Source organism: Cyanobacteria bacterium FACHB-DQ100, from assembly GCA_014695195.1.
Classification (GTDB): Bacteria; Cyanobacteriota; Cyanobacteriia; order Leptolyngbyales; family Leptolyngbyaceae; genus Leptolyngbya.
In genome coordinates, this window is sequence record JACJNW010000028.1 from 807,402 (window position 1) to 865,072 (window position 57,671).

Annotated in this window: 50 protein-coding genes, 1 tRNA gene, 1 pseudogene and 1 CRISPR repeat array (2 of these 53 cut by a window edge); of the genes and pseudogenes, 26 read left to right on the plus strand and 26 right to left on the minus strand. The window is 48.5% G+C overall.

The features are described 5' to 3' along the window. Positions 1-694: the 5' portion of a M23 family metallopeptidase gene (locus H6F51_14950; protein MBD1823783.1), read on the minus strand. It extends 125 nt beyond the left edge of the window; the window shows 694 of its 819 coding nt (coding positions 1-694); its start codon is at positions 692-694; its stop codon lies off the left edge, out of view. Between the two features lie 117 nt (positions 695-811). Between H6F51_14950 and H6F51_14955 the strand changes: the two genes are divergently transcribed. From H6F51_14955 to trpB, 3 genes are all read left to right on the plus strand, one after another. Then, positions 812-1,525 carry a class I SAM-dependent methyltransferase gene (locus H6F51_14955; GenBank protein MBD1823784.1) on the plus strand — a complete coding sequence of 238 codons (714 nt, stop codon included), beginning with the start codon at positions 812-814 and terminating at the stop codon, positions 1,523-1,525. A 76-nt stretch (positions 1,526-1,601) separates the two neighbouring features. Continuing rightward, complete coding sequence (locus H6F51_14960; protein MBD1823785.1) at positions 1,602-2,210, plus strand: hypothetical protein; 609 nt, start codon at positions 1,602-1,604, stop codon at positions 2,208-2,210. 35 nt (positions 2,211-2,245) lie between these two features. Then, entirely contained in the window at positions 2,246-3,487 is a 1,242-nt protein-coding gene (gene trpB, locus H6F51_14965; protein MBD1823786.1) for a tryptophan synthase subunit beta, read from the plus strand. A 45-nt stretch (positions 3,488-3,532) separates the two neighbouring features. On the opposite strand, the pseudogene H6F51_14970 reads toward trpB, so the two are convergent. Then, positions 3,533-3,892: pseudogene (locus H6F51_14970) on the minus strand (DUF5615 family PIN-like protein). Then, on the minus strand, positions 3,889-4,221 hold the full coding sequence (locus tag H6F51_14975; protein MBD1823787.1) for a DUF433 domain-containing protein: 333 nt from the start codon (positions 4,219-4,221) through the stop codon (positions 3,889-3,891). Before H6F51_14975 ends, H6F51_14970 begins: the two are co-directional and overlap by 4 nt. Before the next feature lie 107 nt (positions 4,222-4,328). Here H6F51_14975 and H6F51_14980 point away from each other — a divergent pair, with 107 nt between their 5' ends. The 3 genes from H6F51_14980 (at position 4,329) to H6F51_14990 (ending at position 6,138) form a co-directional block, all read left to right on the plus strand. Further along, positions 4,329-5,501 carry a 1-deoxy-D-xylulose-5-phosphate reductoisomerase gene (locus H6F51_14980; protein ID MBD1823788.1) on the plus strand — a complete coding sequence of 391 codons (1,173 nt, stop codon included), beginning with the start codon at positions 4,329-4,331 and terminating at the stop codon, positions 5,499-5,501. A gap of 110 nt (positions 5,502-5,611) precedes the next feature. Then, complete coding sequence (locus H6F51_14985; GenBank protein MBD1823789.1) at positions 5,612-5,920, plus strand: DUF705 domain-containing protein; 309 nt, start codon at positions 5,612-5,614, stop codon at positions 5,918-5,920. Between the two features lie 20 nt (positions 5,921-5,940). Beyond that, positions 5,941-6,138: a type II toxin-antitoxin system HicB family antitoxin gene (locus H6F51_14990; protein ID MBD1823790.1), complete on the plus strand. Its 198-nt coding sequence runs from the start codon at positions 5,941-5,943 to the stop codon at positions 6,136-6,138. A 15-nt stretch (positions 6,139-6,153) separates the two neighbouring features. Here H6F51_14990 and H6F51_14995 read toward each other — a convergent pair whose 3' ends face one another. The 3 genes from H6F51_14995 to H6F51_15005 all read right to left on the minus strand — a co-directional run bounded on the left by H6F51_14995 (position 6,154) and on the right by H6F51_15005 (position 8,535). Then, on the minus strand, positions 6,154-6,588 hold the full coding sequence (locus H6F51_14995; protein ID MBD1823791.1) for a D-tyrosyl-tRNA(Tyr) deacylase: 435 nt from the start codon (positions 6,586-6,588) through the stop codon (positions 6,154-6,156). Positions 6,589-7,083: 495 nt separating this feature from the next. Then, a complete protein-coding gene (locus tag H6F51_15000) occupies positions 7,084-7,374 on the minus strand; it encodes a (2Fe-2S) ferredoxin domain-containing protein (GenBank protein ID MBD1823792.1) in 291 nt (96 codons plus the stop codon). Positions 7,375-7,407: 33 nt separating this feature from the next. After that, the gene (locus H6F51_15005) at positions 7,408-8,535 is read right to left on the minus strand and encodes a GTP-binding protein (protein ID MBD1823793.1); all 1,128 of its coding nucleotides are present in this window, start codon (positions 8,533-8,535) and stop codon (positions 7,408-7,410) included. A gap of 91 nt (positions 8,536-8,626) precedes the next feature. Between H6F51_15005 and H6F51_15010 the strand changes: the two genes are divergently transcribed. The 5 genes from H6F51_15010 to H6F51_15030 all read left to right on the plus strand — a co-directional run bounded on the left by H6F51_15010 (position 8,627) and on the right by H6F51_15030 (position 15,612). Next, complete coding sequence (locus H6F51_15010) at positions 8,627-10,048, plus strand: cysteine--tRNA ligase (protein MBD1823794.1); 1,422 nt, start codon at positions 8,627-8,629, stop codon at positions 10,046-10,048. 89 nt (positions 10,049-10,137) lie between these two features. Then, positions 10,138-11,577 (plus strand): TldD/PmbA family protein, encoded by a 1,440-nt coding sequence (locus H6F51_15015; GenBank protein MBD1823795.1) that lies wholly within the window; start codon positions 10,138-10,140, stop codon positions 11,575-11,577. A 2-nt stretch (positions 11,578-11,579) separates the two neighbouring features. Further along, the gene (locus tag H6F51_15020; protein MBD1823796.1) at positions 11,580-12,905 is read left to right on the plus strand and encodes a TldD/PmbA family protein; all 1,326 of its coding nucleotides are present in this window, start codon (positions 11,580-11,582) and stop codon (positions 12,903-12,905) included. 29 nt (positions 12,906-12,934) lie between these two features. Beyond that, a complete protein-coding gene (locus H6F51_15025; protein MBD1823797.1) occupies positions 12,935-14,638 on the plus strand; it encodes a hypothetical protein in 1,704 nt (567 codons plus the stop codon). Between the two features lie 62 nt (positions 14,639-14,700). Next, a complete protein-coding gene (locus H6F51_15030; protein MBD1823798.1) occupies positions 14,701-15,612 on the plus strand; it encodes a YihY/virulence factor BrkB family protein in 912 nt (303 codons plus the stop codon). A 72-nt stretch (positions 15,613-15,684) separates the two neighbouring features. On the opposite strand, the gene topA is transcribed toward H6F51_15030, so the two are convergent. Beyond that, the gene (topA, locus tag H6F51_15035; protein ID MBD1823799.1) at positions 15,685-18,396 is read right to left on the minus strand and encodes a type I DNA topoisomerase; all 2,712 of its coding nucleotides are present in this window, start codon (positions 18,394-18,396) and stop codon (positions 15,685-15,687) included. A gap of 510 nt (positions 18,397-18,906) precedes the next feature. On the opposite strand from topA, the gene H6F51_15040 reads away from it, so the two are divergent. After that, entirely contained in the window at positions 18,907-20,493 is a 1,587-nt protein-coding gene (locus H6F51_15040; protein MBD1823800.1) for an NAD(P)H-quinone oxidoreductase subunit N, read from the plus strand. A 104-nt stretch (positions 20,494-20,597) separates the two neighbouring features. Here H6F51_15040 and H6F51_15045 read toward each other — a convergent pair whose 3' ends face one another. Together H6F51_15045 and H6F51_15050 are read right to left on the minus strand one after the other, a co-directional pair. Then, positions 20,598-22,406 (minus strand): GAF domain-containing protein, encoded by a 1,809-nt coding sequence (locus H6F51_15045; protein MBD1823801.1) that lies wholly within the window; start codon positions 22,404-22,406, stop codon positions 20,598-20,600. Positions 22,407-22,420: 14 nt separating this feature from the next. Next, positions 22,421-23,236: an alpha/beta hydrolase gene (locus H6F51_15050; GenBank protein MBD1823802.1), complete on the minus strand. Its 816-nt coding sequence runs from the start codon at positions 23,234-23,236 to the stop codon at positions 22,421-22,423. 368 nt (positions 23,237-23,604) lie between these two features. Here H6F51_15050 and H6F51_15055 point away from each other — a divergent pair, with 368 nt between their 5' ends. The 3 genes from H6F51_15055 to H6F51_15065 all read left to right on the plus strand — a co-directional run bounded on the left by H6F51_15055 (position 23,605) and on the right by H6F51_15065 (position 26,007). Beyond that, complete coding sequence (locus H6F51_15055) at positions 23,605-24,102, plus strand: hypothetical protein (protein ID MBD1823803.1); 498 nt, start codon at positions 23,605-23,607, stop codon at positions 24,100-24,102. A 134-nt stretch (positions 24,103-24,236) separates the two neighbouring features. Continuing rightward, positions 24,237-25,466, plus strand: a complete 1,230-nt coding sequence (locus tag H6F51_15060) for an alpha/beta hydrolase (protein ID MBD1823804.1) — start codon at positions 24,237-24,239, stop codon at positions 25,464-25,466. A 181-nt stretch (positions 25,467-25,647) separates the two neighbouring features. Continuing rightward, entirely contained in the window at positions 25,648-26,007 is a 360-nt protein-coding gene (locus H6F51_15065; GenBank protein ID MBD1823805.1) for a nuclear transport factor 2 family protein, read from the plus strand. A 77-nt stretch (positions 26,008-26,084) separates the two neighbouring features. Here H6F51_15065 and H6F51_15070 read toward each other — a convergent pair whose 3' ends face one another. Then, complete coding sequence (locus H6F51_15070; protein ID MBD1823806.1) at positions 26,085-27,023, minus strand: chlorophyllase; 939 nt, start codon at positions 27,021-27,023, stop codon at positions 26,085-26,087. A 207-nt stretch (positions 27,024-27,230) separates the two neighbouring features. Further along, a complete protein-coding gene (locus tag H6F51_15075; GenBank protein MBD1823807.1) occupies positions 27,231-29,489 on the minus strand; it encodes a glycoside hydrolase family 3 C-terminal domain-containing protein in 2,259 nt (752 codons plus the stop codon). Positions 29,490-29,745: 256 nt separating this feature from the next. Between H6F51_15075 and H6F51_15080 the strand changes: the two genes are divergently transcribed. The 3 genes from H6F51_15080 (at position 29,746) to H6F51_15090 (ending at position 34,041) form a co-directional block, all read left to right on the plus strand. Further along, the gene (locus H6F51_15080) at positions 29,746-30,207 is read left to right on the plus strand and encodes a cupin domain-containing protein (protein ID MBD1823808.1); all 462 of its coding nucleotides are present in this window, start codon (positions 29,746-29,748) and stop codon (positions 30,205-30,207) included. 316 nt (positions 30,208-30,523) lie between these two features. Next, positions 30,524-32,257, plus strand: coding sequence for an ABC transporter ATP-binding protein (locus H6F51_15085; GenBank protein MBD1823809.1), 1,734 nt, complete (start codon positions 30,524-30,526; stop codon positions 32,255-32,257). Continuing rightward, a complete protein-coding gene (locus tag H6F51_15090) occupies positions 32,254-34,041 on the plus strand; it encodes an ABC transporter ATP-binding protein (GenBank protein ID MBD1823810.1) in 1,788 nt (595 codons plus the stop codon). The genes H6F51_15085 and H6F51_15090 overlap by 4 nt, the downstream gene beginning before the upstream one ends. Before the next feature lie 155 nt (positions 34,042-34,196). After that, positions 34,197-34,452: a CRISPR direct-repeat array (repeat unit 38 nt; unit sequence AGTTGCAATCGCCTTGCGAGGCAGGGGCGGGTTGAAAG). 393 nt (positions 34,453-34,845) lie between these two features. On the opposite strand, the gene H6F51_15095 is transcribed toward H6F51_15090, so the two are convergent. The 5 genes from H6F51_15095 to H6F51_15115 all read right to left on the minus strand — a co-directional run bounded on the left by H6F51_15095 (position 34,846) and on the right by H6F51_15115 (position 38,538). Beyond that, positions 34,846-34,927 (minus strand) — tRNA-Leu (locus H6F51_15095). A 62-nt stretch (positions 34,928-34,989) separates the two neighbouring features. Next, positions 34,990-35,322, minus strand: coding sequence for a hypothetical protein (locus H6F51_15100; protein ID MBD1823811.1), 333 nt, complete (start codon positions 35,320-35,322; stop codon positions 34,990-34,992). An 80-nt stretch (positions 35,323-35,402) separates the two neighbouring features. Then, entirely contained in the window at positions 35,403-36,707 is a 1,305-nt protein-coding gene (locus tag H6F51_15105; GenBank protein MBD1823812.1) for a 2-succinylbenzoate--CoA ligase, read from the minus strand. Then, a complete protein-coding gene (locus tag H6F51_15110; GenBank protein ID MBD1823813.1) occupies positions 36,683-37,639 on the minus strand; it encodes an o-succinylbenzoate synthase in 957 nt (318 codons plus the stop codon). The genes H6F51_15105 and H6F51_15110 overlap by 25 nt, the downstream gene beginning before the upstream one ends. Next, a complete protein-coding gene (locus tag H6F51_15115) occupies positions 37,639-38,538 on the minus strand; it encodes a 2-carboxy-1,4-naphthoquinone phytyltransferase (protein MBD1823814.1) in 900 nt (299 codons plus the stop codon). The genes H6F51_15110 and H6F51_15115 overlap by 1 nt, the downstream gene beginning before the upstream one ends. Positions 38,539-38,791: 253 nt before the next feature. Here H6F51_15115 and H6F51_15120 point away from each other — a divergent pair, with 253 nt between their 5' ends. From H6F51_15120 to H6F51_15150, 7 genes are all read left to right on the plus strand, one after another. Beyond that, positions 38,792-39,526, plus strand: coding sequence for a phycocyanobilin:ferredoxin oxidoreductase (locus H6F51_15120; GenBank protein MBD1823815.1), 735 nt, complete (start codon positions 38,792-38,794; stop codon positions 39,524-39,526). A gap of 52 nt (positions 39,527-39,578) precedes the next feature. After that, entirely contained in the window at positions 39,579-40,061 is a 483-nt protein-coding gene (locus H6F51_15125) for a hypothetical protein (protein ID MBD1823816.1), read from the plus strand. Positions 40,062-40,167: 106 nt separating this feature from the next. Then, on the plus strand, positions 40,168-40,362 hold the full coding sequence (gene psbH, locus H6F51_15130; protein MBD1823817.1) for a photosystem II reaction center protein PsbH: 195 nt from the start codon (positions 40,168-40,170) through the stop codon (positions 40,360-40,362). Positions 40,363-40,496: 134 nt separating this feature from the next. Then, positions 40,497-40,793 (plus strand): TatA/E family twin arginine-targeting protein translocase, encoded by a 297-nt coding sequence (locus H6F51_15135; GenBank protein MBD1823818.1) that lies wholly within the window; start codon positions 40,497-40,499, stop codon positions 40,791-40,793. Positions 40,794-40,799: 6 nt separating this feature from the next. After that, the gene (locus H6F51_15140) at positions 40,800-41,417 is read left to right on the plus strand and encodes an aminoacyl-tRNA hydrolase (GenBank protein ID MBD1823819.1); all 618 of its coding nucleotides are present in this window, start codon (positions 40,800-40,802) and stop codon (positions 41,415-41,417) included. An 8-nt stretch (positions 41,418-41,425) separates the two neighbouring features. Continuing rightward, a complete protein-coding gene (locus H6F51_15145) occupies positions 41,426-41,689 on the plus strand; it encodes a DUF3146 family protein (GenBank protein ID MBD1823820.1) in 264 nt (87 codons plus the stop codon). Positions 41,690-41,782: 93 nt separating this feature from the next. Further along, positions 41,783-42,613, plus strand: a complete 831-nt coding sequence (locus tag H6F51_15150) for a slipin family protein (protein MBD1823821.1) — start codon at positions 41,783-41,785, stop codon at positions 42,611-42,613. Between the two features lie 97 nt (positions 42,614-42,710). Here the strand turns inward: H6F51_15150 and H6F51_15155 are convergent, their stop codons facing one another. The 10 genes from H6F51_15155 to H6F51_15200 all read right to left on the minus strand — a co-directional run bounded on the left by H6F51_15155 (position 42,711) and on the right by H6F51_15200 (position 55,030). Further along, positions 42,711-43,439: a glutathione peroxidase gene (locus H6F51_15155; GenBank protein ID MBD1823822.1), complete on the minus strand. Its 729-nt coding sequence runs from the start codon at positions 43,437-43,439 to the stop codon at positions 42,711-42,713. Between the two features lie 169 nt (positions 43,440-43,608). Beyond that, positions 43,609-44,496 carry an alpha/beta hydrolase gene (locus H6F51_15160; GenBank protein ID MBD1823823.1) on the minus strand — a complete coding sequence of 296 codons (888 nt, stop codon included), beginning with the start codon at positions 44,494-44,496 and terminating at the stop codon, positions 43,609-43,611. Between the two features lie 154 nt (positions 44,497-44,650). Next, a complete protein-coding gene (locus tag H6F51_15165; GenBank protein ID MBD1823824.1) occupies positions 44,651-45,001 on the minus strand; it encodes a DUF1815 family protein in 351 nt (116 codons plus the stop codon). Positions 45,002-45,438: 437 nt separating this feature from the next. Continuing rightward, the gene (locus tag H6F51_15170) at positions 45,439-45,651 is read right to left on the minus strand and encodes a DUF2839 domain-containing protein (protein ID MBD1823825.1); all 213 of its coding nucleotides are present in this window, start codon (positions 45,649-45,651) and stop codon (positions 45,439-45,441) included. A 32-nt stretch (positions 45,652-45,683) separates the two neighbouring features. Continuing rightward, the gene (locus H6F51_15175; GenBank protein MBD1823826.1) at positions 45,684-47,207 is read right to left on the minus strand and encodes an ATP-dependent DNA helicase; all 1,524 of its coding nucleotides are present in this window, start codon (positions 47,205-47,207) and stop codon (positions 45,684-45,686) included. Between the two features lie 104 nt (positions 47,208-47,311). Next, on the minus strand, positions 47,312-48,175 hold the full coding sequence (locus tag H6F51_15180; GenBank protein ID MBD1823827.1) for a hypothetical protein: 864 nt from the start codon (positions 48,173-48,175) through the stop codon (positions 47,312-47,314). 103 nt (positions 48,176-48,278) lie between these two features. After that, entirely contained in the window at positions 48,279-48,881 is a 603-nt protein-coding gene (locus H6F51_15185; GenBank protein ID MBD1823828.1) for a DUF1517 domain-containing protein, read from the minus strand. A 390-nt stretch (positions 48,882-49,271) separates the two neighbouring features. Beyond that, complete coding sequence (locus H6F51_15190; protein MBD1823829.1) at positions 49,272-51,413, minus strand: TonB-dependent receptor; 2,142 nt, start codon at positions 51,411-51,413, stop codon at positions 49,272-49,274. A gap of 284 nt (positions 51,414-51,697) precedes the next feature. Next, positions 51,698-52,384, minus strand: a complete 687-nt coding sequence (locus H6F51_15195) for a hypothetical protein (GenBank protein ID MBD1823830.1) — start codon at positions 52,382-52,384, stop codon at positions 51,698-51,700. Positions 52,385-52,882: 498 nt separating this feature from the next. Then, on the minus strand, positions 52,883-55,030 hold the full coding sequence (locus tag H6F51_15200; GenBank protein ID MBD1823831.1) for a polyribonucleotide nucleotidyltransferase: 2,148 nt from the start codon (positions 55,028-55,030) through the stop codon (positions 52,883-52,885). A 399-nt stretch (positions 55,031-55,429) separates the two neighbouring features. Here H6F51_15200 and H6F51_15205 point away from each other — a divergent pair, with 399 nt between their 5' ends. Continuing rightward, positions 55,430-57,671: the 5' portion of a DEAD/DEAH box helicase gene (locus tag H6F51_15205; GenBank protein ID MBD1823832.1), read on the plus strand. 818 nt of this gene lie beyond the right edge of the window; 2,242 of the gene's 3,060 nt are visible here — the first part of the coding sequence; its start codon is at positions 55,430-55,432; its stop codon lies beyond the right edge, outside the window.

Sequence of the window (57,671 nt, forward strand, 5' to 3'; positions counted from 1 at the left end):
GTCTAACAACATCTCCTTCTTTGACATCGATCCGGCTCATGTGAATGTAGATGGTTTCAACTCCCTGACCGTGATCGAGTCCGACACAGTTTCCATGCACTTTGAAGCCTTGGGATTCTCGCCCGATTAAGACTACGCGACCTGCTGCCGGAGCCACGATCGCTGATCCGTATCCACCTGCATAATCAATCCCACGATGATAATAATCTTTGGCAAAGACTCCGTTGTAATAGCGGCGAATGCCGTAACCTGCGGTCACTCCACCCTGACTTGGCCGCGCAAATTTGCCTGACCAAAGTTTTTCTGGAGAAACGATCGCTTTAAACGCATCAATGCGATCAAATTCAGCATCGCTGCCGTTGTCATCTTTTCCGGGAGGTAGCCAAATGCTTTGAGTTGGAAACGATCGATTTCGCAAGGTAATTGGGATCGTCTGGGTATCCGTTCCCCCAGAAATTTGAATCGAGAGGCGACCAGGACGATCGAGCGGTGTTGTAGGTAGAAGCGATCGATAACGGTTATTGCCCAAATCAAACGATGGATAGGTCTTCCCGTTAAAGCGAATTGTCGGGGCGGTTTGAGATTGGGTGATCACGGAAATCGTATCTCCAAGCGCGGGCGATCGCGGCGTAATCTGGGCTTGGAGAGCGCGGGACGGAGCGGTGAGGAAGACGATCGACAGTGCGACAACCAGCGAGATGACCAGCGAGAACAAAGTGGAACGTTTTGTCAGGAACACGGCTTTAAGTTGATACAAAACTGCCAACAGTTTACAGTTTGGCAAGACGGGAATTGTGTCGAGAGGCGAAAAATGATCTGGAGAAGGCTAGGGGCAATTTTGGCGATTTGGCTTTGTTTGAGTTTGCCAGTGTGGGCGGATGTAGAGGTTTATCAAACTCGTACAAATCACGACCCGGATGGCATTGGCAAAATTTACATGGGGCGTGAAATTGCTCAGATCATGGGGCATCAGGGCGCAGGGTGGTTGGAGCGATCGAGCCGCGCATCCGAAGAACAGCCCCAAAAAGTGATTGCCGCACTGAATCTCAAACCAGATAGCGTAGTTGCGGATATTGGAGCAGGCACCGGGTATTTCAGCTTCCGAATTGCCTCTGGGGTGCCACAAGGCAAAGTGTATGCAGTAGAGGTTCAGCCGGAAATGCTGGAGATTTTGAACTCTCTGAAAGATGAGAAGAAAATCCCGAATGTTGAGCCGATCTTAGGGAGTGAAACAAATCCGAATTTGCCGGAAAACAGCGTTGATTTAGCATTAATGGTCGATGCGTATCACGAGTTTGAATATCCCCAAGAAATGATGGCGGGAATTGTACGATCGCTCAAACCTCACGGGCGAGCGGTTCTAGTCGAATACCGAGGCGAAAATCCGTTCGTGTTGATCAAACCGCTACACAAAATGACTCAGAAACAAGTGCGGCAAGAAATGACGGTTGCAGGACTTCGCTATGTTGAAACTCGCAACGGTTTACCGCAGCAGCACATCTTCATCTTTGAAAAAGTAGTCTAGGTATGGAAACATACCTTAACGGTCCATCTTCATTGCACCAGTGATATGGTGTGCAAGTTAGACATGAGCGTTTAAGATGAGAGCCTTAATGTTGGGAGTTTTGCTGCTTGGATCGCCCACTTATGCAGCAGAACTCGACCTTGATCCGAAAGTAATTCAGAACAGTCCAGTCCTGCAACGCTGGCAAAAACAAGTCCCAAATGTGACCGAAGAAATTAAATCTGATCCGAGTTTTCGCACAAGATTACGGATTGGCTATTCTGCTTCAGAATTAAATCTTGGAATTGAAGATTTGCGAATCGATCGCACCCGTCTCACTACCAGCGCGAATTATCAATCCTCAAACTGGGGTGCAGATTTACATTACTATGCTCGTCCCCTCGGAAGTTACATCAATGTCGCGCCGCTGGTGGGATATCGGCAGTTAAACGTGCAAGGACAAACGATCGACGGCGCAAATCTAGGCATCAGAGCGCTGTTTGTTCTCTCTCGCGGTGGCGGTGCAGATATTAGCCTGACTCAAAGCTGGGTGGCTCCGTTTAGCGCAGAACAAACCGGATTGACGACATTATCGATCGGCTACGCCCTCACACACAATCTCAGACTCTCCACCGAGTTTCAAAAACGCAATTCTCCAATTCAGAAAGAGAGCCGATTTGGCATCGGTTTAGAATGGATGCCTTAAGATTAAAGATGTTCTGAATTTTTGAAAGTGCGATCGTGACTATTACTCCGCTTCCTCCTAATCAGTCTGTATCAATTGAAAACCGCCCCGATACTTTGGGTCGATTCGGCAAATTCGGCGGTAAATACGTTCCTGAAACATTGATGCCAGCACTGGCAGAACTCGAAGCCGCTTACAAACAGTACAGTCAAGATTCCAGCTTTCAAGCAGAACTCCAGTCGCTTCTGCGCGATTATGTCGGTCGTCCGAGTCCGCTTTATTTTGCTGAGCGCTTAACCCAACATTACGCTAAGCCAGACGGAACCGGAGCACAGATTTATCTCAAGCGCGAAGATTTAAACCACACAGGCGCACACAAGATTAACAATGCGATCGCTCAAGCCCTCCTTGCTAAACGCATGGGCAAACAGCGTGTGATCGCCGAAACCGGAGCCGGACAGCATGGAGTGGCAACCGCAACCGCTTGCGCTCGATTTGGGCTGAAATGCGTTGTTTACATGGGCGTTCACGATATGGAACGTCAAGCGTTGAATGTGTTTAGAATGCGCCTGATGGGTGCAGAAGTTTGTCCAGTCGCAGCCGGAACCGGAACGCTCAAAGATGCCACCTCCGAAGCGATTCGGGATTGGGTGACGAATGTAGAGACGACGCATTACATTCTCGGCTCAGTTGCAGGGCCGCATCCCTACCCGATGATTGTGCGCGATTTTCACGCAATTATCGGTCAAGAAACCCGCGCTCAATGTCAGGAAAAATGGGGCGGCTTGCCGGATATTTTGCTGGCTTGTGTTGGCGGCGGTTCGAATGCAATGGGATTGTTCCATGAATTTGTCGAAGACCCCAGCGTTCGCATGATCGGAGTTGAAGCCGCAGGGCATGGAGTCGAAACCGATAAACACGCGGCAACTTTAACCAAAGGGCGGGTCGGAGTGCTGCATGGCGCAATGAGCTACTTGTTACAGGATGAAGACGGACAAGTGATCGAGCCGCATTCGGTGAGCGCGGGCTTAGATTATCCGGGCGTTGGGCCTGAACATAGCTATCTGATGGAAGTTAGACGGGCAGAATACTACGCTGTCACCGATGAGCAAGCCTTAGCTGCATTCCAGAAGCTTTCACAGCTAGAAGGAATCATTCCGGCATTGGAGACATCACACGCGATCGCTTATCTCGATACGCTTTGCCCGCAACTGTCGGGAAGCCCTCGGATTGTGATTAACTGCTCTGGGCGCGGCGATAAAGATGTCTTGAGCGTCTCGAAAATTCTTAATCCTTAGTGTTTTTGCCCGTTTGAGCTAAAATCCAGACGGGCTTTATCGTCACTAAAGCGGAATCCAGATCAGTTGATCAATCCACTCTTCCGCCTCAGTGGTTTCCCAAATCAGCACCAGTTCTTCTGCTCACTCGCGAATGGTCGAGCTAGGACGCAGCCAAAATAGTCCCCATATGTATCCTCCGCTTTGCCAGTGCATTTCTAAATGTTCCGGCATACTTTTGCGATTGTCAGTCACTAAAATTCTTTGTGACAGTTCTAAATATTGCAAAACTTCAGGATGTTGAGTTCCAGAAAGTGGGGCACCTGGATCACCAACGCGCAAAATATCAATTCTTGGATTGAGGCGGAGAACAGCAATTTTCAACTTAGGCGATAAATTCTCATCAAGCAGAAATCGAGCTTTCATGAGTGGGTTAAGCTGCTTTTGCGCTCTCGTTTCAATGCTCTCAATCGTTGTATAACCGGAGAAAGCTCAGACTCTGCCCACGCTTGATAGCGTTGTTCTCGCCAGTTTGCCAAACGCAGCAAATACGCTTCGATCGTGGATCGATCGTGTAAATAATAAATAATTGCGGCATGAACCTTTTCGAGATTCAAGGACGGTAATTCCTCCAGAATTTGCTCCGGTGAATAGCCTGCGAGGTAATACTTCAACACATCTTCCAGTCCAATTCGATGTCCTTTGAATCGGATTTCGTCTGGACTTGCAAACTCAAAATAATCTTCCAGTTGCATGACAAGACCTTGTAACTGAATATCGATATTCTAGACTGGAGTGTCTCACAGATCCGTTGATCCCCCCTTCCCCGTAAGATATGGGTGAAGTGTCAAACAAATAACCCGTGAAAGCAATCACCCTTCTTGGTTCAACTGGATCGATCGGGACACAAACGCTGGATATTGTGTCCGAGCATCCGGATCAGTTTCGCATTGTTGGGATGGCAGCCGGACGCAATGTGGAATTATTCGCGCAGCAGATCCGCACGTTCCGCCCAGAAATCGTCGCCATTTGTGACGAGAGTAAGTTAGCCGAATTAAAGGACGCGATCGCCGATCTTGACCCACAGCCGATTATTCTCTCTGGTGAAGCAGGAGTCGTCGAAGTCGCACGTTACGGCGATGCAGAGTCGGTTGTGAGTGGAATTGTAGGCTGTGCCGGATTGCTTCCGACATTAGCAGCGATCGAGGCAGGAAAGAATATTGCTTTAGCAAACAAAGAAACACTGATTGCGGGTGCGCCTGTGGTGCTACCTCTGATTCAAAAACATGGCGTAAAAATGCTCCCTGCCGATTCGGAACATTCTGCAATTTTCCAGTGTTTGCAAGGTGTTCCAGAAGGCGGATTGAAGAAAATTATTTTAACGGCATCGGGTGGCTCGTTCCGCGATCTGCCCGTTGAAAAATTGGCATCGGTGACGGTTGCAGATGCACTGAAACATCCGAATTGGACAATGGGGCGCAAGATTACGATCGACTCCGCCACCCTGATGAACAAAGGCTTGGAAGTAATCGAAGCGCATTATTTATTTGGCGTTGATTATGACGATATTGAAATTGTGATTCATCCGCAGAGCATTATTCACTCGCTGATTGAACTGCAAGATACTTCGGTGCTGGCACAGTTGGGCTGGGCGGATATGCGATTGCCGTTGTTGTATTCGCTGTCGTATCCCGATCGTGTTCCGACGAGTTGGGAACGGCTGGATCTGGTGAAGTTGGGAACGCTGACCTTCCGAGAGCCGGATCACGCGAAGTATCCTTGCATGGCGTTGGCGTATGCGGCAGGTCGAGCAGGGGGCTGTATGCCTGCGGTGCTGAATGCGGCGAATGAACAAGCGGTGGCGCTATTTTTAGAAGAAAAAATTCAGTTCTTGGATATTCCGCGATTAATTGAGGAAACGTGCGATCGCTACACAACTCAAAATCGTTCCACACCAACGCTCGAAGAAATTCTGGCGGCGGATGAATGGGCGCGACAAACGGTAGTGTCTGCGAGTCAGTTGGTTGAGGTGTAGGAAAGGTGCGATCGTCGTGTTGGGCGATCGCGCTTCTAAATTGTCCGTTTGTGGTCTAAAACATCTTTTTGCAGGTTAAATAAGTTTTAGAAACTGAACGCACTTTAGCCGTGGTTATTTTTGTTGATGTTGATGATACTCTCATTCGCTCATTTGGGACAAAACGCATTCCGATGCCGAGCGTTATCCAAGCAATTCGAGAGTTAAAAGCTAAAGGCGCAATCTTGTACTGCTGGAGTAGTGGAGGTAGTGAATATGCTCGTACTTCAGCATTAGAGGTAGGCTTAGATGATTGTTTTGTGGCTTATCTTCCCAAACCAGCTGCCGTGATTGATGATCAACCTTTTCAGTCTTGGCGTAACTTGCGTCATGTGTACCCAGCGCAGGTGAATCAATTATTGAATGAGATAGATTTTTAACGTTTAATCTCTTAAAAGAAATGTCTTATCGATACAGTTTGGTGATCGCGTGGTCAGAAGAAGATCAGCTTTACCTCGTCACGATTCCTGAGTTTGCCGAACTGGTGATGCAACCTTGTACAGCCGGAAAAAGCTATGCAAAAGCAGTGGAGAAGGCGCAAGAAGCGATCGCGAGTTACTTAGACTATTGCAACACAGAACGCATTACACCACCCTAAAATCTCATCAGTTGCTTAACGCTCTAGGATTAGCGTGACAGGTCCGTCATTCTCGATCGACACCCGCATCATCGCCCCAAATTTTCCGGTTTCAACTTTCAAGCCGCTCGATCTGAGTTTTTCGACAAACTGGTTGTAAAGCTGTTCGGCTCGATCGGGTGCTGCCGCTTGATCAAACGAAGGTCGTCGCCCTTTGCGACAATCCCCATACAGCGTGAATTGACTTACTACGAGAATTTCCCCGTTAATGTCCTGAATGGACTGATCAAACCTGCCGTTTTCTGAAAACACTCTTAGCTCTAAACATTTTCGTGCCATCCAGTCGAGTTCGGCTTCGGTATCAGTGGCAGCGATTCCGACTAAGAGATTTAGACCCCGATCGATTTTCCCGATCACTGCTCCATCTACTACGACTTGGGAAGAAAGAACTCGCTGAAGAACAACGCGCATAAGTTACAGAATTGGATTAGTCAGAATGACGATCGCGATCGCAGCATTTTGCATGAGTGTTTTTAAATCATTAGGTTCATTTGCTTGATTCGATCGTGCATTTGTCGTTTCGATGAGTTCGATTGCTGCTTTGAAGGATGCGTTTTCAATTTCGTGAAGCTCATTTGCTATTTTTGCAGGTTCGTTTTCGATTTTTGTAAGTTTATTTGCTATTTTTGCAGGTTCGTTTTCAATTTCTCCTACGTATGTGAGGGCAAACCTAAATGGGCAACACGAAAACTTTAAAACTTAGACCGAATAGATAAATAGAAATACGAATCTCATTGGGAAGTTAGCGGAATTAGCTCAGAGAAAACTTAACCCCGCATTGGTTCAGTAATGGATACAGATGCTGAACGAAGAAGCGCAGGATTAGAAATTCAAAGCGTTTACGATTCGCATTAAGTCAGGCGGTCGATCGCGAGATATCGATCGACGATAATAAAAGCAGCAAAATCAGGTTGAATAACGCGGATGAATTCGGGGATGAAGCAATCGATCGACGACTTGATCATTCTGCAAATGAGACTCAGCGATCGCACTGACATCGCTTGGTTTCACCCGACAATACCAAATTTCATCGGGTAAAACTCTCACGGTTGCACCAAGATTGCATTGGCCTTGGCATTCACTCGGAACGATCGACACCTCAGAATCCGCACAGTCTAAAAAAGCTGCCAGCACCTCGGCTGATCCTTGAGCCAGACAGCTTTGGTACTGGCAAACGAGAATTTGTTTAGAAGACATTAGACAATCAAAGAACTTTATCTTAGATTGCCCTTATCGCCCGAAACCTTTGCCTTTGTTTTGTGAAGACGGACAGACACAGGCTTCGATTTGCGATCGTAATTCCTCATGATCCAAATTTTGTCCGATGAGCACCAGTTGATTCTTCGGAGTGCCTTTCCATTCGTCGTCATCGAGCGAGAACCGCTTACCGCTCAAGTGGAAAATGTGACGCTTCGGACTTTCATCAAACCAGAGAATGCCTTTGGCGCGAAACACATTGGTCGGAAGCTGATTATCAAGGAAATGCTGGAACTTCCGAATGCTGAGCGGTCGATCGCTCTCGAATGAAACCGAGGTGAAACCATCATTCTCTAAGTGATTCGAGTGGTGATGGTGATGATCGTGATCGTGATCGTGAGTGCAATGTCCATGATCATGATCGCAGGCAGAATGATCGTGATGGTCATGAGCGTGATCATGTTCGTGGTCATGATGATCCGATTCAGCGTCCGGGTCAAAGTATTTATCGGACTCAAATAGACCCACACTCAACAAGGCAGCTAACGGAACTTGCCCCTTAACGGTACGGAGAATTCTTGCACCGTCTTTGATATCTCGAATCCGAACTTCGAGCGCATCGACGTTGGCTTCATCGACTAGATCCGTTTTGTTCAGCAAAATGATATCGCCGTAAGCAATCTGGCTGTAAGCCGCTTCACTATTGAACAGATCTAGGCTGAAGTTTTCAGAATCGACCACGGTAACGATCGAATCAAGCCGAGTCAGATCCCGCAGTTCCGTTCCTAAGAACGTCAGTGCAACCGGAAGCGGATCGGCAAGTCCAGTCGTTTCAACGACGAGATAATCGATCTGGTCTTGGCGTTCTAGAACCTTGTAGACCGCATCAACCAGATCGTTATTGATGGTGCAACAGATACAGCCGTTGCTGAGTTCCACCATATTCTTATCTTCATCGGTCTGGATAATCAGTTCGTTATCGATACCGATTTCACCGAACTCGTTGACCAACACGGCAGTTTTTAAGCCCTGTTGATTCGTCAAAATGTGGTTCAGCAGCGTGGTTTTACCGCTACCCAAGAAGCCTGTGATAATCGTAACCGGAAGCCCAGTTTTGGGCACATCCATTGTGGATTCAGACTGAGTGCTGACTGATTGCATAGCACGATCGCATCAAATATCTTTTCCCCCATTATTGCTGATCAGAATCGATTAAGATGGGCTATCAGTCTTTATTGTGTTTAAGAATTTCATGGCTTTAGTCGTTTACAACACCCTAACTCGCCGGAAGGAGCCGTTTGAGCCGATCTTATCCGATCAGGTGAAGATGTATTGCTGCGGAGTTACGGTGTATGACGATTGCCATTTGGGTCATGCGCGATCGTATATTGTCTGGGATACGGTACGACGGTATTTGATCTGGCGCGGTTACAACGTGCGCTATGTGCAGAATTTTACCGATATCGATGACAAAATCCTCAGACGGGCACGCGAAGAAGGTTCGACGATGGAAGCCGTGGCAGAACGCAATATTCAAACATATTTCGAGGATATGCGGCGGTTGAATATTCTCGATGCAGATGCTTATCCTCGCGCGACCGAAACGCTGGACGGGATTAAACGCCTGATTCGCGAATTAGAGGAAAAAGAATTTGCGTATGCGGCGGATGGCGATGTGTACTACGCCGTTCAGCAAGATAAAGAGTACGGCAAGCTTTCGGGGCGCAAGTTAGAGGATATGCAGGCGGGTGCGAGTGGACGCGTCGATGACGAAGAACCGAAAAAGCGCTATCCGTTTGATTTCGCACTGTGGAAAGGAGCGAAACCCGATGAGCCTGCGTGGGAGTCGCCTTGGGGTAAAGGTCGTCCGGGCTGGCATATTGAATGCTCGGCAATGGTGCGGGAATTTTTGGGAGAGTCGATCGATATTCATGTCGGCGGCGCGGATCTGATTTTTCCGCATCACGAAAACGAGATTGCTCAGTCGGAAGCGGTCACGGGTCGATCGCTTGCTAATTACTGGTTGCATAACGGCATGGTGAATGTCGGCGGCGAGAAAATGTCGAAGTCGCTGGGTAATTTCACCACGATTCGGGATTTGCTGGACAAAAAAGGCGCTGATCCGATGGTGGTACGGCTGTTTGTATTGCAGGCGGGGTATCGAAAGCCGATCGATTTTACCGATGATGCCTTAACTGCGGCTGAAAACGGCTGGAATACCTTAAAAGATGGCTTGTTATTTGGGTTCAAGCTCAATTCCACTCCGGAGGGAGAACTCGATCGGGCTTCCTTAACCGTGCAAGAATTCCAAGCCGCAATGGATGATGATTTCAATACATCCGGTGCATTGGCGGCTCTATTTCCCATCGCTAAAGAATTACAGCGCGAAGGCAACATTCTCGTACACGAAGGTAAAACCGAAGCGGAACCTGAAACTCTTCTTGCACAGTGGAAAACCCTGATCGAATTGGCGAAAGTTTTAGGACTCGAAGCGCAACCCGAAGAAACAACGGTGGGATTATCCGATGCTGCGATCGTTGCGCTGGTTGAAGAACGCAAAGCCGCGAAAAAGGCGAAAAATTATGCCGAAGCCGATCGCATTCGCAACGAACTTCAAGCCCAAGGAATCACCCTGATCGATAAACCGGGCGGCGAAACGATTTGGCATCGCTAGACTAGAGATACCGGATTATAATGACTAGCCTCTGGTGGCGATTTTTTACTAGAGATTGATATCCGATATTCTCCCTTATCCCAGGCCCCATGATTTCTGAACTTTCCCATTTTCTCAATGTGATCGATGTCCCCGCCGATTGGGTGGGGCTACGGGCAACCAAGGAAGCAGCAACCACGCGATCGGTACGCGATGGCATTCCCGAAACAAACGGCTCATCGCTAACTCAGGGCGTGATGGTCGAAGTGTTGGTCAAGGGTCAGATTGGGTATGCCGCAACCAATCTGATCACGCTCGAAGGAATTCAAGCCGCCGCACAAAAGGCATATCGTCAAGCGATCGCGGCTTCAGAATGGAACATTCATTCGACCCCAATTTCGGCGCGTCCAAAAGTGGTCGGGCAGTATGTTTCTCCGTTGATGAAGCCGTTCGATGCGCTTAGCCCTGGTGAAATTAATGACATCCTGATTAAGATCACCCGCGAACTCAAAGTCTCTGATCAGATCGTGCAGACCAGCGCCACTGCCCTCACGACTGAGACAGAAACTTGGTTTGTCAGCACAAATGGTTCAGAAGTGTATCAGCATTTCTTTCGCATCGGCACTGACTATTCCGCGACGGCTCAAGAGGGCGCGATCGTTCAGCGTCGATCAAACAACGGCTGGCTGGCAAGCTGTTATCAGGGCGGCTTGGAATACTTCATTACTCCGGATCTGTGGGCGCGAGTGCAGCAAGTTGGAACACAAGCGATCGAACTGCTCACGGCTGAAGACTGTCCGAATGAAACGACCACGCTGGTTCTTGCTCCGGATCAAATGCTGCTGCAAATTCATGAGAGTGTTGGGCATCCGTTGGAACTCGATCGCATTTTGGGCGATGAGCGCAACTATGCCGGTGGCAGCTTTGTCAAACTCCAAGACTTCGGAAATTTGGTGTATGGCTCCCCGTTGATGAACATTACCTTTGATCCGACGGTTTCTGGAGAGTTTGCTAGCTATAGTTTTGATGACACTGGCGCACCTGCAAGTCGTGAATATTTGATCAAAGAAGGCGTTTTACAGCGCGGAGTCGGTAGCCTCGAAAGCCAAGCCAGAACTGGGGTAAAAGGGGTTGCTTGTGCGCGGGCATCGTCTTGGAATCGTCCGCCGATCGACCGCATGGCAAATCTCAACCTTGAACCCGGCGATCAAAGCTTTGAAGAAATCATTGCCGGCATCGATCGCGGCATTTACATGGAATCGAATCGCTCTTGGTCGATCGACGATCAGCGCCACAAATTCCAGTTCAGTTGCGAATACGCCAAACGCATCGAAAACGGCAAGCTGACGAAGACTCTACGCAATCCGAACTATCGCAGCATCACGCCGCAGTTTTGGAGCGGACTAATTGCTGTGGGCGATCGCTCCACCTGGCAAATGTACGGCACACCGATGTGCGGTAAAGGCGAACCGAATCAAGCAATTACGGTCGGACATGGTTCACCGATCGCCGTGTTTGCAAATATCGAAGTTTTTGGCGGGGGCGCATAACAATGCTGGAAAATAGCTTTAATCAACTGGTTGAGGAAATCCGCAATCAGTTAAAACCCGATGAACAATTCACGCTGACGCTGGATAGTGAACAAAGCCAATTCACGCGCTTTAATCATGCCAAAGTTCGCCAAACCGGAAGCGTCAACGATGGCAATCTGCAATTGGTATTGATGCACAATCAGCGCAGCAGTTATCGAGAGTTTCCGTTTACGGGCGATTTTGAAAACGATCGACGAACGGCAATCCAGGCGATCGCATCGCTGCGTGAAGAAGTGGCACAGCTGCCAGAAAATCCTTATCTAGTGCTCCCGGCTGGCAATAATACCAGTCGCGAAGTTCATACCGGTCAACTGCTCAATCCAGAAGCAGTCGTTTCAGCTTTGCTGCCTGTCGTAACCGATCTTGATTTCACAGGCATTTATGCAGCCGGATCGGTGATTCGTGCCTATGCCGATTCGGTGGGTCAAAAACACTGGTTTGCAACGGACTCGTATTCGCTCGATTACTCGCTGTTTACACCAGATGGGCAAGCCGTAAAAGGAACGCTTGCGGGATCAGATTGGGATAGTGAGGCGTATCAAGCGAGGATTGAAGAATCTCGATCGCAGTTAAGCCGCATGGCACAACCGCCGAAATCGATTCAACGGGGACAATATCGCACCTATCTTGCCCCTGCTGCGCTTGCAGAACTCGCCTCGATGCTGTCTTGGGGCGGCATTAGTGAGTCCTCCCATCAACAAGGCGGAAGCTGTTTTAGTGCGATGCGGCGCGGCGAGAAAAAGCTATCTCCCAAGTTCACGCTGAAAGAAAACTTCAAATCTGGCTTAGTGCCACGATTTAATGAACTGGGTGAAATTGCACCCTTGGAACTCTCGCTGATTGAATCGGGTGAGCTGATTAATATGCTCACTTCATCCAGAACCGCGAAAGAGTACGGACTAGAAGCGAATGGTGCATCTGAGGGCGAAGGACTACGATCGCCCGAAATTCTCCCTGGGGACTTAGACCACGATCGCATTCTTCAAGCTTTAGACACAGGGCTATACCTCTCCAATCTGCATTATCTTAACTGGAGCGATCGTCCCACGGGTCGAATTACCGGAATGACCCGATATGCCTGCTTTTGGGTGGAAAATGGCGAGATTGTTGCGCCGATCGAAAATCTCAGATTCGATGATAGTCTGTATCAGTTCTGGGGCGAGAACTTGATTGCGTTAACCAATTTCCAGGAGTTCGTTCCTGAAGTTGGAACCTATGGACATCGGAATTTAGGCGGGGTTCACGTTCCTGGTATGCTCGTGGAGAACTTCACTTATACGCTTTAATAATGCTCACCAGGGCACATCAATTTCTGATGACTTCGATCGAGCCGGAGAACAATCCTACGAAGAACTTTCGTGCGGCTGCCCTCTGGCTCAGTCTGAGTCTCGTTTTTGCTCTTTATTACGGCATTCTCGCGCTACAGAAAGCGTTTCGAGCCGATTTTGTGGTGCAAGATGATGCAAGAGAATATGTGTTCTGGATGCAGCGATTTATTGATCCCACACTTCTACCCAATGATCTGATCGCTCAGTATTTCAAGTCAATTACCCCGCCTGGATATGCTGCTATTTATCAGGTGATGGCGATGTTTGGAGTGCAGCCGCTTTGGTTGAGTAAAGTGCTTCCGATCGCACTTGGATTAATCGCAACTCTGTACAGCTTTGCTCTCTGCTTACGATTGTTTCCATTTGCTGTTACCGGGTTTATCGCCACACTAATCCTGAATCAAAGTCTATGGTTTCGAGATGACTTAAATTCTGCGACTCCTAGATCATTTGTCACACCGTTATTCTTAGCGTTTTTATATTATCTCATTCGTAATCAGAGACTTGGTATTCTAATCACATTAGTTTTACAAGCATTAATTTATCCACCTTTGGTGTTGATTACGATCGCGCTTTTATGTCTAAGGCTATGGAATTGGGAATCTAGAAAACTTCGTCTTGACCAACTTAAATTCGTTGGAGTTTGTATTGGATTTAGCGCGATCGCACTTGTACCCTATGCCATTTCTTCTGCGGAATTTGCGCCTGTGATCACGCGATCGCAAGCCCTAACGATGCCAGAACTATATCCAGGGGGAAGACATCCCTTCTTCAATCTGAATCCTTGGGTCTTCTGGCTATTTGGCGAACATAGCGGAATCATTCCGCCTCTAATGCCTCCGTTAATCTGGTTTGGATTATTGCTGCCGATTTTGATGCGATATCCGTCAAGATTTCCACTGGTACAGCAAATCAATCGCAAAATCGCAGTTTTACCGCAGATCATTTGGGTCTCATTAGGGCTGTATGGCGCGGCTCACCTCTTGTTGCTCAAGCTATTTTTTCCCACCAGATATACAGCACACAGTTTCCGAATTGTATTGGCGATCGCAGCAGGAATCACGCTTACTGTTCTAGCCGATACCACCCTTCGAGCCTGTGAGAGCTTAGCTATTCGGCAACGATGGATCGCACTGGGTGCAAGACTCAGTTTGATCAGTGCGATCGGCATTGTGCTAGTGTTCTATCCTCAGTTCTCGCGAGGCTTTCCCAGCACAAACTTCCGGGTCGGAAATGCTCCACTCTACCAATTTCTACAAACTCAGCCCAAAGATACCTTAATCGCAACGCTTTCCGACGAAGCGAACAATATTTCAACCTTTGCTCAACGCTCTGTTTTATTTAGCAGAGAGCATTCGCTTCCGTTTCATCTGGGTTATTACCGTCAGATTCGCCAGCGTATTATTGATGTGTTGCAGGCGCAATATAGTTCGGATTTAACATTGGCAAAACAAGCGATCGAGCGGTACAACATCAAATTCTGGTTAATCGAGCAATCCGCGTTTACAGCAGAGTATCTAACCCGTGCAGACTGGCTTGAAAGCTTTCAACCGACATATTCGATCGCGCTTACCAATTTACAGCAGGGAAAAACGCCCGCACTCAGTCAACTCACACGCTGCTCAGTCTTCACCACACCGGAATTCACGCTTTTAGATACAGCCTGTATCACTCATTTTTCACGCCCCTGATACAGCCCTTTCCGGTTGCATTGGCTAAACTGCTAGAATTACGCCAGAATCACCGATTCACAATGCTGAAACGCCTGTCCGGTTTAGCTCTGATTACCCGCTTTTTTCGATTCCTCAAGTACCTCAACTTCAAAACGGTGGCAGTTATCATTCGGCGGGCTGCCCAACATCGCTTACCCGGACTCTCGGCTGAAATTGCCTACAATGCAATTTTTGCACTGTTTCCAGCAGCACTCGCTGTCTTGAGCGCGATCGGGCTGTTCGAGATTTCCGAAGCCAATTTCCGCACCCTAACCAACCAACTGAATCAAGTCATCCCCGAACAAGCAGTCACCCTTATTCGGGGATCACTGAAATATCTACAAGCAAGAAGCAACCAGGGATTATTTTCGCTCAGTTTCTTAGCAGCAATCTGGGTGTCTTCGAGCGTGACAGGCTCAACAATGGCAGCTTTAGATCAAATCTATCGGATTCCGCGTAAACGAGTTCGACCGTTTTGGCAGGCGAAATTGGTCGCGCTCGCTTTAGCACTGGGAACGGTTTTGCTGCTGGTGGCTGCGCTGCTAATTGTCGTGATCAGCGATGTTGCGGTTCAGATTGTCGCCTTTAACAGTGGAGGGTTTGCCCAGAGTGTGTTTCACCTCTGGCATCATCTGAGTCTACCGATCGCACTGATGATTCTGGCGTTAGCGCTGAGCTTTATTTATCGGTTTGGTACGAGTCAGTGGCGGCATGGAACACCCATTCTGCCAGGAGCAATTCTAGCCGCGTTACTCTGGGCAATGCTATCTGGATTACTGCGGTTTTATGTGGCTCAAGTTGGGAATTTCAGCCAGGTGTATGGCGCGATCGGGGCTGTGATTGTTTTGCTGTTGTGGCTTTACCTCAGCGCGTTTGTGATGTTGTTAGGTGGTTTAGTCAATGCTGTAGTTGGAGAAGCCATGCAGAAAAAATCAGAGTACGATCGCCGATGACAAACCTTGGGCAAGGCTAAGATTTCCTCTGTTAATTGCCCGATCGAACGCATTAGCTTCTCCAACTATGGATTAGTCATTTGCCTTAACGCGCTTGCTTGTGCCTGTCGATTTTTTCGCCGCTGCTGCTTTCGTCGTCGATCGCCTTGCCGCGGTTTTCGTCGAACTCTTAGCCGTCGTTTTTTTCGCAGTGGTTTTCGCGGTCGTGGTCTTCTTCGACTTGGTAGTTTTCTTCGTTCCAGCTTTTGCCGCTAACGCTTGAACCGCTACATCCATCGTGATCTCCTCAACCGTCTGACCTTCAGGTAGTGAAGCGTTCACCTTGCCGTGTTTGAGATAAGCGCCATACGGGCCGTTATAGATGTTGACGGGTTCTCCATCGTCGGGGTGCGCGCCTAACTCTCGAATTGGCGTAGCAGTACCACGTTTGCCGCGAACGGCTTTTGGTTCTGCAAACAGTTGTAAAGCTCGATCGAGCGTAATCGTCGTCACATCATCGCCGGCTTTGAGCGAGCGATAATCTTTTTTCGGTTTACCTTCTTCGTCTTTGCCCAAATCATGCACGATGTAGGGACCAAAACGACCGATCGCGGCTTGAATTTTCCGTTCCGTTTCTGGGTGAACCCCCAGCGTTCTCGGCAAAGACAGCAATCCGACTGCCATCTCTAGCGTTACGTCTTCGGGCTTCACTTTTGGCGGAATCGAAACGTTCTTAGGTTTCGGATTCTCGTCGGTTTTGTCGCCAAGCTGAATGTAATGACCATAAGGCCCAAGCTTGACGTAAATTGGCTCTCCAGATTCGGGATGATACCCTAGCACTTTCGGGCCTTTTAGCAAGACCTCGACCTGTTCGGGGTTGAGATCCGCAGGTGGCATATCTTTCGGCAAATTGATGTTGCCGTTCTCGGATTCGATGTAGGCTCCGGTGCGGCTAATCCGAATTTTTGTTTCTAGATCGTCAAGATGAATCGTTCGTGCTTCTTTGGGATCAATGTTACTGTCGCGCTCTTTGACCTGAGTTTCAAGCCCTTGATCCCCAAGATAAAACTGCTTCAAGTACGGCAGCCAATCGACTTCACCTGTAGCAATGTCATCTAAGGTTTGCTCCATCTTGGACGTAAACCGCAGGTCTACAATGTCCGGGAAATGCTTTTCGAGCAAATCTACGACCGCAAACGCTGTAAAGGTTGGAACGAGAGTATTTCCGACCAGTTGAGCATAGCCTTTACGTTCATCGGTGATCGTACCGATGATGCTGGCGTAGGTCGAAGGTCGTCCGATGCCTTCACTTTCTAGCGTTTTGACTAAAGAAGCTTCGGTAAAACGGGCAGGCGGTTGGGTTTCATGCCCGATCGCTTCTAACTGATTGCACTTGGGATGATCGCCCGCCCGCATCGGCGGCAGGATGATTTCTTGGTTCTCGATCGCAGCATTCGGATCGTCTGATCCCTCCACATACGCCCGGAAGAATCCTGGAAAATCAATCCGCTTACCGCTCGCTCTAAATCCGGCATCTTCAACCTGAATCTGTGCCGTTACTTGAGTTTGACGTGCTTCTGCCATCTGAGTCGCAACGGTTCGCTTCCAAATCAAGTCGTACAGTTTTAATTCGCGATCCCTTAGCCCACTTTCTCTCGGAGTGCGGAAGGTACTTCCCGCAGGACGAATCGCTTCGTGTGCCTCCTGTGCGCCTTTGCTCTTAGTGGTGTATTGGCGCGGTTGGGGACTGAGGTAATCGGTTCCGTACATTGCTTCAACACAACTGCGGGCGGCTGCGATCGCTTGCTGCGATAAATGCACCGAGTCCGTCCGCATATAAGTAATGTAGCCTTGCTCGTACAGGCTCTGCGCCGTCCGCATCGTATCCCGCGCCGATAAGCCTAATTTACGGTTCGCTTCTTGTTGCAGCGTCGAAGTCGTAAACGGAGGCGAAGGTTTCCGCGTGACGGGACGTTCTTCTAAATCCGAAACCGTCCACACTTTGCCGTCTAATCGGGCTTGTAAGGCTCTTGCTTCTTCTTCGCTCAACAATACGACGTTTCGACCTGCGACAATTTGTCCGGTCGATTCATCGAAATCCGCACCCGTCGCAATTTTGCGTCCCGCTAAGGTAACGAGCTTCGCTTCAAATTCTTGTTTCGGAGCGGCATCCACTGCCAGCAGCGCTTTTAAATCCCAATACGTCCCTTTGCGGAAGGCGCGACGTTGACGCTCCCGATTCACTAGCAACCGCACCGCGACCGACTGCACCCGACCGGCTGACAGACCATAGGCAATCTTCTTCCAGAGCAGCGGCGACAGCGTGTAGCCGACCAAGCGATCGAGAATCCGGCGCGTTTCCTGAGCGCGGACTAATCTCACATCAATATCGCGGCAGTTATCGATCGCGCTCTTGATTGCGTCTTCGGTGATTTCGTGAAAGACCATGCGCTTGACGGGCACTTTCGGCTTGAGAAGCTGAAGCAAATGCCAGCTAATACTTTCACCCTCGCGATCTTCGTCAGTCGCCAGCACTAATTCATCCGCCTCTTTCAGCGCATCTTTTAAGGTCTTGACGACTTTCGATTTATCCTTTGGAATAAGATAAATTGGCTCAAAGCCTGCCTCAATATTGACACCGAGTTCCCGCACCCGTTTATCGGTAATCGAATCGGGGACATCGCTCGTGGATTGAGGGAGATCGCGCACATGTCCCATCGATGCCTCAACGCGGTAGCCGCGAGGCAAGTAGTTGCGAATGGTGCGGGCTTTCGTCGGAGATTCGACAATGACAAGAGTTGGCATGAGTCTGTCTAACTAGAAATCGCTGTTCAACAAGAATCAGGGCGTATTGATACCAATATCACTCACTTTGATCGATGTGGGGTACGGAAAACCACGCTTGAGGCGTATAGCAGCCGTGATGCCACTCGCTTCTAACTTATAACCATACTAACCATACCCAACTGCTCAATTTGATTCACCCGAAAATGATCCAAATCCAGAAGAAGAAATAGACCAGTCGACATAACTGTCACAAACATCTAAGTCTATGACTGTAGACGATCGACGATCAATCGTCTATCTTTTGGCAGAAATTCATTCTGAGGGCAGTTGCTTGATCAATATAGATCACACTTGATAGGTGCATCATAACGATCCCAATTACAAGATGCACCAGAGAAGCGAGATTCAACGAGAACGAGGCAGCCGTTGCACGATAGAATCCCTAGAAGGCGAAGTATTCGCTTGACTCAAATGAAAGTGCGCCTAGCATAAATTTTTGTTAATTCCTGCTCCTACGGACTTCGTGCTATGGATTTTGCTTCTCTCGTGGCTCAGCTCAACGCTGGGACGATCCTTCCAGAAGTGATCGTGATCACTACCATCATGGTCGTCATTGTGGGCGACTTAATTGTAGGGCGACAAAATTCCTCAAAATGGACACCCTATTTTGCGATCGGCGGGCTGCTGACGGCGGTAGGGTCATTGTTCACGCTTTGGGATAGCCCCACCCCGATCGGGTTTCTGGGTGAATTTAATAGCGATGACTTGAGCATCGTGCTTCGGGGGATCGTTGCGCTCTCGGCAGCCGTCACGATTCTGATGTCAGTGCGCTATGTCGAGCAGTCGGGAACTGCACTGGCTGAATTCCTCACGATTCTGCTTACGGCTACGCTAGGCGGAATGTTCCTCTGTGGTTCGGATGAATTGGTTTCGGTGTATGTCTCGCTAGAAACGCTCAGTATCTCGTCTTATTTATTGACGGGCTACACCAAACGCGATCCGCGATCGAACGAAGCCGCGCTGAAATATCTCTTGATCGGCGCATCGAGTTCGGCGATTTTTCTCTACGGGGCATCCCTGCTGTACGGGCTGTCGGGTGGTGAAACTCAACTCTCGGCGATCGCCCAAAAAATCTCAGTCGCAGGACTAGACCAGTCGATCGGGCTGGTGATTGCGCTGGTGTTTGCGATCGCGGGCATTGCCTTTAAGATTGCAGCCGTTCCATTCCACCAGTGGACACCGGATGTATATGAGGGTTCGCCAACTCCGGTGGTTGCGTTCCTGTCAGTCGGGTCAAAAGCGGCTGGATTCGGTTTGGCGATTCGCTTGCTGGTGACGGCGTTCCCCCAAGTCACGGATCAGTGGCATTTGGTGATGACGACGCTAGCGATTTTGAGCATGGTGCTTGGAAACGTGGTCGCTCTGGCGCAAACCAGCATGAAGCGACTGCTGGCGTATTCGTCGATCGGTCAAGCAGGCTTTGTGATGATCGGGTTAGTCATCGGCTCAGATGCTGGTTATGCCAGTATGCTGTTCTATCTGATGATTTATCTGTTCATGAACTTGGGTGCGTTCACCTGCATCATCTTGTTCTCGCTACGGACTGGAACCGACCAAATCAGCGAATATTCGGGCTTGTATCAGAAAGACCCGCTGCTGACTTTGGCGTTGAGCGTGTGTCTGCTTTCGCTCGGTGGCATTCCTCCCTTGGCAGGCTTCTTCGGAAAGCTGTATTTATTCTGGGCAGGTTGGCAAGCAGGCGCTTATTTGCTGGTGATTCTCGGCTTGGTGACGAGCGTGATCTCGATTTACTACTACATCCGAGTGGTGAAGATGATGGTCGTGAAAGAGCCGCAGGAAATGTCGGAAGTGGTCAAAAACTATCCGCCGATCGTCTGGAATCTGCCTGGGCTGCGTCCGCTGCAAATCGGTTTGATTCTGACCCTGATTGCGACTTCGATCGCTGGGATTCTCTCGAATCCTCTGTTTACGCTGGCAAATGATTCGGTAGTAAAATCACCGCTCTTGCAGCAAGCAGAAGTGAAGAGCCAACCGATCGCGGCACAGCCCCGTCAAGAGACGGCTGAACTACCTCAAGCTAAAATTCGCGGCTAGGCTTAGGCGAAATTTAGAAAGCCGGCTGATTGAAGTCAGTCGGCTTTTTTGCTGCAAAGTAGATTTTATGCCAAATCTCTCGATCCTTGAGACGCACCCCAGATTCAGGCTTGCTGATTCAGTGGGAATTGCAGGATGAATTTCGTAAGACGATCGCCGCTCTCAACCCAGATGATTCCACCCAGTCGAGCGACTAATTTCTTGACTAAGGATAGACCCAATCCTGTGCCGCCATGCTTCCACGGATCATGTTTGGGAATCCGATAGAACTTATCGAAGATGCGATCGTGCTCTATTACAGGAATTTCGACCCCTGAATTGCTCACTTCAATCAGGAAAGCAGTATTGAGATTGTCTGTTTCTAAGCGGGCTGCGATCGTAATGGTCTCGCTGGGGGGCGTATATTTGAAGGCATTGTGCAGTAACTCGGTCAGGATTCGTTCTAGACACACCAGATCTGTTGTGAAGAGGGGCAGATCATCGGGAATTGAGAGCTTTAGGTGTTGCTCTTGATCGGCGGTGCGTTGAAGAAAGGGGACAGCAACCTGATTAATCCAAGATTTGAACTGAATCGACGTGAGGTTCAAGGGTTCTGCGCCAGAATCAATTCGAGTCAAATCTAGTAGGTCATTGATCAGACTAATCTCTCGTTCACATTCCGTCTGTAGAATTTGAAAGTAGCGGCTAATCGAATTCGTTTGTGAGTTCAGCAAGCCCAACGGGCGCAAACGGATATCGAGCATTTGAATCGCCATCTTCATGCTAGAAATTGGTGTTCGCAGTTCATGAGAGACCGTACTGAGAAAGTCATCCTTCAGGCGGTTCAGCCGAGCGAGTTCTTCTACCTGTACCTGAACCGCCCGATAGAGACGTGACTGGCGTAGCGCGATCGCGCACTGATTGGCAACTTGTTGAACTAATCGGACTTCTTGCTCGTTAAACTCTGCTTCACAAGGCTTAAACAGCCAAAGATCACCTAATACTCCTTGGTCATCCATCAAGGGACAGGCAAGCACAACCAGGAACCGCTGATCGGGTCGCACTGAATCAGACGTAATATCGCAAAACTGGCTCACTTGTCCCTGTAGCAGACGTTGGAAAACTCCAGCATGAGGACTGTTTGAGAGTGACATGGTTGGTTCTTGAGCGGGTGCAAGGACGTGACTGACCTCGTAAACAATGGTTGAGGTCGTCTGATCTGCGCTGTAAATGCCCGTGTCACAGCAAAGCGTTCCTAACCCTTGTGCTAGTTCTCGCACTGCCGATCGTAGAATCTCTTGTTCATCTAAACTATCCCGCACTTTATCGGTAATGCGTTTTAGAAGCGCTTCAAACTCTAAGGCTTGCTGAAGTTGAGCCGTTCGTTGCTGAACCAACTCCTCAAGCTTTGCATTGAGTTCCGATAATTCGGTTTGTTTTCGCTCCAATTCGATTTGAGATTGCTGCAACAAAGCATTTGTCTGCTTTTGAGCACAGATTGCTACTTCTGCATCTTTTTTTGCCTGGAGCAGTTCATCCTCGTATCGATTTCGCTGGTGCATCAGGACGCAGACACAATCATTTACAGTCACATCCGCATGTTCCCGACGCACTGCATTGAGCAAGATAGGAAGCGCATCTCCCTGTTTAGACTTCATGGAGATGTAGACTTCCTCTACCTTGCCGTGCAGCTTGAGCAGCGGGAAGAAATGGGTTTGATAGAAAATGCGACTAGCGATCGGCAAAATGACTTCTATCTGCTGTCCTCGTAGTTCGTCTAGCTCATAGCCGAGTAAGTGCAGCAGCGTCGCATTAACTACCACAATTCTACTATCTTCGGTGAACGTGAGAAAGCCACAGGGTGCAGTATTCAGCGCTCCATCCAAGGGGTAACTGGCTCCTAATGTCACACAATCAGATTGCATAGATCGCATAGTTAGATAGTTGGTTAGATTACATAGGTTGTTGCTAGATAGTCTTTAATCAGATCAAGGCTTTCCTGCGGGTGGCTCATATGCGGGCAATGCCCTGTCGCTTGCATGATTCGGAGTTCACTTCTAGGCAAATAGCGGTGCACATACTGACCAACCTCAATCGGCGCGATCGCGTCTTCTGAACACTGTAGGATGAGGGATGGAATGCTCACTTTCAGCAAATCGCGGCGATTATCAGAAAAGAAGGTGACTTCAGCAAAACGGTGAGCAATCACGGGATCGGTTGAACAAAAACTGGTTTCAAGCTCATTAATAAGCTCAGGGCGCTCCTTATTTTGCATGATCATTGGAGCCAGAAAATTAGCCCAGCCGATGTAATTTTTCTCCATTAGGTCTAGGAGTCCCTCGATATCTGATCGAGCAAATCCTCCCAAGTAATCGGGCAAGTCATTGATGTAGCAAGGAGAGGGGCAAACAAGAATCAGACGGCTGAAGTATTGAGGCGCTTGAATCGATGCCAATATACCAATGATGCTGCTCACCGAATGCCCGACGAAAATCACATCAGTTAGATTTAGTGCCTCACAGATTTCAAGCACATCTTCAACATAGCCATTGAGGTTGCTGTAGCGCTCAATGTTGTAAGCATTCAAATCAGATTTTCCAGAGCCGACATAATCGAATAAGACTAGCTTATGAGCGTTCTCAAGGTCTGGTGTTACAAATCGCCACATATTCTGATCACACCCAAACCCATGAGCAAACAGCATTGGCTGGTCACCCTGCCCATGTATCGTTACATGATTGCGCGTAAGAATTGTTGAAGCCACATGAATCGTCCTAACACTTTGTCACCTTATCGTACTCATCTCAGGCTTTGTGTATAAAAAACGATTTAAAGCTTAACTAAACGGAAAATATTGACCATATCATCGCCGCTCTAACGGAGGGTATTGAGTAAGAAACGACACCAGTTAGACAGGAATTGAAAATCCATAGCAATTATTTTCTATTGAGCATTTGAGGTGAGCATTTGAATAGTTAGCCTTGAATGGTTAACACAGGGAGCGGTTTGAATTCGCGAAGTCTATCTACCGCAAGACACGCCAAATCATTTCTTTAATCTATTCTTAATATACACTTTACCCTGTGGACTCAAATTTTAGGTTCGCAGCTTGCAAGCGAGAGGGCAGACTCCGTGACACAACAGACTACACCGCTTATTGCCCAAGATTCATTAACTCCAATGAATCCTGGTGAGCATGACGAGCAAAGCTTGAACGAGATGTTGCAGGAATTGCGAGTCTTGCAACAGGGAAGTCAGATATTGACTGGATTCCTCATCTTACTTCCGTTTAGTGAGGGATTTTCTAAGATTGCATCGTTTGAGAAGTGGGTCTATATTGTTGCGTTTATTGGCGCGATCGCGAGTCTAGTTTGCTTCAGCGCACCAGCCGCGCAGCATCGAATTCGACGACCTCTGAGGCATCGGGGGCGATTTAAGCGACTGTCGAGTCGGATCATTGTCGTAGGGACGATCGCGCTCTCGATCTCGCTGATTTCAACGACGCAATTGGTGATGAATGAAGTGGTTGGACAACCTTGGTCAACTGTTGCCACTGCCACCATCGGATTTTTAATTGGCATAATTTGGTGGCTGATGCCTCTCACTCATAAAGTGAAGAAGTCTCATTAGTCAAAAACATAGGAGCTTTTATATCGCACGAAAATTCAAGCAAATTACAACTAATTTAACCCTGAGACTGATTCTGTACTAAGACAGGAATTGCATCATTGAGCTTGCACCAAATCAAGTCGGGGTTCATTTTTATGTTTATACCACCTGGATTTGGAACACGATCGCTGAATACTTCGCTTGGTCAGATCGTGTACTACACTGCCGAAGAAAAGCTTTGGAGCCAAAACTCTGCTTCAGAACCATTGGTATTTCTCCATGCACTAGGCGGAGGTTCTTCGGCTTATGAATGGTCAAAGGTCTATCCAGCGTTTGCTGCTGACTATCGAGTTTTAGCACCGGACTTGATCGGATGGGGACGATCGGCGCATCCTGCCCGAAACTATCGCATCGATGATTATGTACAAACGATCGCCGAATTTATCAAGCAAACGTGCGATGCTCCAACTACAGTGATTGCGTCAGGACTGACCGCAGCTTTCACGGTTCGAGCCGCGGTGGAACATCCCGAATTGTTTAAGTCGCTGATTCTCGTCACTGCGGCGGGGTTAAATGATTTTGGACGGAATTACAGCGAGAATCTGTTTGCTCAAATCATCAAAATTCCGATTCTCGATCGGTTCTTCTACAGCGCTGGAGTGGCAACTGAAGCAGGAATTCGAGGATTTTTAGAGCAACGGCAATTTGCGAACCGCGATCGCGTCTATCCCGAAATTGCTCAAGCTTATTTGCAATCTGCACAACAGCCAAACGCAGAATATGCAGCCCTTGCCTTTGTGCGCGGCGACTTAAGCTTTGATTTGGCGCAGTACATTCCTAAGCTCACCACACCAACTGCTTTGCTTTGGGGACAAAAGACCGAATATACCAACCCAGAGTTGGGAGAGCGCTTTGCTCAGCTCAATCCCACTGCAATTCTTAGTTCTGAGACGGTTGAAGAGGGTCGGCTCACGCCGCATCTTGAACTGCCGGCGGTTGCGATCGGACTAATTCGGAAGTACCTCACACTGCTCAATTCATCAGGAGAACAGCAAATGACTCATCACATCGAAACCACTGATTTAGATTCAACCCTTCATCTGCTCCAACAAGATCTCAGTGCGGCTGATCCTGCGGTTGCCATTGCGTTGATTGAGCGCTGGGAAATGCAGCTGCAAGATACTCCCATATTTGGAAAGCTGAGTGAACTGAAGCAAGCCATTCTAGAATCACGTACAACCACGATCGCGGCACTGCTGGAAGAATTAGGTCAAGCGACTTGTGCAACTGCTGCTCAGGATCAAGAAGCCGCAAAAGTTGATCAGTTGGGACAGATGCTCACCCAAGCAGGTCGATCGCTGCACAATGAGCTGCCAACACCCTAACCTACAAAGAGCTTGAAGGAGAACTTTAATCATGCAATCGAGTGAACGAATCTATCGCGACCAAGCCCAACAGGATGATTTCTTTGATGCGGATCTTACGGATGCTCGCTTAAAAGTCAATCCTCAAGCTGCTCATGCTCCATCCCACGCCAAAAGCAGCGAGAGTCTAGCAACTCGCTTTATGCAAAGCTTACAGCAGGCAGAAGCGACGAAAACAGTCGATTCCTTAGTAGAATTGTTTGCCGAGAATGCAGACTTAAGCAATCTGGCAATGCACGAACCGATTCGGGGAAAAGAAGCAATTCGGCAGTTTTGGCAGAACTATCTATCCGTGTTCGAGCAAATCCGCTCTCACTTTACGCATACCAGCGAAGGCAGTGGGACGATCGCGCTAGAGTGGACTTCTGAAGGCACACTGTCTTCTGGTGAACCGATTCGATATCGAGGTGTGAGCATCCTTGAAACTCAAGCCGGACAAGTGCAGCATTTTCGGACGTACTATGATTCTGCTGCTTTTCTGCCACAGGGTGCAAAAGCATAAGACTGAATTTGGATTGTTAGTGTTCAACGCATAGCGTCGTCTGATGCGATCGCTATGCGTTGATTGCTTCATTACATCTATTTGGCACTGGTTACACTAACATTACTATCGTAAGTATTTCCCTGTTTGTAGACGCGATTGAAAGCAACTGGATCATTCAGCAAGTGTGCGCGTAAAAACCAAGCACTCCATCGAGCGATCGTGGTATTCGCTTGGGCTTGAGTTAGAGTGGGTCGGCTTGGATCACGGGGATTATCTTGATTGGTAATGCCATAGTGATTCGCTCCCTTAACTACAATCAGGGCTTTCGGCGGAGTTTGAATTTGCCGGTAAGTTTTTTGGGTTTCGTCTAGGGTAGACACACCATCTAGACTGCCAGCAATTAAAGCTGTCGGAATGTTCTGGTTCGCGATCGTTGGAAAGGTGCCTGTGATCGGGGGCGTTCGGAAATTGGTGCCGTAAAAGATTCCTGCTTTTAGCGCTGGTGGTCGAGTAAAGCTACCCGTGCAAACGCCTGGAAAGCACCGATTTTGGATTGCGCCTAGTCCAACATACCCCCCAAACGAATGTCCTAATAGTCCTAGCCTAGTGATGTCTACTCGGTTAGCAAGGCGGGATTTAGGATTGGCATTTTCGGCAATCATTTGTTTCAGCACATCGTTAACTTGCTGTTGTTCAGATGCTAGTCCGCTTATCGTTTGTCCATTTGGAGCCGTCAGCGATCGCGTATGATTGGGAACCACAACAATGAATCCATAGCGGGCAACTTCAGTGGCGAAGGTTGAGTACGCTGATTTATCAACTAATGCGCCTTGCAGGAGTAACACGGTTGGAAATTTCTTAGGGGTTGCAGGGGTACTAGGAACGTAAATATCTGCTGGATCTGGGGTTTGTTTAGAAGCTTGGAGAGCGATCGTGATAGTGCTGCGCTCTACTTGTTGAAACAGAGGAACCGGATCAGGCGCAACAGCTTTGGGAAAGGGTACAGCAGAGGCTTGCTTTGGATTAAACGGCATATTTGTGAGCAGACAGGCACAAGTCAAAGCAGCGCAAATAGACTCTCTCATAACTTTTGCTCCTAAGTAAGACCAGGTGTTTCTCTAGTTTGATAAAATTCCTCAATAAATTCCACTGATGCTCATCTAAGCAGCATCTGGCATAGATACAACCTCTCGGAAGTGTTAGCTTAACCGATCGTGACTGAAGAAGGTCACTCCCACTGTTTACCCCTGGTTAACCTCTTCGAGCATCTGTTGTAGTTGTTGCTCAGTTAGCAGACCCATAACTACCAGCTTGGCAATTGGCATATCTTCGTAGAAGCGCCTCATTGAATCAGCGGCTGCTGCATCCTTCGACATCTTTGCCCGGACGAACAATCGATCGTGAATCGGTTGCAGCATCTGTCTTGTCGCCGGAGTGCTCATCCATTCCCCAAGGGAAGTGAGACGGTCATATTGGTGGGGTCGCGATCGAGTGGATGTGAGAGCCACGGTTATCTGGAGGCGGATGTCACGCGAGGATGCGCCAATCAGGATGTCGAATTCTCCACTATCTGTCACCCACGCTTTAACGTCAGGATCGTAGTAAGCAAAGGCACGCGGACTTAACTGCAACTCAACTTTCTTTTCTTCTCCCGGTTGAAGTAACACCTTCTCAAATGCTTTGAGTTCCTTGTACGGACGACATAAGCGCGGCTGTTTCGGATGCACATAGAGTTGCAAAACCTCCTGACCTGCCCGCAAACCTGTGTTCTTTACCTTGAGAGATACGGTAAGCGTATCGGTATCTTTAAACGTCGGCTGGTTTACCTCCAGCTCCGAGTAGCTGAATGTGGTGTACGACAAACCGTGACCGAAGGGAAACAACGGCTCGATATCGCGAGCATCGTACCATCGATAACCAATGAACAGTCCTTCCGTATAGATAGCTTGCCGTCCCTGACCCGGAAAACTGAGATACGAGGGAGTATCAGCAAGCTTGATCGGAAATGTTTCCGATAGCTTACCTGAAGGGTTAACCTGTCCTAACAAAACATCCGCCACGGCTGCGCCACCCGCCTGACCGCCCAACCACCCTTCGATAATTGCAGATACCCGCGACACCCACGGCATGGTGACTGTTGCACCGTTCGTCAGCACGATCGCAACATTCGGTTGAACATCGCACACTGCCTCAATTAACTCATTGTGTGCTTGGGGTAAATCAATGTGTTCGCGATCGTATCCTTCACTCTCGAAGGACGGTGGTAGTCCGACGAAGACAACAGCAACTTTCGCTGCTTTAGCAACAGCTTGTGCTTCCCTCAATAGCACAGAGTCGGATTGCTGATCTTCAGTGTAGCCATCAGCGTAAGCGATCGCCTCTCGGCTTCCTATCAGACGAATTAACTCGTCGTGGGCGTTCTCTACTTTAGTGGGTACGACTTGCGAACTGCCTGATCCCTGATATCGGGGCGACTTTGCAAAGCGTCCGATTAGCGCAACTGAAGACAGTACCTCACCTGCAAGCGGCAATAAATTACGATCGTTCTTGAGCAGCACAATACTCTCTCCAGCGGCTCGGCGGGCAAGCGCATGGTGTTCCTCAGAATCAAAAGTCATGGCGGACTTACGAGCAGTATTCACCTTAAGGATAGCTTCTAGTAGCTCGCTCACAATCTCGTTGAGCTGTTCTTCAGGCAGCTGACCTGCCTTCACTGCCGCAACGATCGCGCCCACGCTTGAACCTCCACCGGGCATCTGGAGATGAAGCCCCGCTTTGATACTCGCAACCCGGTCGTTGACTGCACACCAATCCGATATCACGATTCCTTTGTAGCCCCACTCCTTCCTGAGAATGTCCTGCAAGAGGTACGAGTTCTCGGGGGCGTAGGTACCGTTGACCTGATTGTAGGCTGCCATCACCGACCAAGGATTCGCATGAGTAATTGCGATCTCAAATGGGGTGAGATAAACCTCGCGTAACGTCCGTTCATCAATCAGACTGTTGGAGTACATACGCCCCGTTTCTTGCTCGTTTGCTACAAAGTGCTTGAGCGAAGTGCCGATTCCTTGCTCTTGTACTCCATTGATTGTTGCTGCTGCCATCAAACCACTGAGAACGGGATCTTCGGAAAAATACTCGAAGTTGCGTCCGCCCAATGGAGAGCGCTTGAGGTTGGCACCCGGCCCCAGTAACACTTGAACATCGTGCGTTTGGGCTTCGATCGCAATCGCCTTGCCAACCTCATAAGCTAGGGCAGGATTCCATGAGGATGCGATCGCGGACTCAGTAGGAAAGGCTGTTGCTGGTAAGCTACTACCGATTCCCACTTCTGTTGAACTAGGCGATTTACGTAGTCCGGTCGGGCCATCAGAAAGCCAGATCGGAGAAATATTGAGGCGCTCAATGGGTACCGTTGTCCACAAGTCCTGTCCGACAGTCAACGCCGCCTTTTCTTCCAAAGTCATGCTCTCTAGCAAGGTTTCAAGTTGGGACATGATACACATTCTTCTAAAAGTAAACAAAACAGAACATTGCCAAAGCTTCTTGAAGACATTTTCTGTTCATATTGAAATTTTAAAGCGACTAACCCAAAAGCTCCATAGAACATTCATAACAGATGTTAGGGATGAGCGAAGAAGATTGTAAACCTGACGATATCCTTATTCCAGGGGCAAGGTTAGCAGGGAATCAGTTATTGTTTGAAATTAATGCGATCGCAACAGTTCCCAACACCCTGATACTTAGGAGTAAACCATGTCGCTTCCTCTAATTTTGCAACCTGGTGAAGGACGATCGGTACAAATTCGCACGAGCACTTGTACATTCAAAGCAACAGGCAAAGAGACACACGGGCATTTTGGCTTATTTGAGTTTGTGATGGAACCCGGAGCGAATGGTGCTAGCCCTCACATTCACAAAGAATTGACTGAGCTGTTTTATGTTGTAGAAGGTGAGGTAGAACTGGTTTTAGGTGAGCGCCGAGTGGTTGCTGAGCCGAAAACCTTCATTCTTGTCCCGGAAAACACTCCTCACGGATTTTCTAATGCTGGGCAGACTCAAGCAACATTGCTGATTATGTTTTGTCCTGCTGATTCACGTGAGCAGTATTTTGAGGGATTAGCTGATTTGACAAAAGACGGAAGGCAACCTAGCCAAGCGGAACTACTCGACTTAATGCAACGGTTTGATCAATACCCAGTTCCTGAGAATACATAAGCTTCAAATCGAGAGAAAATTTAAGTCTGAAAGGCTGTTCAAAATAAAGTAGAAGACCCGTCGAACTGACGTTACTTTCCGTTTAACTGCAATACATTTAGCTGCAATACATTTAGCTGCAATGTTCAGTCTATGTACAATTGAAACGCTTTTCAACAGTTGTTTGTGTTGAATTAAACAATAATGCGGCGTGTTTAACCAAAATATGCCTGCCCTAAAGCAGATGTTAGACTCGCTTTAGTTCCATAAGATCGCACAGTTCAACTGTTAAGGGTGGTGTCGCTTGACTCAACTCCGTGAAGACGAACCTTCATCAATGGCTCCACTCAGACGAGTGTTGCAAGGTTTAAAGGCGCATCGATTTGTGGCGATTGGTGCTATTTTAAGTCTGCTGCTGTTAACGGCTGCAACTGCTATCACTCCCCAAATTTTTCGTTGGGGCATTGACCAAGGCATTGCAGCAAAGAACTTCACCGTGGTGTGGGAAAGCGCAGTCTTGATGGTGATTGCCGCGATCGCACGGGGATTGTTCAACTTTGGGCAAACCTTCTGGTCGGAAGCAACCTCGCAAGGTGTAGCGTATGATTTACGCAATCAATTGTTTACCAAGATTGAGACGCTGAGTTTTAGCTACCACGATCGCAGTCAAACTTCGCAGTTAATCACTCGTGCAACTAGCGACATTGAGCAGATCCGAGTGTTGATCGGAACAAGCTTAATTCAAGTGATTGGAGCCGTGATTACGCTGGTCACGATCGCCACAATTCTGCTGGTGATGAACTGGCAGTTAGCACTGATTACACTAATCGTTGTGCCGATCGCAGCTTGGCTATTAACGCGATTCTTCAGTCGCAATGGCAGTGTATTTCAGCGAGTACAACAGCAACTCGGTGATCTAAATGCGGTTTTGCAAGAGAATCTCCTCGGTGTTCGCGTGGTGAAAGCGTTTGTCCGAGAATCGCAGGAGAAAGCACGTTATACTGCACTAAACAATGAATTGATTGCTATCAGCATGAAGACGCTGTACGCAATTCGGAATACGTTTCCGTTGATTTTCCTGTTGAGCAATTTGATTACCGTTGCGGTTGTTGGATATGGTGGCGCACAGGTGATCAATCGACAATTTTCCATTGGTGAACTGGTTGCGTTTAATTCATATTTGCTGTTCATTCTTCAACCAATTTTGCTGATTGGATTTGCTGCACCTGCGATCGCTCAAGCAGCAGCTTCGGCACAACGAGTGTATGAAGTTCTCGATGCTGAAATTGAAATTCGCGATCGACCCAATGCGATTCCGTTTGTGAAATGTGGCGGCAGAATTACGTTTGAAAATGTCTCATTTCGCTATCCCGGCGCAACGACTGAAGCCCTGAGAGGCGTTTCCTTTGAAACGAAGCCGAATGAACTAATTGCAATTCTTGGCATGACCGGATCAGGCAAAAGTACGATCGTCAATCTACTGCCGCGATTTTATGACCCGACTAGAGGTGCCGTCAGAATCGATGGACATGATGTGCGAGAGTTCAGCTTGACGAGTTTACGATCGCGCATTGGCATTGTGTTTCAAGAAACAACCTTGTTCGCTGGTACGCTGCGAGAAAACATTGCTTATGCCAAATCGGATGCGTCTTTAGCAGAGATCGTCGAGGCTGCAAAAACCGCGCAGATTCATGATTTTATTGCAGGACTACCGGATGGATACGACACGATCGTTGGAGAGCGGGGTGTCGGACTATCCGGCGGCCAGCGCCAACGGATTGCGATCGCTCGAACATTGTTAACCGACTATCGCATTTTGATCCTCGATGATAGTACCTCAGCCGTTGATGCTAAAACCGCTGCAGAAATTCAAACGGCACTCGATCTATTGATGGAGCAAAAAACTTGTACTGCATTTGTGATTGCCCAACGGATTACCACGGTGCGGAATGCCGATCGAATTTTGCTGATGGATCAAGGTGTGTTAGTCGCACAGGGAACGCACGAAGAACTAATGCGGACTAGCCCGCTCTACAGCGCAATTTTGGAATCTCAGGTAAAACGGTCATGAACAGTCCTTTAGCAACCACCGAAAAGCCAACCCGCCAGGTGTCAACATTAAGGCGGTTTTTGAACTATGTTCAGCCGTATCGTAAACAAGTTCCGATCGCATTGCTGTGTGTGTTAATCGGAGCCGCATCACAGGCAGTTGGGCCGTTTTTTATTGGATGGTCGATCGATCACTTGATCACACAAGGGAATCTTCAGGGCTTATTACTCGCTCTACTGGTGCTGACACTGATTTACTTTATTGGTGTTCAAGCAATTCGTGAGCAGATTGTCCGAGTCGGTTGGATTGTGCAGCACGTCCTCGCGCAACTCCGAGAAGACATTTTCGTGAAGGTGCAAAGTCTACCATTGAGCTACTTCGATCGTAGCGAAGCTGGAGATTTGATGAGTCGATTGTTGAATGATGTTAGCACTGTGAATCAAGCTTTCGGTCAAACCGTAGCGCAAATGCTCGGTAACTTATTTAGCTTGGTTGGCATCATCATTGCAATGTTATTGATCAATCTGCAATTGGGGCTAGTCAGTAACTTTGTTGTGCCGTTGATGATTCTAACTACAGCAGTCTTTTCACGTTGGGCACGATCGCGCTTTCGAGTCACCCGAAAAACGATCGGAGAACTATCTACTAAACTCGAAGAAGACATTAGCAGTGTGCGCGAAGCTCAAGCGTTTAATCGTGTGCAACTAAACATTGATGAATTCGTCCATCTCAATGCTGCAAATCGCGATGCGAACATTCAAGCGGTCGCAATTACCGCAGCCTTTTTACCGTCGATCGACTTTCTCAATACCTTAGCAACCGCAGGTGTACTGGCATACGGTGGCTATTTAGCGGTGAGCGGACAAGCAACAGTGGGGGTTGTGACTGCGTTCTTGATTTATGTTCAACAATTCTTCAGACCGATTCAGATTCTGAGTCAGTTTTACACCCAGGCTCAATCCGCGATCGCTGGACTCGAACGAATTTTTAGCTTACTCGATGAGCCCTCACAGCTTAATGATGCTCCTGATGCGATCGAGCTGCCGCCCATTCAGGGTGAAGTGCGATTTGAGAATGTTTCTTTTGGCTATACCGCAAACCAGCGCGTTTTAAATCAAGTCAATTTGCTGGCTAAACCGGGACAAACGATCGCCCTTGTCGGTGCAACTGGAGCAGGAAAAAGCACGATTATTAACTTAATTCTTCGCTTTTACGATGTGACTGGTGGAGCAGTAATGATTGATGGCATTGATGTCAGAACTGTGACTCAAGCTAGTCTGCGTCGCCAAATTGGGATTGTTTTACAAGACACGATTTTGTTTAGCGGAACTGTTGCCGAAAATATTGCGTTTGGTCGTCCCACAGCAACTCAAGCCGAGATTGAAGCCGCCGCGCAAGTTGCAAATGTGCATGAATTGATTACCACTCTGCCACAAGGGTATTCAACTTATCTGGGAGAACGTGGAGCCATGTTGAGTCAAGGGCAACGTCAGTTGATTAGTATTGCGCGGGCAGTGTTGATTCAGCCGCGAATTTTGATCCTGGATGAAGCAACGAGCAGCATTGATACGCGCACCGAAGCACTGGTGCAGGACGCGATCGCACGACTCCTTCAAAATCGCACAAGTTTTGTGATTGCTCATCGCCTTAGTACGGTGACTCAAGCGGATCAGGTGCTAGTCGTTCAGGGTGGACAGATTGTGGAAAACGGAACGCACTCGGAACTGCTGGCACAACAAGGAATTTACGCTAATCTTTATGCACTGCAACTTGGCTCAACCACTCCCACGCCGACTGCTCCATAATAGTGAACGAATGTCCAACTTATGGTTAATGTACATTCACTAATTAATTGACGCTTTAACACATTTATGTCATCGGCCTCTAAACTGCTAGAAGTTTTATCTCATAACCCTTCTAGCTTGAAAGGCTCCCAGGCACTAAGGCGATCGGTTCTCTAAGTTGCAATCGCCTTGCGAGGCAGGGGCGGGTTGAAAGCGAACTCCAGCCACATCAGAACATAGGGAAGTCTTAGGTTGCAATCGCCTTGCGAGGCAGGGGCGGGTTGAAAGAAGAGTTGATGAAGCGGTTGGTGGACTTGCTTTAGTTGCAATCGCCTTGCGAGGCAGGGGCGGGTTGAAAGACTTGTCACGAAAGCTTGATATTCCAAAGACTACGAGTTGCAATCGCCTTGCGAGGCAGGGGCGGGTTGAAAGTACGGGACTGAACGGATTACCTCAATCACCCCTTGGGTTACAATTGCCTTTGAGTCCAAAATAGCTGTAGATCTACCCTTTAAGTTAGGTGTCAATCCTGAAGGTTAGAAGTTTGATCGACATCAAACTCTGCTAGACAATTCTCCCAACTTGAAATCTAGCCTCTGCTCGATTAGGCTTGAAGTATTAATTAGGTGGGTTGAAAGAAGGTTCAAGTCCTTTCTAAATTAGTTCCGGCGACAGTAGTATGTTAACAATCTTAATTGCCATCTCAGACGACGCGAATCTGTAAAGATGACGCTAATTCGTTAAGAGCGACAAGAATTTGTTAACGATGACAAACAATTAGTGAATGTACAACAATCACATACTAGTAGGTAGAGAGTTCAGAAATGCGGATGAAAGGACTTGAACCTTCACTTCTTGCGAAACCAGAACCTAAATCTGGCGCGTCTACCAATTCCGCCACATCCGCTTGCGATATTTATCATAACAGGAGAAAGGAGAATTGACTTATCCTTTCTCCCGATATTCGAGTTAAGGCATACTGCCGAGGCTGAGCGGAATAAGATTGCCCTCGATCGTAAGCCCAAGCAGAATTGGATCTCCAGAATGTATCGGTTTGCCAGTCAGGGCGCAACGATCGTCGGTTTGGGCGGTGGCGGAGAGGGTGGCGCGAATATCGGCGGGAGAGAGTTCCGGGGTGTAGCTGCCCGATCGCTGTTGGACGTAATTCCACAAAATTTCGCGAATGAGCGCTTGATAGCCTTGGTTGCCAGAAAGTGCTTTAAGCTGCTCCTTCAACTCACGTTCTAAACGGATGCTCGTGACTTCCATTTCCGTTGTGCTGGTGCGAGTTAAGGTGTGCATGATGGTCTCCTTACATAAGTGTGGACAGGTTTATAATACAAGTGTAGTATGTGGTTTCGTCAACGGTAAAATCTTTCGGATCATTTGAGAATTGCTTCGATGCGATCGGGCTGGATTTTTCCCTGAGCCGTTCGCGGAATTTGAGCAACTTTGATCCAGCGCTTCGGCTGTTTGAAGGCGGTGAGGCGCGATCGTAGAGCGGCTTTGAGTTGGTCGATCGTAACGGTTTCATCACTTGGAACGAAAATTGCCGTCACGCTTTGCCCCCAAATCGGGTCAGATGTGCCTATGACATGGATATCCTGAACGAGGTTTGTAGATCGAACTGCCGCTTCAACTTCAATCGGGAAAATATTTTCGCCGCCACTGATGATTTTGTTGCTGTTTCGTCCGAGCAGGTGCAAAAAGCCGCGATCGTCAAAATACCCCAAGTCATCGGGAGCGAATTTCGGCTCGGTGAGCAAATTCGGGTAATAACCGAGCATTAAGGACTTGGCTTGAATGCTGAGCTTTTGATCGACGATCGTGATTTCAGCATGAGGCAGAACGCATCCACAGCCTTGAATCCCATTGAGAAAATCGGCAGGTTTGAGTGTGGCAATTTGCGAAGCCGTTTCGGTCATGCCGTAGGTAGGCGCGATCGGTAAGTTTTGCGACCGGGCTTGTTGCAGTAAATCTGACCACGCAGGCGCACCCCCTAACAAAATCGTTTTGAATCTCGCTAACCAATTCCCTTGAGGCATTAATTGCTGAAGCTGAGTCGGAACGAGCGAGATAAAAAAGTCTTGCGGGTCGAATTGAGTCTCTAGCGTTTTCCAAGATTGAATAATGAATGTGCCGTCTGTGAGGAACGATCGCATAAATTGCATCAATCCGCTCACATGATAAAGCGGCAAGACACAGAGAGAATTAATTGATTCGACCTCAAAATATTGACAAAATCCTTGCACTGATGCAGTGAGAGTATCCCAAGTGTGCATTGCAAATCGAATTTTCCCTGAAGTTCCACCTGTTGGAATCATGACGAGTGTTTTCGTCTCCGAAAGTTGGCGATTGAAATTAAAGTCCCCCACTCGTGGGGGATTTAGGGGGCTTCCCAAGGTCTCTGAAGCTCCCGACTCTCCCCAAATCAGGGTTGGCTTAACCAACTCTAAAACCTGCTGCCACTCCGTCTCACCCCAATCTGGATTGCACAGAAACACTTGACATGGAACCGAGCAAGCCGCAACAAACCCCGCAAGAAACTGCACCGGATCGCGATCGCACATTAAAATCACTGGCTTCTCAATCTCCAGCAATTCCCGATACCGCAGTCGAGCCAATTCCACCAATCTCTCAACATCCGCAAAACGGAATGATTCTAATCGACTGAGAGGCTGTTCCATAGCTCCTCAAAGTTCTCACTGTTCAATTCATCAAACCAATGTGCCGTACCGTATCCCACGGCTCGATTGCTCAGTTCTGCTGCAAGCTGCAATCCCATCTGTCGCCCGATCGCCGTCTCAAAAACAGTCGAAAACACAGTATCAATTTGGTGCTTCTGACAAAATTGACGAAGCTGTGACGGAAATCCAGCGATCGCAGGCTTAATCACAAAGATTCCATGCCAGCCGCGATCGTAGCAATCTCGAAGCTGTCCAAGCGTTGCAACCGATTCATCTAATGCAATTTGAGTTCGATATTGCTGACTTAATTTCAACATAATCTCAAAATCATTTTCTCGCATTGGCTGCTCTATAAATTCGATACTGCTATAGTCATCACAAAACTCTAGCCATTGGCGTAATTCAGATTCATTCAATCCCATGTTGGCATCGAGTCTCAACGCTGTATCTTTTGGTAATTGACTGAGTAATGATGCGATCGTTGTAATTTCTGTTTCAATCGGCGCGATCGCAATCTTCAATTTAAACGTTCGATACGCCTGGTTCCAAAGTGTTTTCCAGTCTTCCACCTGAGAAAGTAATCCACTGTGTTGAAGCACTTTCCCACCTTCAAAGTCCCCCACTCGTGGGGGATTTAGGGGGCTTCTCAACGCCATCAACGCAGCCGATTCAAACCCAAATTGACAAGCAGGAAGAGGAATCTCTCGAATCCAATTCAAATCGATCGCGCTTGGTGCATTCCGACAAAGCGCGACCGCATCCTCGATCAACTCCGAGCCAAACCACTCCAAGGGCGCAATCTCCCCAAACCCAACTTGCTCCGCTGCATCTTCCAATCGAATCAGAATTCCCTCTCGTACCGTCCAAACTCCATGATGTGTTTTCAACGGCTGACGGAATCGCCGACGATACGGGCGAAACTCAAACTTCATCACGGAAGCAGAAATCCTAATCCAAACAGCAAGCCGTACCAAAAATGCAATTCAACCGCAATCAATCGACAACGCAACAGTTTATGCGGGTGATCATAGTGAGCTTTAATCACTTGACATAAGCGTTTTGCAACCGGAAAGCTCAGTAACGACAACAGCGTCCAGAACGGAAACACTTTCAAAATTACAAACAAAATCGTCAATGCGTAAAAACTGCCACAAATCCAAGGCAAAAGTTCCGCCGATCGCTTTGCACCCAAGCGCACAACCGGAGATTTTTTACCGATCGCGGCATCATCTTTCACCTGATTAAAATGCGAACAAAACAGCACCAAACTCGTCGCGATTCCCACGCCGATCGATGCCGCAAAATTCACAGTTGACCAAGCTTTCGTTTGACTGTAATAAGCTGCCGCAAATGCCAAAGGGCCAAACGCCACGAAGCACAACGGTTCACCCAAACCTTTGTAGCTCAATCGAAAGGGTGGGCCTTGATAGACATAGCCGATCGCACAACACAGCAGAATCAATCCAATCACTGTAAAATCTTGCTGCAACAGCGCGATCGACAAAATCCCCGAAAGCCCAGCCACCAAGCAAGCGTTGGCAATCCAAAAGACGAGCGGCTTATTTCCGGTCAAGTTAACGACCGAATTCGCTTTATTCACATCGACCCCAGTTTCCGAGTCGAACACATCATTACTCAGATTTTCCCAAGCCAGGATCAAGATCGCAGACACCAAAAATACGAAGAAAATTGCTGGATTGAGCGATCGAGTTTCAGCAAACGCTACCGCAGACCCAACCCAAATCGGCATAACTGCCACACTATACATGGGCGGCTTAATCGCGGCATACCATAATTTCTTTTTAGCAGGCTCCACCGATCGCAGGGTCATCCACTTGCTCCTAACTACAGCCAATGCTTGTAATAACGCACTTTTTTCAGTGTCTCACTCGGGTTTGATCAACGCGGCGATCGATTATAGAAACGTTACAGATTGTGCAAACAATTATCAAACGCTCAACCCGGAGGAGGCAGAGAAACCTTATCCCCTACCCCCGCATCTAAAAATTCCCAGTTGCAAACTGATATCCTTGGTAAAAGAGAAGAGTGAGTAACACCTTATCCTCATTCTTCATTGATTTAATATGACTTCGATTTCGCCTTCTCTGCGCCAACAGCAACACCCTTTAATTCGCAATTTAGCCAACATGATCGAGCGCGTGTGGCAGCAACACTTAGATCTGTCACCCTACGACCTGCCCGAAGATTTAGGCTACGTAGAAGGACGAATGGAAGGTGAAAAACTGGTGATTGAAAATCGCTGCTATCAATCGCCGCAGTTCCGCAAACTTCATCTCGAACTGGCAAAGCTTGGAAACTCGCTGGATATCTTGCACTGTGTCATGTTTCCGCGTCCAGAGTATGCGTTACCGATGTTCGGAGCCGATCTAGTCGGCGGACGCGGCGGACAAATTAGCTTAGCGATCGCCGATCTCTCTCCAATTAGTGCCGATCGCCAACTTCCCGAAGACTATCAAACCGCACTCAACGCCGTTCCTGAAACTGAGTTTGTGCAGCGACGAGCGGTTCCAGAATGGGGTGATATCTTTTCTGATTTCTGTTTGCTGGTCCGTCCGAGCAGTCCAGAAGAAGAAGCAGCATTTTTAGAGCAAGTACGATCGTATTTAGAAATTCACTGTCAAACGGCGATCGCTACTGATCCGACTCCAGAGCAAAGTGCCGAAATTCTGGCGGGACAGCGATACTACTGCACTCAGCAGCAGCAAAACGACAAAACCCGCCGAGTGCTGGAAAAAGCCTTCGGCACAGCGTGGGCAGATCGCTACATCACCACCGTTTTGTTTGACATGCCTGAGTAATGCTTCGAGGGCGCGGGGAATCTTAAACAAAGATTTCTGCGGTGCTACCACGATGTTAAAAGCTAAATCGGCTCTTTCCTGGGAATGTTCGACTCAATCGGCTTTCGTGCCGCTCTCATATGAGGGTGAGATTGTTGGATTTTGCCATCCGAAAAATGCAGCAGCGATCGCCAAATCGCTCAATGAAGCAGAACTGTTTCGCAAAGCCTTGTATCTTGCGTGTTATGACCTAATCGCCCGCATGGGTGGATCATCCGATCGTGTTGGCGACCTTGTGCAGCAATATTTAGCAAAGGTTGGAAGACCCCTACAAGGAAGCGCGCTGATCGCAGTCATGCTGCGGGAACGGCAAACCGATCTAGACCTGACCGAAGAAGAGTTTGCAAAATTCTGTGATTCTTACCGCCTATCCCGCGTAGAACTCCGGGGAATCTATCAAGGTGCAGAAGTAGAAAGTCATCAACTGATTCCACTATCTCGAATTCTCGGAAAGACCGTCGATGAAGTGATCGAAGCGTGGAAAGGAGAAGCGTAACTTATATCCGCTTAAACTATCCGCTCAAACTTGTCGTTAACAGTGTTACGCGAAAGTGGTAGTGTGAGTTTAGATATTTGTCGAGACTAACTTAACAAGGTGGGCTATGGCACAGCGGACTCGATTGGGAGACATCCTCAAACCTTTGAATTCAGAATACGGTAAAGTCGTTCCCGGATGGGGCACAACGCCTTTGATGGGCATTTTTATGGCGTTGTTTTTGGTCTTCCTGCTGATTATTCTGCAAATTTATAACCAAGAACTCATTCTCAACGGTTTTGATGTGGATTGGGGCGGTTAGAACGATCGCCGCATGGTTAGCATATGCGCTCCCGGATTCGTCCGGGATTTTTTTTACGAAGCGCATTAGAGACGATCATGAACTCGACAGAACAACCTTCTAGAATAGAAGCTACCCCTTACTCGGAGATTGCTATGAACTTTTTCGGCATTGGCTTACCGGAAATGGTCTTGATTTTGGTGGTTGCATTACTGGTGTTTGGTCCGAAAAAGCTCCCCGAAATCGGACGCAGCATGGGTAAAGCAATTCGCAGCTTCCAGGATGCCTCAAAAGAATTTGAAAACGAATTTAAGCGCGAGGCTGAGCAAATCACTACCGCTACGCCCCAATCGATGCAAGCGACCTTAGAAGAGAAACCAACGCTTGCCCCAGCGGAAACCGATCATGACAAAACCGACGAGCCAATTACCGCGACCGTCGAGAAAGATTAGAGTGTTATGCCCGAAGTGCCTCAGTTGGCTCAATTGCCTCAAATAATTGTCGGCTTGGGAAATCCCGGCAGCAAATACGAAAATACCCGCCACAATGTCGGATTTCTCGCGCTCGATCGCCTCGCCGATCGCTGGCAAATTCGCCTCTCTGAAACGAAGAAGTTTCAGGGCTTTTTTGGAGAAGGCATGAGTCCTGCGGGCAAAATTCGCTTGCTCAAACCGACCACCTACATGAACCTGTCTGGACAATCGATCCGGGCTGTAGTGGATTGGTACAAGCTCCCTCCCGAATCGGTGATGGTGATTTACGACGATATGGATTTACCCGTCGGTCGGTTAAGAATTCGTTTGTCGGGGTCAGCCGGGGGGCAAAATGGCATGAAATCGGCGATCTCACATCTGGGAACGCAGCAGTTTCCTCGGTTGCGAATTGGTATCGGCAGTGCCAAGTCGAGCGAGAAAGATGCGGTATCTCATGTATTAGGCACTTTTGCGCCAAACGAGAAAAGCGCGATCGATGAAGTTTTGGACTTGACCGTGAGCGCGATCGAACTCAGCCTCAAGCAAGGGGTTGAAAAAGCGATGAGCCTTTATAACAATCAGATCGTAGAGCCGAAATCGTAAATCATCCAATTGTGAGCAAACGTTTACCAGAAACCACTGCCCATGTCCGCATTCTCCGTCAGTCCTGGCAGCAGGGCAGCATCGAGGGTGAAGTGCGAGCAAATGAGTATGAGTGGCAGTTTCACTGGCATTTTCGGCGCGGCTTGTTGAGTATTCAACCTTCGTTGGGGCGTGCTTTGATTAAAGAGCCGCTGGGACGATTTCTCGAAGCTAAAGACTATCAGCTTGAACCTGGTGGAGATTATTCGTTCACGATTCGAGCAGAGTTGTAGATTTATCAAATTTAAGATTCTTACGCGGGTCACGCGGGGTACTTCGTCGATCGTGCGTGTTAGAACAAAGCTATCCCTTTAAGAAACACGATTATGGGAAGCTTTGTTACAGTCTTTTTTACAGCGCTGGTGATTCTGGCGCTGAACGGGCTGAAGGTCGATCGAGAATATCAGCGCGGCGTGATTTTCCGGTTGGGACGTGCTAAAGGCACAATGGGGCCTGGAATGTACTGGATTATTCCCTGGGTTGATCAGAAAGTTCAGGTAGATATTCGTACCAAAACCGTCAATATTGAACCGCAAGAAACGATTACCGCAGATAGCGTCACTGTTCGCGTCAATGCTGTTCTGTACTATCGAATTCTTGATCCGACTAAAGCGATCAACCGTGTCGAGAATTATGAAGTGGCAGTGTATCAGGTCGCTTTAACCAGCTTAAGAAACGTGGTCGGTCAGAATATGCTGGATGAAGTGCTACAGCATCGCGACAAGATCAATTCGCGGGTTCAAGAAATTGTGGATGAGATTACTGAGCCTTGGGGAATTGTGCTAGAGCGAGTTGAGATCAAAGATGTCGAGATTCCAGCCAGTATGCAACGGGCGATGGCAAAAGAAGCGGAAGCGACACGGGAAAAGCGATCGCGCTTGATCAAAGCTTCGGCAGAACAAGAGGCATCGCTGAAACTGGCAGAAGCTTCACAGAATATGAGCCAAAATCCGGCGGCACTGGAGCTTCGACGCTTGCAAATGTTGACGGAAATTGGGGCGGAGAATAATACGACGACGATCATAATGATGCCGTCTGATTTTATTAATGCCGCACGTCGCTTAGCAGAGCCTTCAACTTCCTCAACGAACGGGCAGGAGGCACAGCCTTTTCACCCCGAAGTTCTCTTCGGTGTGAAGAGAACGGAGCGAGAATAGAGAAAGTTTTGAATTTGTGCAGCACTGCGCTCGGAGTTTGAGTAATTGATTATTCGTTGAACCGGTAGAGAGATTTCTACCGGTTTTTTGTCAACGATTACGTCAGATATGCCTCTAAATCTTCAGATCCACCAACCAGTACGCCATCGACAAATACCTGCGGCACTGTAGTTGCACCCGTTACCGCTCGTAAGGTGCGAGGGCTGGCATCTCGACCCAAAATGATCTCTTCATAGTCGAGGTCATGCTCTTTCAGCATTCGTTTTGCTTTAGCGCAGAACGGACATCCAATTTTTGTGAACAGTGAGATCGCTTTTGGTTTCTCTGCGGTTTCATTAATGTACTTCAGCATCGTGTCAGCATCTGACACTTTGAATGGGTCTCCGGGTTCGTCGGGTTCGATGAACATTTTCTCGATCGTCCCATCTTTTACGAGCATCGAATAGCGCCATGATCGTTTTCCGAATCCAAGATCGCTTTTATCGACCAGCATCCCCATGCCGTCGGTAAATTCTCCATTCCCGTCAGGAATCATGCGGACGTTTTCGGCGTTTTGAGATTTGCACCATTCAGTCATCACAAACGCATCATTCACAGAGATGCAAATAATATCATCGACACCATTCGCTTTGAATACCTTTGACAGTTCGTTGTAGCCAGGAACGTGCGTTGATGAACAGGTTGGTGTGAATGCTCCTGGTAGTGAGAACACAATCACTGTCTTACCTGCAAATAATTCATGGGTTGTGATGGTGACCCATTCATTGTTTTCGCGGCTGCGGAAAGTGACATTCGGAACTTTTTGCCCGGAGCGATCGATGAACATAAGCGCTTCTCTCTTTTTAAGTTGCTTTATTTCTTTAGAAAGCGTACTCGGAATGAGTACGACTTGTCAAGCGTAGAACGATCGTTTTTGCCAGAACAAATGATTTCACAAAAAAAGAACGATCGCCATCAAGTGCACGATCGTTCGCGAATGACAACTTGCGGCAATATTACGCCCAAGCAGGACTTCTGAGAAATTCGAGCAGTTCTCGATTCACGGTTTGCGGGACTTCCTGCTGAATCCAATGCCCACAGTGCGGAATCAATTTGAACTTAAACGGAGCCGAAATCCACTGCTCGATCCCGTCCATCAACTTCGGACTGAGAATCGAATCTTCGTCGCCCCAAAGCACCAAGGTCGGAACCGAAATCGGATCGGGCGATCGCATCCAATCCCGCATCCAGTGCCCGGATAAAAATAGCTGACGATAGTAACTCATGGCAGCCGCGATCGCTCCCGGTTTTTGCAGCGCCGTTTGATACTTCTGAACCAGATCTTGAGTAAACACTCCCTTGCGGACGGCTTGCTCTTGCAGCATATTCTGTACAAACGCTCTCATGTTCGACTGAATCAGCCACTCCGGTAAGTTAGGAACCTGAAACGCCAGCACATACCAACTCCGACGCAGTTGATCCAAGTTGCTGAGTAAATCTTTGGCGAATCGCTGCGGGTGTGGAGCGCTGAGGAGCGCCAAGCGATCGAGCGAACTCGGAAATTTCTGCGCCAATCGCCACGCGATCGCACCACCCCAGTCGTGCCCTACCACATGAGCGCGATCGTAGCCTAAGCGATCGATCAAGCTACGAATATCTGCGCTTAAGGTATCGAGGTCGTACCCGCTCGCGGGCTTTTCTGAATCGTTATAACCTCTGAGATCGGGAACAACTACCTTAAAATGCCGTGCTAGTGCTGGAATCTGATAGCGCCATGAATACCAAAACTCAGGAAATCCGTGCAGCAGAAGAACTAAGTCTCCCTCTCCTTGTGTCACATAATGCAATCGGATGTGGTTGGCTTCAATGAATTGATGCTGCCAATTAGAGTCAGGAACGGTCATAAGTTATCTTCATACCAGCCCCAGGATGCGATGGCACTTTGGCCTGAGGCGCAACGGGCTGCGTTAACGAATGCACCTCGCTTTCTGCCAAATTATCTCATTGAAAGCGCACCCGCAGAAACGAGGGGATCACTGACCGTTAAACGATTTTGGCTTATCGTAAGCTTTCGACAGGTGCGATCGGGCGGTAGTCGGATGGCTGAATCTGATACTTCACCAAGTTTGCTAACTCTTGAAGCTGGCTGATCGCTTCCGCGCCCTCAAGCTTCATTAATTCTCGATCGTCACGCATTTCCGTCCAGGTGATGCCATAGTCGGATACCAAGAACCGAATCAGATGGTTATTGCCCAGACTCACCATAAACGAAGCGCTATTCATTTGACCGCCACAGGTGTAACAAGATGCCAAGTAACCCCGGTTCTCCAGCACGGTTGCTAGTGCTTGGAGATTCATTACCAGATCTTGAACAAATTGACGGTGTTGCTCTGCTAGTCGTAAGAACACAATTGTCCTCCAATCACCACGATTAATTCTAAACCTTATCTTAAGAATTCAACGTTTATTTCCCTGATAATATAGCGCGATCGCGCAAATACCGAAGAAAATAGGTGTTAAATAAAATACCTTAACGAGAGTCATATTACCCGACTGAACCACTAGCCAAAGTAGCGAACGCAACAAGCCCAAGAAAGCATAGGGTTCTTAATATTTCGTACTATTGTTTAGGTAACGTTTGAAGCTTGTTACGCTTGCTAACTTCGAGAAGTAATCAAGCCCCCTGACTGAAGCTGTCCTCATTGTAGATAGGGGATCACGCAATTGGGGGGAATTGATCCGTAGAGTTCATCGAATCAATACGAAGTTCTTATTAAAGCAATAAAGGGGATCAATTGATCCCCTTTATCAACCAATAAATCGCCTTTTTCCTGTTAGAAATAAATCTAATTGGCTTGCCACCAACCCGCCGCAGGGCCAACAAATCGAACGACAATCCAAGCAACTACAAGTAGGGCAATGCCAGTCCAAGCTCCGGTGGATGTCCACTTCATAAACTGCTGCGTTTGGGTTTTGGTTAGGGGCAACCAGGGCGCAATTCTGGATTCTTTACCGTAATTGTCACCCAATGATTCTTTCCGACGTTTTGCTTCTCCCATAGATTTTTATGCGTTGAGGTGTATTACTGCGATCATATCGCGTTTGATTCGTCGCCTACATCGCTGAAGAGCGTGTCATCCAGGTAGTTAATGCGGGCGAAGGGACTGAGTGCAGTTAAGACTTGGCTGCCGTAGCTGCGGTGAAGAACGCGAGTATCGAGCAATGCGACGACTCCCTGACTTTCGCGCACCGGGGAGACAGCGCGTTGAAGTTCGCTCAGGGCTTGCGGTAAGAGGTAGAGCCGAAACCAGTCTTGACGATGCTGTTTATAGTGAGCAACGCGACCTGCAACTAGAGGATGCTCTAGTGAGGGAATCGGTAACGTGGCGATCGCTAGCATTTGGGGCGCAGGTAAAACGCCTTGATGCTCCCGCCAAAATTCCCAGCCGGTGACTAAAATTCCGTTGTCTTCAAGACAGGTACGCTCGACTTGGACTCTAGAGCCAAATTCCGCTGCCAAAATTGACCCAACTTGAGATTTTAACGGTGTATCGCCGACAAGAATGACGGAAAAGGCTTGAGAAGAAATTGCGAGGAGCGATCGCAGTTCTCGCAGCAATGCTCCCTGAAATTGGGGTGTATTCGGTAAAGGAATACCTTCAGGCTGATAAAGCTGAACCAGGTCTTCTTGGCGATCGAGCGCAAATTTCAAGCAGGTTAAATCGGCTTCGAGACCGATCGAGGCTCGATACATCGTGGCATCCGAGTCTAGGTCTAATGCTCCACCGATGAGTACAGTCGGTTGCTGTGACCAAATTGGGGCAAGCGATGAAGCGACTTCGACCGGAGCACAATGCAGGGAAAACTGCCCGGATTGGCGCGCGATCATTACCCAGGTCAAGCGATCGGCTCTGTTGAACTGCTCAAAAAATCGTGCCCAGTTCGGCGGCAAAGATTCGGTTAATTGCTGATGGAGATCGGTGAGAATGTCGCGTTCGGATTGCTCGAACAAATAACATTCGTAAGGGTTTGCAGGGTGCTGAAAAACAGCGCGAATCAACTGAATGCGCGCATCTCGAATCAAATCGACCTGAGCAGGACAGGCAAGCATCAGCGCTTCCCAATCAGCAGATTCGATATTAAAGGTCAGTTGCTCTCGCGTCCAGGCTTCTAGATCGTCCACGCCGTCGATGATTGTGGGAATTCCGGGGGGAAATCTGCCCTCATTGTTGAGTCGATCGCTCAGCCACGCTTGTGGAGTGGTGATTAAAATCCCTTTGTAATCGGGAGAAGGAGCGCGATCGCCAACCTGAATCGGTTTTGGGTGAGTGATCCACTGATGCAGCCGGGGAACTTCAACTCTTAAAATCCGCTGCTGGATCATTTCAGGCACAACCAGAACCACAGGTTCGTGCCACATCAAAATCGGCACAAGATAGCTTAAACGGTAGCGTCCCTGAAGATCTGAGGGTGCGCCCGTTTGAATCAGGGCACTCCGACCGATACGAAGCGCCCGTGCGACCAATCGCGCCATTGTCAGATGGTGCGACCAGTACGATTCGCCTTGCTCTCTGAGAAAGGCTCGCAGTTGTTGATGGACTTCTACCTCAATCACACGCTTCGCTCACTGCGGAACTAAACCATCATTTTGACACACTGATAAAAAACCCTGTGGCAAGTTATCTCGCCCCAGGGTTTTTCAATTTCTAATCGTTACGATTAACGGCGGCGACCGCTACCAAACGAAGAACGCGATCGTGTTCCGCTACCAAATCCACCCGGACGGTTAATTCGGCTGGGTGTAGAGCGATTCGATCGGCGTAAGGTGCTGGTTCCATAGCCCGATCCGGTGGGTCGATCGTTGCTAATCCGGGGACGCGCAACACGCGGATTATTAAATCCAGGCGATCCAATGCGTCCGGTGGAGCGGAAGACCTGACGGTTGCGTTCGACCGCAGGCGGTGCTTGATAGCGCTGCTGATAGCGATTGACGGCTTGACCGTAGGAAGAGCCATATCCGCCAAATCCGGTCATCGGCACTCCGGGCTGATAGAACGGGGGCACGTAATATTGGGGACGGAAGAGGAGGCTACCGATCGCTTGACCCGCGACTGCGCCCGCAAACGGTGCCCAGAAATTCGGTTCTTGTCGCACAACGACTGTCTCCGTTCGTCCAGTTTGAGGATTGGTGACGTTTTCCGTGACGTTGTGAACGTACTCGATTTTGAAGTCTTCGGGAATATGCAGTGAAACTTGTCCGTTTTCGGATTTGAGATAGCCTTTTTGACCCGCACTTACTTCTTCTGGAGTGAGTTGAGCCAAGGGTAAATTCTCCGTTCTAAACGACGAACTGACTCCCGCAGGCGTGTCTCTCAGCAGTACGGTATATTCACCAGTTCCATCATCGAAGGTCGCTTGCTGAACGGCGAACTTTCCATCCGGTAGTTTTTGAGTAGCGCGGCTGGTTGCGGCTGGGCGATTCGATTCAGTCCGGATCGGATCGCCAATCGACGAGCTGCCACAACCGACCGTTGTCCAGCAGAGCGCAACTGACATGGAGAGAGCAAGAAATTTTCGCATCATCGATCGCGCGAGTTTAATAGAGAACATTCGGCTTTACCTCTTTACCGTTCTAGAGTCTTTTTCTACACTATTCAGCATCCTAACGAGAGAAGGCTGTGTATTTCTAGAGGGGGATCAGTTCGGGGAAAAATTCCAGCAAATGATCGGAGTTGAGTTCGTCGCCGAGACGCGAAGGAGAAAAGTGAACTTGAATCGCTCGTAATCGCTCTTGGTAGTGCAGGTTAATGATTGCCTTGAGTCCTGTCGCCATCGCTCTGAGATCAGCAAGGTCGGTTTCGAGTTCAGGAACTTCTCCTTCTGCTGCGATCGTAATCATTACGATCAAATTCTGCGTCACGGGTAACGTCAATGGATCGGTCGTAGTTCCCGTATCGGGTTCAAGTTCGGGGGCACTGAGATAACGCTGGGCTGAATCGGTGAACAGTTCATTCACATAATCTCCCGCTTCGCCTTCATCCGAAATCGCATCGCCTTCGTTTGCTGCCGATCGCCAATAGGTCTGATATTGCAGCAAACTCTGACAAATTTCGACCAAGCCTTCGCCTAAGACTTGCAGATCGCCTTCGGACTGGAGCGCTTTTCGACCTGCTTGATTGAGGATACCGAGCAGTGGCGCAACTTCATCTCCTGCTAGATGCAGGAAGATGCGGCAGACCACAAAGCGATTTCTACCTGTAAATCGATTAAACCGATCGCGCAAACTCATAAAAACAACCTGAATTCTATTTATAAACAAGGGACAACGTACTAAACTTTCGAAATGAGAACGTCTGTCATAGGTCAGGCGTTTCTTGCGCTTCACATTATCTTGTGCGGATGACTTTGAGGGGCCATACCAGATTGATTTATGGATGCGACAGATTCTCGCCCCCTAAATCCCCCAGAATGGGGGACTTTGAGTATGATCTGTCGCATTCTATGTTTAATTCAGTATCAGACCGTGTGATAGAGAGGCACTTAAGCGCAGCCGCTCATTTCTTTTTAGTTGTGACCGCCATTTTCACTCCATTAATTCTTCAATCACAGCCGTCGAGCTGATTCTCAGCACTCGCGTCTTAGTAAGGCTAGAACATTATCAAACTTAAGCCTCAACACTCTAGAAATCTGAGACTAAACCAATTCGATAGGTTAAACCCGGTTGATAGATGCGATTGACTTTTTCATAGCTGCGATCGGCAAGATTTTCGAGAAACACGGTGAGACCCAGTCCACGCGTCACCGGAATCCGCAAGCCCAGATCAAAACTAATCCAAGATGGTGAAAACTCGCGGGGATTATCATTTGCTAGCGTGAATAAAGCACGTCGTGCGCCGCTAAAGTAGTTGGCATATAAATTCACTTCCCAACCGTTTGAAGCATAACCGATGCCAAATCGCGCGACCGAAAACGGAATTGTACTTAACTGCAATCCTCGTTCTGCACCACTACCAATCTTGGCATCGGTGTAAGTATAGTTCACAAAGGTAGACCACTGTGGGGAAACTTGCCAGCGCAATGCTGCCTCAATGCCATTCGTATTGACCAAGCCAACATTTGTCCATTGTCCCGACTGAACGGCAATGCGATCGTTTAACCGACTACCAAAGTATGTGAACTGCGCGGCGAAGCTTTTCGCGAGTTGCACATCCAATCCAGCCGTCCAAGACGATCCGATTTCAGGCTTGAGGTCAGGATTCGGCAACCAGTTGTGAACCGTATCAAACGCATACAGTTGATCTAAGCCCGGATTGCGATGGACAGAGACCCAACTTCCCCGGAGTGCAAGACCGGATGAGAGTGCCCAACGCGCTCCGACACTGGGATTGAGATAACTCCCAAATTCGCTAGTAAAGTTCTGGCGCAATCCAAATTCTGCCTGGAAATTGTTGGTAATCTGCCAAGTATTCAAGGCAAATAAGGCAGCTTGAATGCGATCGCGATCGAACTCTCCATTAAATCGAGCCAATTGCGGCAGTGTACTAAAAGCTTCTCCGTTGAGCAGCGAATTTTGCAGATCTACACCCCAACGCAGATTGTTCGTTTTGCTCGTTTGCCAATTGTGTTCGACTCTGGCATTCAAGCCGCGAGAGTTCAGAATGCCACGGCGAAAGAATGTGGTTTGTGTCGGTCCGTAAGTACTAAAGTAGTCTTGATTAAACGACAACGTGGTATTGAGCGTAGAGTCTTGCCCGTTTCCTAGCAGGGCTTTCCAGGTTAAGCCGACATTCACCGTGTCGTGATCTAAGCGATCGCGCTGTAATGGAAATCCAAAGTACAAGAGTCCGCGCCGACTTGTGACTGTTGAGACATCTAAGCTGACCGAGTTGCGATCGCCAAGGTCGAAACTCAGATTGCCATAGTAATTATCTTGAGTCGAATCGCCGTTAAACAGTCGCCCATCCAAGCCCCGATTCGCAGCTCCCACCGGAACACGATAATCATTGTCCGCCTTGAATCGCTGATAGCTCAATAGATAGTTCACGTCTCTGAATGATCCAGAGTAGCTGCCGCGATAGTTCGAGGAGCTAAACGATCCTAACTGGGCAAAGCCATTGAACTGTGGAAGACCAGTCCCTTTCTTTGTGACGACATTCACCACACCGCCGATCGCTTCAGAGCCGTAGAGAGTCGCAGCCGTTCCGCTCGATAGTTCGACTTGCTCGATCGCGCCTGTAGGAATTGAGTTGAGATCAGTGCCACCGTGATAGATATTGACATTTGATCCGATCGGTCTACCGTTGAGCAGAAACACGGATTGATTGATCGAAGCCCCTCGGTAAAAGGTTCCAGTGTGAATATCCGCACCAAAGCCGACATCATTGACAGCAAATCCAGGCAATCCCCGCAAAATCTCGGCTAAACTATCCGAACTCTCACGCCGAATTTCATCAGAGTCGATCGTATAAACCGGAGTTGAGATTGGCTTTTGAAGCTTCTCGACTCCAATAATTTCTTCCCCTTCTTCTTCCGCAGCGGAATCTGGAGCTTGACTATCTGGAGCTTGACTCTCTTGTGCAATTTCTACGGTGTTATCACTTGTTGATGAAAAATCGAATTGCAGTAAACGAGCATCAGTCAGTGGCTTTTGAAAGTCACGCAGATTAGCAAGTGTGGATGATGGTTGTGAAATCCTAACGTTCCTTAAAGAATGATCTGAAGCGGGGTTTGCTGATGCTTCTGAACTATAGCTCAATTCTATAATCGTGCAGAACCATGCCGCGCTAGATATAAACGCGATGCCAAGTGAATGAAATTTCATCAGGATTGTGAGTGACTAGATGCTTAAGCTGCTATTTAAGCTTTGGGCTTAGTAATGCTATGTAGTCACTTGTATAGAAGGTTGTCAGGTGTGCTGTCAAACGACACCGCGTCGTAGTTCAATCGTCAGGGAGGGCAATTCTTTTACTTCTTTCTTGTCGCGTTCGTCTATCGACGTTGCGTAGCAATCGCCATTTTCACCAGTATTGTCAACTTAATCCGAGTCGTGACAGCAGTGCGATATTACCTGTAATGGGTTGATGGAAGCATTTCGTCGGAGCGTCTCTAGCCGACCGGGACATTACGAAAAACGCGGACGTTTGGGATATCCAAATCGATGCGATCGAGATCCTTCGGCACTCGCACTGTCACCGAAGCATTGACTGTCGCGCCCGGACTTAAGTTTGCCATTGTGACGAACTGATTATTCGGGGTTTGGGCACTCACTGCCGTGTATTTCTCGTTGGTGCGGGTGTTCAGCGCGTAGGCGTTGGGTAAATCGATTTCTGTGAGTCCCTGTACGGGTTGATCGAGGCGACGAATCCGGAGTTGAATTGTAGCAAGATTGGGATTTCCAGATTGGGTGACTCGGTTTGCCGATAGAATTTCAACTTCGCCCGATCGATCTAGGGTCGGTTGGCGATAGCGACCGGGTTCGACTTGTTGAAATCGATTTTGGGCGATCATCGGCGCGATCGGACGACTAATACCTTGATTGGGCAAACCTGACTGCGCTGGATTGGGTGCAGGTTCGCTTTGTCGCCGCAGACTACTTGCTTGAATTGCGGCAAAGCAACTCAGAAAGAAAGCAATCACCGACAGCAAGAGGGCTAGACCCGAAGCGATGTCAGTCATCGGTGTGCCTTGATGTGAATTCACCCTAGGCGGAACCGGTAGGGGATCGGCGCGACGTGGAGAATCGAGATCTGGTTCTAAAGCTTTTCGGGGGGGAGTGTTCCGTTCTTGCACCATTATGCTCACCATCAAGGGATTGTCGCTCAATTTTATGGGTGAAACCGCATGACTCGTCCTCCCCCGTAGAAGGATCTTTTTTGCTGCGATCGGGTTTGGTGAGTTGATTGATGAGATGGCGATCGCTGTTTTAGTGCTCCGGAGAGCTGTTTCAGTGATCTGGAGAGCTGTTTCAGTGATCTGGAGAGCTGTTTTAGTGCTCCGGAGAGCCATTTTAGTGGTCGCGATCGCTATTTCAGTGCTCCGGAGAGCTATTTCAGTGGTCGCGATCACTATTTCAGTGCTCCGGAGAGCTGTTTTAGTGCTCCGTTGGGCTTGTACTGCTCACGAATGATCGGGCGATGGAAAGTTGATCACGAACGATCAATAAAGAGATAAGAACGATCAGCACAAAAAATCCGCAGACCTGCTCATTGTGAGCGATCGTGCGGATTCCATGTTTCGATAATTCTACCTTGGGCTCAGGAATCGTTCTTGGAATAAACAATCCCCAAACTGTTATTTCGAGGCGGCTTCTCGCGCTGCACTGGCTTCGTCGGGATGAATGCCCAAACGAGTAAGATTGACTCGACCCCGGTTATCGATTTCGCGGACTTTCACGACCACTTCATCGCCCACCATCACCTCATCTTCAACCTTACCGACGCGATGATCAGCAAGCTGCGAAATGTGAACCATGCCTTCTTTGCCGGGGAGAAACTCGACAAATGCACCGATCGGGATAATCCGCGTCACTTTACCCGCATAGATATCGCCTGCATTCAGCTTGCGCGTCATGCCCTGGATAATCGCTTTAGCACGTTTGGCTTTCTCGCCTTCGATCGCAGAAATTGTCACCGTACCGTCTTCCGCGATGTCAATCTTGGCTCCGGTTTCTTCGGTGATGCCTTTGATCGTCTTACCGCCAGGCCCGATGATCATGCCGATTTGATCAGAATCGATCTTGATCGTCAACAAGCGAGGTGCATAGGGCGAAAGCTCTGGGCGAGGTTTGTCGATCGCTTCGAGCATTTTGTCGAGGATATGCAGACGGGCGGGTTTTGCTTTGTGAATTGCATCAGCAATCACGTTCATCGGCAACCCAGTAATTTTCATGTCGAGTTGCAGCGCTGTAATTCCTGTGTCGGTTCCGGCGACTTTGAAGTCCATATCGCCTAAGAAATCTTCGATCCCCTGAATATCGGTGAGGATGCGGATTTCTTCACCTTCTTTGATTAGCCCCATCGCCGCGCCACTCACGGGCTTGATGATTGGAACTCCGGCGTGCATCAGTGCCAGCGTTGATCCAGACACAGAACCCATTGAAGTGGAGCCGTTTGAAGACAAGACTTCAGACACGACTCGAATCACATAGGGAAACTGTTCTTTGGGGGGAAGAACGGGAATAAGGGCGCGTTCGGCTAATGCCCCGTGACCGACTTCACGCCGACCGGGCGATCGCATCGGTCGCGTTTCTCCTACCGAGAAGGGCGGGAAGTTGTAGTGGTGCAGATAGCGTTTCTCGGTGTCGGGGTGCAAATCGTCCATTTCTTGTTCATCGCCCGGACTGCCGAGAGTCGCGATCGATAACACTTGGGTCAGCCCGCGATTGAATACACCGCTACCGTGAACTCGCTGCGGCAGAACGCCGATTCGACAAGAAATCGGGCGAATTTCGTCGAGCTGGCGACCATCGACGCGGACGTTATCTTCGACGACTTGACGACGCATCAGCGTTTTGGTCACGTCTTTGAAGGTGTTGCTGAGGGCTTTGGCATCGGTGGATGCTGCCGCTTTGACCGGATCATCTTCGGGCAGGGCTTCGATTTCAGCCACCAGTGCGGCTTTGACTTCATCAAGTGCTGCATCGCGAACGGTTCTGTCTTTTTCTAACCGAGCAAGAATCTCTTTGACCGGAGCCGTGACGCGATCGCGGATAAAATGCTCCAGCGTTTGATCAATCACCGGCGCTGCTTCTTGCACTAACTCGATGCCGAGCGCTTCAATAAACTCACGCTGCGCTTGAATCAGATCGCGCACCGCTTCGTAGCCGAAATCGATCGCTTCGATCATGTCCGCTTCGGGCAGTTGATTTGCGCCCGCTTCGACCATAATCACGCCGTTCGGAGAGCCAGCGACGACTAAATCTAAATCACCCGACTCGATCTCTTTGTAAGTGGGGTTGATCACAAAATCATCGCCGACTAAACCCACTCGCACCGCTGCCATCGGGCCATTGAAGGGGATTTTAGCGAGCAGGACTGCGATCGATGCCCCCGTGACGGCAAGTACATCTGGCGGCACTCGTTCGTCCATTGACATCGTAGTGGCGACCACTTGAATGTCATCCCGTAACCAGGCGGGGAATAGCGGACGCAGGGGACGATCGATTAAACGGCTGGTGAGAATTGCTTTTTCTGGGGGACGACCTTCGCGCTTAAGAAATCCACCGGGGATGCGCCCGGCTGCGTACAAGCGCTCTTCGTAATCCACGAGCAAGGGCAGAAAATCGATGCCCTCTCTTGCTTTTGCACGAGTCGCAGTCACCAGAACTGCTGTATCTCCTGACTCGATTAAAACTGCTCCTCCAGCTTGGGGGGCTAACAAGCCGACTTTGAGCCGAATATCCCTACCATCAAAGGATATTGACTTCTCGAACTCTTGCATGAATTATATTTTCCTTTCTTCTCTTTTCCTACTACCGCAATCCTAACATCGATATACTTTTGCTGACCTTTTTGTTTGCAATAGAGTGGAGGGATTTTAGTTGAAGAAGTGGGGGATGGAGAGTGGGAAGTGGGTCGAGTTCATGGGGGTTTGGAGACGAAATCATCGCTGAAACAATCGCGGTAGAATGAAGCGAGGGAATTGAATTTGAAGGCAGGATTACAACTTGTTAGATTGCTTAAAGAATAGAAAGCTTTCTTGATTTTGGAGCGTAAAGATTGCGATCGATGAGATTAAATTTTGCAGCAGATTCTTACTTAGGCGAGGCGATTTCTTAGAAGATTCAGAAGTGGCTTGCCGAAAGTTGAGCTAGTTCGCTTTTATTTTGAGTAGTTTGGCATGGCAGTTTTACATGGTGGATGGTTTGCTCAAGCGCCCGACTCTGAAGGGGGCTTGTTTCTGTGGGGGGAAACGTGGCGCAGGTTGGAGGCGATGCCAACTGATGCAGGTGTTCTAGCGCACCCCTATGCGATGAATCAAGCCGAACTGCTGGCGTTCTTAGAACCGTTGGGATTAAAGCTGCCGCAGATTGAACCTCCGAAACGCGGACGTAAAAGCGCAGCGAATCTGGAAAACTGGGCGGTGCGATCGCTCTCGTTACCAAAGGACGGAGAAGCACCGCAGCTTTCTGCGTCTGAGATCGCGGAATGGGTGCTGTATCCCTGGAAGGTTGAGGGGCTGTGGTTGAATTCAGCTCAGGCGTTTGACTTTCTGAATTCTTTGCCGTTGGGTGCTTTGGGAGATGATTCGTTTTTGGGTGGGGATTTACGATTTTGGTCGCATACAGCGCGGTGGGCGTTGGATTTGCTGGCGCGATCGAAGTTTTTACCGGATTTGACTCACTGGGAAGCTTTGCTGGATAGCTCAACGGATCAAGCGAGGTTGCGTCACTTTGCGCGCCAGATGCCTTCAGTTTGTCGGTTGTACCAGAATTGCGAGGAGATCGCGATCGATTTGCCGATTGAACCTCAAGATTTACTCCGAGATTTTCTCAATCAATTGATTGATGCTCAAGTTCGCAAATCAGTTACGACACCCCGGAATCCATCAATTCTACAAGCCTGGATTCAAGGACTGGGTACAAAATCATCAACGCTAGACGAAACGGAATCGAAAACGCTATCGACGGCATTATCGAATTGGAAAGCGCCATTACAGAAAACGCAAGCACAATTTCGCGCTTGCTTGAAGTTGATTCCACCTACGGAAAGCTATCAACGCTGGAAGATTGAATATCTGCTGCAGGCGATCGACGATGCAGAGTTCACCGTTAGCGCTCCGATTATCTGGCGCAATCCGGTCGAGCAACTGAATCATGAGGGACGAATGATCGATCGACCCCAAGAAACTTTGCTGATGGGATTGGGATTAGCATCACGCTTATATCCACTGATCGAACCGAGCCTGCAAGAAGCTCGACCGCAAGCCTGTTTACTCGATCCAACTCAGGCTTATGATTTTTTGATGAATGTTGTATGGCGCTTGCAGGATAGCGGAATTGGTGTGGTTCTGCCACCCAGTTTGGCAAATCGCGGTGGACTGGCGAATCGATTAGGATTGCGAATCAAAGCGTCAACGCCGACGAAACAGAAGAAAGGCAAGCTGGGATTACAAAGTTTATTGAATTTTGAATGGGAATTATCGATCGGCGGTCAAAGCCTGACGAAACGAGAGTTCGATCGATTAGTGGCGCAGAATTCGCCTCTGGTTGAAATTAACGGTGAATGGGTAGAGTTAAGAGCGCAAGATATTAAATCTGCACAGTCGTTCTTCGCGGCACGAAAAGATCAGACAACGCTATCGCTTGAAGATGCACTCCGAATTAGTACCGGGGATACCCAAACGATCGAGAAACTTCCGGTTGTGAGTTTTGAAGCATCGGGCGCATTGCAAGAGTTAGTCACAACGCTAACGGGAACCGGAACGCTAGAGGAAATAGAAGCGCCCAAGGAATTTAGAGGTGAATTAAGACCGTATCAAGCTCGTGGTGTAGCCTGGCTACAGTTTCTTGAAAGATGGGGCCTGGGTGCTTGTTTAGCGGACGATATGGGATTGGGAAAAACGATCCAGCTAATCGCCTTTATTCTGTTACTGAAGCAGAACAAACAACTGGAGAACCCTATCTTATTAGTCTGTCCAACTTCGGTTCTCGGTAACTGGGAACGAGAAGTTAAGAAGTTTGCGCCGACGCTAAAAGCGATCGTGCATCACGGAGATAAGCGATCGCAAGGACAAGCTTTCGCCAAGGCTGTGCAGTCCTGCAATTTAGTGATTACCAGTTACACGCTTGTACAGCGCGATTTGAAAATACTTCAGCTTGTTTCGTGGCAAGGAGTTGTACTCGATGAAGCTCAGAACATTAAAAATGCAGAAGCAAAACAGTCTCAAGCTGTGCGAGAACTAGAAGCAGAATTCCGCATTGCATTGACAGGAACGCCGGTCGAAAACCGGTTAACTGAACTGTGGTCAATTCTCGATTTTCTCAATCCGGGTTACTTAGGACAGAAAAACTTCTTCCAGCGACGATTTGCGATTCCGATCGAGCGTTACGGCGATACCACTTCACTGCAAACGCTGCGAT

What these genes read in the sequence shown, in the direction of transcription:
- H6F51_14955 (MBD1823784.1), top strand. Translation starts at nt 812, where the DNA reads ATGATCTGGAGAAGGCTAGGGGCAATTTTGGCGATTTGGCTTTGTTTG.
- H6F51_14960 (MBD1823785.1), top strand. Translation starts at nt 1,602, where the DNA reads ATGAGAGCCTTAATGTTGGGAGTTTTGCTGCTTGGATCGCCCACTTAT.
- H6F51_14975 (MBD1823787.1), bottom strand. Translation starts at nt 4,221, where the DNA reads ATGCAACTGGAAGATTATTTTGAGTTTGCAAGTCCAGACGAAATCCGA.
- H6F51_14990 (MBD1823790.1), top strand. Translation starts at nt 5,941, where the DNA reads ATGTCTTATCGATACAGTTTGGTGATCGCGTGGTCAGAAGAAGATCAG.
- H6F51_14995 (MBD1823791.1), bottom strand. Translation starts at nt 6,588, where the DNA reads ATGCGCGTTGTTCTTCAGCGAGTTCTTTCTTCCCAAGTCGTAGTAGAT.
- H6F51_15000 (MBD1823792.1), bottom strand. Translation starts at nt 7,374, where the DNA reads ATGTCTTCTAAACAAATTCTCGTTTGCCAGTACCAAAGCTGTCTGGCT.
- H6F51_15005 (MBD1823793.1), bottom strand. Translation starts at nt 8,535, where the DNA reads ATGCAATCAGTCAGCACTCAGTCTGAATCCACAATGGATGTGCCCAAA.
- H6F51_15010 (MBD1823794.1), top strand. Translation starts at nt 8,627, where the DNA reads ATGGCTTTAGTCGTTTACAACACCCTAACTCGCCGGAAGGAGCCGTTT.
- H6F51_15015 (MBD1823795.1), top strand. Translation starts at nt 10,138, where the DNA reads ATGATTTCTGAACTTTCCCATTTTCTCAATGTGATCGATGTCCCCGCC.
- H6F51_15020 (MBD1823796.1), top strand. Translation starts at nt 11,580, where the DNA reads ATGCTGGAAAATAGCTTTAATCAACTGGTTGAGGAAATCCGCAATCAG.
- H6F51_15025 (MBD1823797.1), top strand. Translation starts at nt 12,935, where the DNA reads ATGACTTCGATCGAGCCGGAGAACAATCCTACGAAGAACTTTCGTGCG.
- H6F51_15030 (MBD1823798.1), top strand. Translation starts at nt 14,701, where the DNA reads ATGCTGAAACGCCTGTCCGGTTTAGCTCTGATTACCCGCTTTTTTCGA.
- topA (MBD1823799.1), bottom strand. Translation starts at nt 18,396, where the DNA reads ATGCCAACTCTTGTCATTGTCGAATCTCCGACGAAAGCCCGCACCATT.
- H6F51_15040 (MBD1823800.1), top strand. Translation starts at nt 18,907, where the DNA reads ATGGATTTTGCTTCTCTCGTGGCTCAGCTCAACGCTGGGACGATCCTT.
- H6F51_15045 (MBD1823801.1), bottom strand. Translation starts at nt 22,406, where the DNA reads ATGCGATCTATGCAATCTGATTGTGTGACATTAGGAGCCAGTTACCCC.
- H6F51_15060 (MBD1823804.1), top strand. Translation starts at nt 24,237, where the DNA reads ATGTTTATACCACCTGGATTTGGAACACGATCGCTGAATACTTCGCTT.
- H6F51_15065 (MBD1823805.1), top strand. Translation starts at nt 25,648, where the DNA reads ATGCAAAGCTTACAGCAGGCAGAAGCGACGAAAACAGTCGATTCCTTA.
- H6F51_15070 (MBD1823806.1), bottom strand. Translation starts at nt 27,023, where the DNA reads ATGCCGTTTAATCCAAAGCAAGCCTCTGCTGTACCCTTTCCCAAAGCT.
- H6F51_15080 (MBD1823808.1), top strand. Translation starts at nt 29,746, where the DNA reads ATGTCGCTTCCTCTAATTTTGCAACCTGGTGAAGGACGATCGGTACAA.
- H6F51_15085 (MBD1823809.1), top strand. Translation starts at nt 30,524, where the DNA reads ATGGCTCCACTCAGACGAGTGTTGCAAGGTTTAAAGGCGCATCGATTT.
- H6F51_15090 (MBD1823810.1), top strand. Translation starts at nt 32,254, where the DNA reads ATGAACAGTCCTTTAGCAACCACCGAAAAGCCAACCCGCCAGGTGTCA.
- H6F51_15100 (MBD1823811.1), bottom strand. Translation starts at nt 35,322, where the DNA reads ATGCACACCTTAACTCGCACCAGCACAACGGAAATGGAAGTCACGAGC.
- H6F51_15105 (MBD1823812.1), bottom strand. Translation starts at nt 36,707, where the DNA reads ATGGAACAGCCTCTCAGTCGATTAGAATCATTCCGTTTTGCGGATGTT.
- H6F51_15110 (MBD1823813.1), bottom strand. Translation starts at nt 37,639, where the DNA reads ATGAAGTTTGAGTTTCGCCCGTATCGTCGGCGATTCCGTCAGCCGTTG.
- H6F51_15115 (MBD1823814.1), bottom strand. Translation starts at nt 38,538, where the DNA reads ATGACCCTGCGATCGGTGGAGCCTGCTAAAAAGAAATTATGGTATGCC.
- H6F51_15120 (MBD1823815.1), top strand. Translation starts at nt 38,792, where the DNA reads ATGACTTCGATTTCGCCTTCTCTGCGCCAACAGCAACACCCTTTAATT.
- H6F51_15125 (MBD1823816.1), top strand. Translation starts at nt 39,579, where the DNA reads ATGTTAAAAGCTAAATCGGCTCTTTCCTGGGAATGTTCGACTCAATCG.
- psbH (MBD1823817.1), top strand. Translation starts at nt 40,168, where the DNA reads ATGGCACAGCGGACTCGATTGGGAGACATCCTCAAACCTTTGAATTCA.
- H6F51_15135 (MBD1823818.1), top strand. Translation starts at nt 40,497, where the DNA reads ATGAACTTTTTCGGCATTGGCTTACCGGAAATGGTCTTGATTTTGGTG.
- H6F51_15140 (MBD1823819.1), top strand. Translation starts at nt 40,800, where the DNA reads ATGCCCGAAGTGCCTCAGTTGGCTCAATTGCCTCAAATAATTGTCGGC.
- H6F51_15150 (MBD1823821.1), top strand. Translation starts at nt 41,783, where the DNA reads ATGGGAAGCTTTGTTACAGTCTTTTTTACAGCGCTGGTGATTCTGGCG.
- H6F51_15155 (MBD1823822.1), bottom strand. Translation starts at nt 43,439, where the DNA reads ATGTTCATCGATCGCTCCGGGCAAAAAGTTCCGAATGTCACTTTCCGC.
- H6F51_15160 (MBD1823823.1), bottom strand. Translation starts at nt 44,496, where the DNA reads ATGACCGTTCCTGACTCTAATTGGCAGCATCAATTCATTGAAGCCAAC.
- H6F51_15170 (MBD1823825.1), bottom strand. Translation starts at nt 45,651, where the DNA reads ATGGGAGAAGCAAAACGTCGGAAAGAATCATTGGGTGACAATTACGGT.
- H6F51_15180 (MBD1823827.1), bottom strand. Translation starts at nt 48,175, where the DNA reads ATGATGCGAAAATTTCTTGCTCTCTCCATGTCAGTTGCGCTCTGCTGG.
- H6F51_15185 (MBD1823828.1), bottom strand. Translation starts at nt 48,881, where the DNA reads ATGAGTTTGCGCGATCGGTTTAATCGATTTACAGGTAGAAATCGCTTT.
- H6F51_15190 (MBD1823829.1), bottom strand. Translation starts at nt 51,413, where the DNA reads ATGAAATTTCATTCACTTGGCATCGCGTTTATATCTAGCGCGGCATGG.
- H6F51_15195 (MBD1823830.1), bottom strand. Translation starts at nt 52,384, where the DNA reads ATGGTGCAAGAACGGAACACTCCCCCCCGAAAAGCTTTAGAACCAGAT.
- H6F51_15200 (MBD1823831.1), bottom strand. Translation starts at nt 55,030, where the DNA reads ATGCAAGAGTTCGAGAAGTCAATATCCTTTGATGGTAGGGATATTCGG.